We start from the raw sequence: 57,671 nt of genomic DNA, 5'->3' as shown, positions 1-57,671 counted from the left end.
CAGAATCGCTTACTTGATTGATGAAAAATTTGTCAATCCTTGGAACATTTTAGCAATTACCTTTACCAATAAAGCTGCGCGTGAAATGCGAGACAGAGCACTTGCTTTGAATCCTGCAACTATAGACACTTTAATTGCGACCTTTCACTCAATGTGTGTCAGAATCTTAAGACGTGAAGCGGACCATATTGGCTATAATCGTAATTTCACGATAGTTGATCCAGGCGAACAAAGAACATTGATGAAGCGAATTCTTAAATCACTTAATTTGGATCCTAAGAAATGGAGTGAACGCTCAATCTTAGGGACTATTTCCAATGCCAAAAATGACTTATTGGATGAAAAAATATTTGAAGCTCAAGCAGCTGACATGTATAGCCAAATTGTAGCTCGTTGTTATAAGGCATATCAAGAGGAATTGCGACGTAGTGAAGCAATGGACTTCGATGATTTAATTATGATGACCCTTCGTCTTTTTGATACCAATAAAGATGTCTTAGCTTACTATCAACAACGTTACCAATACATACATGTTGATGAGTATCAAGATACTAACCATGCTCAATATCAGTTAGTAAAATTATTGGCCTCTCGCTTTAAAAATATTTGTGTTGTCGGTGATGCCGACCAGTCAATCTATGGCTGGCGCGGAGCGGATATGCAAAATATCTTGGATTTTGAAAAAGATTACCCATCTGCTAAGGTGGTATTATTAGAAGAAAACTATCGTTCAACTAAAACAATTCTTCAAGCTGCAAATGATGTCATAAAAAATAATCAAAATAGACGTGATAAAAAACTCTGGACACAGAATGCTGATGGTGAACAGATTGTCTATTATCGAGCAAACGATGAACATGATGAAGCAGTCTTTATAGCATCAACTATTTCAAATATGTGCCAAGGTAATGAGAAAAATTTCAAAGATTTCGCCGTTTTATATCGTACTAATGCTCAATCACGTACTATTGAAGAAGCATTTTTGAAATCAAATATACCTTATACTATGGTTGGTGGGACTAAGTTCTATAGCCGAAAAGAAATTCGCGATGTTATATCTTATCTTAATATTATAGCCAACCCTTCTGATAACATCTCTTTTGAGCGCATTGTCAATGAACCTAAACGTGGCGTGGGACCAGGAACAATGGAAAAACTCCGTTTATTTGCTTTTCAAAATGAGATGTCATTAATGGATGCCTCATCAAATCTGTTAATGTCTCCCCTAAAGGGAAAAGCTGCGCAGTCAATTATGGACCTGGCAAATCTATTGTTAGATTTTCGATTAAAATTGGATAACTTAACAATTACAGAACTAACAGAGCAGTTAATCGATCAATCGGGTTATCTAGAAGCTCTGCGGATTCAGAATACACTTGAGAGTCAAGCCCGAATAGAAAATCTTGAAGAATTCATTTCGGTAACTAAAAACTTCGATGACAATCAAAACAATGTTGAAGAAGATGAAAGCGGGCTTGACCGACTTGGTCGATTCTTAAATGACTTAGCATTGATTGCTGACACAGATAATGGCGATGCAGATGTAGCTGAAGTGACACTGATGACCCTCCATGCTGCTAAGGGATTAGAGTTTCCAGTGGTCTTTCTGATAGGTATGGAAGAAGGTGTCTTCCCACTATCTAGAGCTTCTGAAGATCCAGCTGAACTTGAAGAAGAACGTCGTCTTGCTTATGTTGGTATTACACGTGCTGAACAAGTACTCTTTTTAACAAATGCAAATACAAGAACCTTGTTTGGTAAAAGCAGCTATAATCGACCAACACGCTTCTTAAGAGAAATTTCTGACCAGTTGTTATCTTATCAAGGACTAGCTCGTCCAGCAAATTCTTCCTTTGGTGTTCGCTACAGTCAACAAAAAACATCTGAATTCGGACAAGGTATGAGTCTCTCACAAGCCATTCAAGCTCGTAAGAGCCAAGCTCAAAATAAAGAAAGAGTCACTTCATTAGCGGATGGTCACTTACCATTTGGCAATAACTTAGCGCAATCAGATAGTATAGATTGGCAAATTGGAGATATTGCCCAGCACAAAAAGTGGGGGGATGGAACTGTCCTAGAAGTGTCTGGCAGTGGAAAAACAATGGAATTAAAAATAAAATTTCCTGACGTTGGCCTTAAAAAATTACTAGCAAGTGTAGCTCCAATTACAAAAAAATAAAATTTTAAGTTCTTGTAAATCCTATAGATTAGGGATTTGCAAGAACTTTTTTTTAATTCTATAAATATATTTTCAATAAATCGAGTGTTATTCCTTGCAATCTGAAATCAGTATTGTATAATAACAATATAAATTAAATAACGAGTGGTCACTTTTAAAGACGTTGTTATATAAGCTTTATATAATTGTTTATCTAACAAATATATTTTAAAGACACTATGAAGTTAATTTATATGGTCACTTAGGTGATAAAAAATATCAAGGACAATTGTCCAAAAAAAAGGAGATGTCATTATGGCTATATTATGGACATTGATTGTAGGTGGTTTAATCGGTTTAATCGCAGGAGCTCTTACAAAAGGCGGCTCTATGGGTTGGATTGCTAACATAGTAGCAGGTTTAGTTGGTGCTTGGTTAGGTCAAGCATTACTCGGAGCTTGGGGACCATCATTAGCAGGGATGGCATTGATTCCTTCAATCATTGGTGCAGTGATCGTCGTCGTTGTTGTATCATTTGTACTAAGTAAAATGCATTAATATATTAAATACCGTTAGACGATGAAAGTTTCATCGTTAGACATATAAGGAGAAATATTATGGGATTATTATGGACATTAATCGTAGGTGGTATCATTGGTTTGATTGCCGGAGCACTTACAAAACATGGTGGTTCAATGGGTTGGATTGCTAACATCGTTGCTGGTTTAGTCGGTGCCTGGGTTGGTCAAGCATTACTAGGTTCTTGGGGACCATCATTAGCAGGAATGGCATTGATTCCTTCGATCATTGGTGCAGTACTGGTAGTTTTTGTTACCTCAATTATCTTAAGTAAAATGAACTAATTTTTATTAATTAAATTAGTCGCACAGTAGAAAAGAGGTAATTATGGCAAAATCATTGAAAGTATTTTATACACTGTTAGGTCTGATATTATTATCGATGTTCTTATTGATAATTGGAGTGACTCAAGGTTATTTGAATATGCCTCATAGCTATGACTGGATGGGATTCGACATGAATCGCGTACCTGACTATCTTACACCAGGGCTACAGTACTTTTTCTTCTGGACTGCAGTCACATTAGCTATTTTAACTATAATCGGAATTTTAGCAGTAATTTTTTATCCAAGAACTTATACAGAAATTAAACTTGGAAAAAATAATGGTAGTTTACTATTAAAAAAATCAGCTATTGAAGCATATGTAAAAACAGCTTTAAAAGAAACTGGTTTAATGTTAAACCCAAATGTTTCAGCAACTCTTTATAAACGTAAATTTGATATTGACGTTGCTGGACGTTTAGATTCTCGTATCGGTGTAAATGAACAAGTTAGTGGTATCAAAGAAGGTATTGAAAAAGGTTTTAACGAATTCTTTGGTTTAGATAAACCCGTTAACTTCAAAGTTCGAGTTAAGGACATTTCTGATTCAGATATGACATTCGGTAAGAAAAACCGAGTAGAATAGGAGTTATGTATGGCATTTTTCGAAAAATATAAATATCCAATTATTGGTGGCGTAGTAGGCCTAGTATTAGCAATATTACTTATGTCATTTGGATTCCTTAAAACTTTAATTGCAATCATATTCATTGTTTTAGGTATCTATGCTGGCTTATTTGTTAAAAGCACTGGACTTATAGATAATTTTATTAATCGTCGCTAATATATGGAAATATCATTTTATTAGTTATTGACTTGATTTAAAGGAGAAAGATTATGACTGAAACTTACATTAAAAACACTCAAACAACTAACACTCGTAACACTAATGATTTTAACGCAAATGGTGCAGGAATTCGTGGCGAATTATCTTATGAAAATAAAGTTATTGAAAAAATCGTCGGTCTTGCTATTGAAAACGTTGATGGATTACTAGCCGTAACTGGTGGTCTTCTCTCAAACATTAAAGGAAAACTTGTTAATACTGATAATGTTCGAGATGGTGTCAACGTTGAAGTAGGTAAAAAACAGGTAGCCGTTGATCTTGATATCGTCGCTGAATATCAAAAACATGTTCCAACAATCTTTAAAGACATTAAAGGAATTGTTGAAACAGAAGTTAAGAAAATGACAGATTTAGATGTTGTTGAATGTAATGTTAACGTAGTTGATATCAAAACTCGTGCGCAACATGAACAAGACAAAGTAACTCTTCAAGATAAAATGTCTGATGCTGCACAAACAACAAGCCAATTTACAAAAAAACAAGTAAATAACGCTAAGTCTGGTGCTGAAAACATGCAAAGCGAGCCTCGCGTTAAATAATTAATTATCTTACAAAGAAGGTGAATCATATGTCAGAAGAAAAAGTAGATGCTAAATTACGTCAGGTAAGTGGTAAAGTGAAAGAGACTTTTGGTAAAGCTTCTAATAACAAGTCATTAGAGGCTGAAGGTAAAGTCGAAAATACAGCCGGTAAAGTAGACGAATTTACTACTGATGTAAAAGACTCACTAAAAGGGCTTTCAAAAGGTCTGAAAGATATTAAATAAGGAGAACACTATGACTGAAATCAATACAAATACAACCGAAAACTATTCAAAAAATAATACATCAAATCCAACTAACACTAACATAAAAAATAAGATAACTTATGATGACAAAGTAATTGAGAAAATCGTTGGACATGCACTAGAAAGTGTTGATGGCTTACTATCCGCAAAAGGAGGTTTCTTCTCTAGTGTGAAAAACAATATGGTTAATTCCAATTCAGTTACAGACGGAGTTAGTGTAGAAGTTGGTAGCGAAGAAGTTGCTGTTGACTTGGATATAATTGTTGAATACGGTAAAGATATTCCAAAAATTGCTGATCATATTAAGGAAATTGTAGCAGAAAACGTTGATAAGATGACACATCTTAAGGTCATTGAAGTTAATGTTAACGTTGTTGACATTCGTACAAAAGAGGAACAAGAAAAAGCAGAAGTAACAGTCCAAGATCGTATGTCTAAAGCTGCTAATTCAACATCACAATTTGTCAGTGAAAAAACTGAGAAAATGAAAAAGAATAACTCATCTTCAAATCAAACTGATGGATTAGTGAACTAGTTTTCAGATAACTGACAGTGTTAACCCGAAAAGCTGGTTTTTTGCCAGCTTTTTCTATAAGTTTGAAACAACCTTAAAAGGTGGTGTTGAAAAAAGTTTGGAAATATGAAATAATAGGAATGTTTTAGTTAGTATAAAAGGAGCGATAATATGGCAAAGGGTAATAAGAGCGAACTAACGAGCTCAAAATATCAGCAGATTGCTATTTCAGTGGCTGAAAGGATTGCCAGTGGTGAATATGAAGTAGGAGAAAAATTAAAGTCTAGGACAACAATTGCCTCCACTTTTAATGTGTCACCAGAAACCGCTAGAAAAGGTTTAAATATTTTAGCAGATTTAAAAATTTTAACCTTAAAACATGGTAGCGGGGCAATTGTATTATCTAAAGAGAAAGCAATGGAATTCATTAATCAATATGAAACAACTCATTCTATTGCTGTTATCAAAGAAAATATCAGAAAAAACATTCACCAACAAAAGCAAGAAATGGAGGAGTTGTCTTTATTGGTTAATGACTTTATGATGCAAAGTCAATCAATCAGTAAGCAATATCCATTAGCACCCTATGAAATTATTTGTAGCCAGGATTCTGATCATTTTGGTAAATCTATTGGTGTCCTAAATTTATGGCATCAGACAGGTGCTACAGTAGTTGCTATCGAGCATGAAGGCCATTTCATTATCTCTCCTGGACCTTATGCCGTCATAGAAAAAGGTGATCATATTTACTTTGTCGGTGATGAGTCTGTACTTTCACGCATGAAAAATTATTTTAATTTAAGAATGGGCTTATAATATCCCAAATTAATTTGATAAATTAACAAAACCTTTCATTTTCAATCTATTCCTTTCTACGATAAAATAGAACTGTAAGAACTTGTTTTATGTTTGAATTTACAAAGGAGGAAAATTATGACTACATTTATTGAGAAACCAGTAACATTAGTTGGTAAACAATTTCAAGTTGGAGAAATTGCACCAGATTTCACACTGATCACACCGGATTTGGTAGAAAAATCACTCTCAGATTTCAAAGGGAAAAAAGTTATTAGTGTAGTGCCTTCAATTGACACTAGTGTATGCTCAACTCAAACGCGTACGTTTAATGAAGAATTGACAAAGTCAGATGACACATATGTACTGACAATTTCTTGTGATCTCCCTTTTGCCCAAGGGCGTTTTTGCGCAGCGGAAGGACTAGATAATGTGATCATGCTATCAGATTACTATGATAATTCATTTGGTAAAGCCTATGGCTTATTAATGGAAGAATGGCATCTATTAGCACGCGCAGTACTAGTACTTGATGAAGACAATAAAATTGTGTATACTCAATACTTAGAAAATGTTAATAATGAACCTGACTATGTTTCTGCAATCACAGCCTTAAAAGCAATCAAATAACTAAAAAGTACCATTATCAAATGGTACTTTTTAGTTTGCGACAGAAATTATTTTTAAAATATATCTAGAAATTTGTTCAGGGTCTTCTAAACATCCTTTACTTATCCAATGGGAGATAATTGAAATAATCGTTGTCATATAAACTTCAAGAGCATAGTCTAAAGGTATATCATATGATTCTTGAATCAAAAATTGATAGTTATCAATACTCAAAAGAACACTATAAATAAAATCAGCAAGTGTTTTTCTAAAATCTAAATTTGTAGATTGAGATAAGGCTGCAACAAGGGGATAGTTTGCCTTAAAGGCTTCTAAAGTTTTTTCTAAAATATGAGCAGTATCCGTGTAAATTATTTCATCATCTAAAATCATAAACAAATGATTGAAAAAATCTGCTTTGATCTGTTCAAGTAAATCATTTTTATCTTTGTAATGTAGATAAAAGGTCCCTCTATTTAAGTGGGCCTTTCTCGTTAATTCAAAGATAGTAATTGCTTCCAACTCTTTCTCATTCATTAATGAAATAAAAGCCTTATTAATAGCTGCTTTTGAATTCGTATGTCGTTTATTTACCAAAATTCTCTCCTTAAATCAACAGATTGCATTAGTCTGTTCTTGAAGATACTTTAAAGACATTATATAATAGACATAAAGTTAAATCAACAGCATGTTGATATAAGGAGATATCCAATGGCATATATAGAATTAAAAGAGTCATCCAAATATTATCAAATAGGAGAAAGCCAAGTTATTGCCAATAACAAGGTTACTTTTGATATTGAAAAAGGGGAGTTGGTCGTTATACTAGGAGCTTCTGGTGCTGGTAAATCAACTGTCTTAAATATCTTAGGTGGAATGGATACCAATGACCAAGGTCAGGTGCTAGTAGATGGTCAGCTCGTCTCCAGTTATAGTAGTAAGGAATTAACCAACTATCGACGCAATGATATTGGCTTTGTTTTCCAATTTTATAACCTTGTTCCAAATTTAACAGCCAAAGAGAATGTTGAATTAGCAGTAGAGATAGTAAGAGATGCATTAGATCCAGAAACAGTCCTAACAGAGGTTGGACTCTCACATCGTTTGGACCACTTTCCAAGTCAGTTATCTGGTGGGGAACAACAACGGGTGTCAATTGCAAGAGCATTAGCCAAAAAACCTAAAATTCTCTTATGTGATGAGCCTACAGGAGCATTAGATTATCAAACTGGTAAGCAGATTTTGAAATTACTTCAAAAGATGGCAGCAAATAAAGAAACAACAGTCATAATAGTGACCCATAACACTGCCCTTGCGCCAATCGCAAATCGAGTTATCCATATGCATGATGCTAAGGTTACAAAGGTTACTAAGAACGAAAATCCACTCAGTATTGATCAGATAGAATATTAAGGTGACACTATGATGAAAAAAACCTTATGGAAAGATATCTTCCGATCGATATGGCAAACAAAGGGCCGTTTTCTATCACTTTTTTTGCTCATGGCCTTAGGCTCATTTGCATTAGTTGGCTTAAAAGTCTCAGGACCAAACCTAGAAAACACAGCCAGACACTATATTAATCAGCATAGGCTAATGGATCTTTCAATAATGGGAAGTCACGGCTTTTCAAAAAAAGATCTCCAAGAGATAAAATCAATCCCAAATGCTACTTATGAATTGTCTCATCAAGTTGAAGCAAATTTCGATACTAGCGGTGCTGCCATTCGGCTACAATCACCTGACAAAAGAATTTCAACTAGTAGCTTACAAAAAGGTAGATTACCAAGCACTAGTTCAGAGATAGCTCTCTCGAGCTGGTATCAAAAGGATTATAAAATCGGGGATACTGTCAGAATCCATAGCCCAAAAACACAACTTTTAAACCAAGATTCATTCAAAATAGTTGGTTTTTACGAAAATCCAGAAATTTGGTCAATGAAAAATTTAGGCGCATCTCGGACAGGAGATGGTAATTTAGCTCTCTATGGTCTCATAGCTCCAAATGCTTTTAAAGGCGAAAAAAACCTTGCTCGCATTCGCTATAATGATTTAGCAAAATTAAATCCTTTTGGAATTAAATATGATAAAAGTTTGCAAACAAAGGAGGAGTCCTTAGAAAATATTTTTTATAATAATAGTAAAGAGCGACTTAAGGACTTACAAAAGAAGTCCCTATCACAAATTGCTGAAAATGAGCAAAAAATTACTGAAGCAGAAACTAATCTTTCAAATCAAGAAAAGAAACTAATTTATTTAAATGGCCCAGCTTTAAAAACTGCTAAAACAAAAATTGATCAGGCAAGAAAAGAATTAGCCAAAAAAGAAAAAACAATTGAGCAGGCTAAATCAGATGTCAAAGCAATGCCTAAACCAGTCTATCTAATCTCTAACCGTCAGACCCAAGAAGGTGGAGAAGGTTACCAGGTTTATCATTCATCAACCATTTCAATTGCGAATGTCAGTAATATATTTCCAGTAGTTCTGTACTTAGTTGCAGCTCTAGTTACATTTACTACGATGACCCGCTTTGTCGATGAAGAACGGACTAATTCAGGATTATTACTAGCAATTGGTTATTCAAAAAAAGATATCTATAAAAAGTTTATTATTTATGGATTTATTGCTAGTGCACTTGGTACACTTATCGGTGTGATTGGAGGAACCTATCTCTTATCAGCCATGATTGTTAAAATCTGTTTAAATAATTTAATTCTTGAGAGTGTCACTTATCATTTTTATTGGAATTATACTGCTTTGGCATTCTTTTTAGCTGCTTTATCAGCTCTCTTACCAGCATATTTAGTGGCTAGAAAAGAACTTAATCAGGCACCTGCTCAGCTATTACTCCCAAAACCACCAAGCAAGGGTGCTAAAATATTTTTAGAACGTCTTCCTATTATTTGGTCGCGTCTCACTTTTACACAGAAAGTGACAGCCCGAAATATCATTAGATACAAACTACGAATGATCATGACTATCGTAGGTGTAGCTGGTTCAGTAGCTTTACTATTTTCAGGGTTAGGTATACAATCTTCGCTTTCTAAAGTAATTGATAAGCAATTTTCTGAATTAACTCCATATGATATCTTACTAGTGTCCAAAAAAAGTGAAGAGAGTCAGAAAACTATTCAAGACTATTTTCATATACAAAATATCTCATCCTATCAAGAAATCAATTTAACTAGTTTGGACTTGGACATTAATGGGCAGAGAACTAATACCAAGGTCACTGTTCTTTCAAGCCAGAAACCGTCTTTAAAGCCTTATATGGAACTTATTGATGATGGAACAAAGAAACCATTATTAGTTCCTAAAAATGGCGTTTTCATCTCTACTAAACTCGCATCTTTTTATAACGTAAAACCAGGACAAAATCTAACATTAACAGATAAACACGGGAAAAACTTTAATGTAAAAGTAGCAAATGTAATTGATATGCGAGTTGGACATTATATTATTTGTTCAAACGACTATTATCAAAAAGCCTTTAAGCAGCTTGAGACTAATCCAGCCTTTCTGATAAATCTCCCTAAGCATTCAAGAAAAGATGTCAGATCCATCTCAAAATTTTTCATGAATAAGCCAGAAGTGATTAGTTTATCCAAAAATATCATGATTACTGATTATGTCCAATCAATTGTTGATTCATTAAATCAAGTGATGGCATTGCTTGTCATTTTGTCAGCCTCACTGTCATTAGTCATTTTATATAACTTAACGACAATAAATATTGCTGAGCGCATTCGAGAACTATCTACAATCAAGGTCTTAGGATTTTTTGATAAAGAGGTCACCATGTATATCTTCAAGGAAACAATTCTCTTGTCAGGAATTGGTATTATATTAGGATTGATAAGTGGTTATTATCTCCATCAGCTTTTAATGACTTTAATGGGTGCTTCTAATATGAATTTTGGAACGGATGTGGACTTATATGTTTATTTGGTTCCGGTCATAACAATTACACTTCTTATAATTGGTTTAGGCTTTATTGTTCACTTGTCACTAAAAAGGCTAGATATGCTAGATGCATTAAAATCAGTTGACTAAAAATTTGGGTGCAAAATGCATCCATTTTTCTTGTATTTCTTAGTACAATATGATAGTATTTAAATACCAAGAATTGATAGAAAGATACTAGATAATATGAAAAGCATTATTGATACTTACATTAATGATGGTAGAGAGAAAATGACTTTAGCAGAAACTGCAGACTGCTTTAAAGGCAAAGCAATTTCTAGCAAAATTGAAGAAGGCGAATTTGGATTGATTAATTTATCTGATATGCAAAAAGATGGAATCAATTATGAGCATTTAAGAACATTCCAAATGGAACGACGACAACTATTACGTTATATTTTAGAAGAAGGGGATGTCCTGATTGCTTCTAAAGGAACAGTTAAAAAAGTTTGTGTTTTTCATAAACAAGAAAATGACATTGTTGCTTCATCAAATATTACAGTATTAAGACCAAAAAAAGCTTTCCGGGGCTATTACATCAAGTTCTTTTTGGATTCACCAATTGGCCAAGCCTTATTAGATGAAGCAGATCATGGCAAAGATGTTATTAATCTGTCGACCAAAGATTTACTGGATATCTCTATACCTGTAATTCCCTTAGTTAAACAAGATTATTTAATAAATAATTATCTAAGGGGTTTGAACGATTATCATCGCAAATTGAATCGAGCCCAACAAGAATGGCAACATCTTCAAAATGAAATTGAAAAGGCTTTAAGTTGAGGGAGTTCACATGAATATTATTGAACGGACCCTTAAGATGGTCTTTGCTACAGTTATTTCAATTCTAATCGCACAATATTTCAAATTAGACTTTGCCAGTTCTGCAGGCATTATTGCTTTACTAAGTATACTGGATACTCGGAAATCTAGTTTGTCGGTGGCCTTAAGCAGATTCTTATCCTTCTTTCTAGCATTTGCAATTGCCATACTAATTTTTAAAGTAACAGGTTATACTCTATTAGCATTCTCAGTATACCTTTTACTAACAATTCCAATATTGTATCTCTTTAAATTGGAATCTGGATTAGTTCCAATTACTGTCTTAGTCAGCCATTTATGGGCTATCCAGTCAATTGCTCTATCAATGTTATTAAATGAATTTTATATTTTTGTCATTGGAACATGTGTTGCTCTTTTGTTTAATAGTTATATGGGATCAAATCAACGTAAAATTGCCCAATACCATAGAAAAGTAGAAGAGCAAATGAAAACAATTTTATTTGAGATGGAAGCAGATTTGTTGGAAGAATCAAGTCAAAGTAGCTTGTCAGAAATCCAACACTTAGAATCTAGTTTAAAAGAGGCATTAGGTCTTGTTTATCGGGATAGTTATAATCAATTATTTCAAGCTAGCAACTATCAAGTACATTATTTTGAAATGCGCAAACAACAAACTAAATTAATGAAACAGATGTTCGTAAGTATATCAAAAGTATCAGTAACGACAAGGCAAAGTATCTTACTAGCCCACCTGATTCACGAAACAGCTAGTCAACTCAGTCAAGGAAATCCAGCATTGACACTGATTGATGATATTGAACAACTATTAGAGACTTTTAGGCATGAAGAATTACCAAAAACACGATTAGAATTTGAAAATCGTGCCTCGCTATTTCAACTATTAAATGATTTGGAATCTTTTATATTGGAAAAAACAAATTTTTATCAAACTTATCAAGAGGGTGAGTTAACAAAGAGATAATTACAAAGGCTAAGATGAGCATATTCTTAGTCTTTTTTGCTATAATAGTAACCATGAATATCAGTGATTGGAGTAATCATGAAAGAAATTAAATGTCCTAAATGTCATACAGTATTTACAATTGATGAATCAGAATATAGTTTATTATTGTCACAAATAAGAGGTGAAGAATTTGACCGTGAAATTCAACAACGACTTACTAATGAATTAGCAATCCATCAAGAAAAAGCTAAAGGACTGTTACAAGAAAAATTGGCGGAGAAAGATAAGTCGATTCAAGAGTTAAGTAATCGACTCAGCCAATCTGAAAAAGATCAGACTATGGTTCGGCAAGAAGCTCTAGCTCAAAAGGATAAAGAGATTTATGAACTTGAAAGTCAACTTGAAAAGATTAAATCTCAAAATGCTTTAGATTTAGCCAAATCATTAACTGAAAAAGATAAAGCATTAACCCAGTTACAAAATAAGCTAGAAAAAATGGAACTGGAAAATCAGAGTAAATTACAGTCAGCAATGACAAGTATTGAAAAAGAGCGCGATGCCTTACAAAATCAAATTCTTCTTCAGGAGAAAGAAAGCGAGCTATCTCTTGCTTCCTTAAAACGTGATTACGATGCTCAACTTAAAGCAGCAAATGAACAAGTTGATTTCTATAAAAACTTTAAAGCACAGCAATCAACCAAAGCAATAGGAGAAAGTTTAGAATTATACGCAGAAACTGAATTTAATAAAGTTCGCGCTTATGCCTTTCCGAATGCTTATTTTGCTAAAGATAATGAATTATCAAGTCGTGGCTCAAAAGGGGACTATATTTTTAAGGAGAATATAGACGGGATAGAACTCTTGTCTATCATGTTTGAAATGAAAAATGAGGCAGACACCACCAAGACCAAACATAGAAATAGTGATTTTTTGAAAGAACTTGACCGTGATCGTCGTGAAAAAGGGTGTGAGTATGCCGTTTTAGTCACTATGCTTGAAGCAGACAATGATTACTATAACACAGGGATAGTAGATGTCAGTCATGAATATCCAAAGATGTATATCATTCGTCCTCAATTCTTTATTCAAATTATAGGTTTATTGCGAAACGCTGCTATGAATGCCATGACCTACAAACAAGAACTTGCTTTAGTTCGTGAGCAAAATATAGATATTACACACTTTGAAGAAGATTTGGATCTCTTTAAAAATGCCTTTGCTAAGAATTATCAGTCAGCAAGTAGTAACTTTAAAAAAGCTATTGATGAAATAGACAAGTCGATTAAACGCATGGAAGAAGTCAAACGCTTTTTAACTACCAGTGAGAATCAACTCCGTCTGGCAAACAATAAACTAGATGATGTCTCAATAAAAAAATTAACGCGTCAGAATCCAACAATGCGTGAGAAATTTGATGCTTTAAGAAATGAGTAAATAGGCTGCTTTAAAATCTTTTTGTATGTTAAGAGAAAGAAAAAACGTATAATCCAGATTGATAAAATAATCAGAAAATGAAAGAAAATTATGAAAAATGGAATAATAAATGTTAAAAAGGAAGCTGGAATGACTTCCCATGATGTGGTTTTTAAATTAAGACGCATTTTGCAAGAGAAAAAGATTGGTCATGGTGGAACCCTTGATCCAGACGTCGTTGGTGTATTACCAATAGCAGTTGGAAAGGCGACTCGTGTCATTGAATATATGACTGAAGCAGGGAAAGTCTACGAGGGAGAAGTAACGCTAGGTTTCTCAACAACAACAGAAGATGCTAGTGGTGAAATCATTGAACAAGTTCCTGTATCGAAAGATTTAACTGAAGAATTAATTGATGCCACGATGAAAACATTTATTGGTGAAATTACTCAGATTCCTCCTATGTACTCAGCTGTTAAAGTAAACGGACGGAAACTATATGAATATGCTCGAGCTGGTCAAACTGTTGAGCGTCCGGAAAGACAAGTTACTATTTATCAGTTTGAAAGAACTAGTCCTTTAACTTTCGTTGGCGGACTATGTCGTTTCTCTTTTAAAGTTGCATGTAGTAAAGGAACTTACGTAAGAACTTTAGCTGTGGATTTAGGTGAAAAGCTTGATTACCCAAGTCATATGTCAAAATTAATGCGGACAGCTTCAGCTGGTTTGACATTAGACAATGCTCTAACACTTAGTGAGATTGAGGAACTTGTAAAAAATCAAGATTACAGTTTCTTTCTTCCAATTAGTTTAGGTGTTTGTGATTTACCAAAAATGATGATTAGTGAAAGTGAAAAAGAGGAACTATCTTTTGGCAGAAGGATAGTCTTACCAAGCCAGGAAAAACTAGTTGCTGCCTTTTTTGATGATCAGTTAGTCGCTGTTCTTGAACAAAGAGAAGATGGTTATAAACCAAAAAAAGTCCTATTATAGGATTACTAGAAAAAGGGTATTATGAAAATTCAACAAATTAAATCATATAAAGATATTAGTGAAGATGACAAAACAGTCTTAGTACTGGGTTATTTTGATGGTTTGCACCGAGGGCATAAAGCTTTATTTGATAAAGCAAAAAGTTTGGCTAAAAAAGAAAATTTAAAAATTGTAAGCTTAACTTTTAATGAAACACCAAAACTCGCTTTTGCCAAATATAATCCAGAGTTACTTTTACACATTACTTACCCAGAAAAACGATATCAAAAATTTTCAGAACATGGAGTAGACCATCTCTACCTGATTGATTTTACAACGGCTTTTTCAAAAATTACCTCTGATGATTTTATAAAAAACTATATTGGAAGTTTAAATGCCAAATATATAGTAGTTGGCTTTGACTATAAATTTGGTCATAATCGTACTAATAGTGATTATTTACAACGCAATTTTGATGGGAAAGTCTATACAATTGATGAAGTTTCTTTTAATGGAAGAAAGATTTCTTCAACATGGATTAGAGAAGCTATCAAATCTGGTGATGTGAATGCTGCCAATCAATTATTAGGTTATGATTTTACGACAAGAGGGATGGTAGTTCACGGGGATGCGCGTGGTCGCACCTTAGGATTTCCTACAGCTAACTTAGCACCAATTGATCGTACTTATCTGCCAGCTGATGGAGTATATGTTACAGATGTCTTAGTTAATGGACGAATCTACCGCTCAATGACAAGTATTGGTAAAAATATTACCTTCGGCGGAGACGAGCTGCGTCTCGAGGTTAATATCTTTGACTTTGATGGTGATATCTATGGAGAATCTTTAGAAATTATCTGGTTAGATAAAATAAGAGATATGGCTAAATTTGAGGGCATTGAAGATTTAATAGATCAATTAAATAATGATAAAGAGATTGCATTAAATTGGAAAAAAGATAGCAAATTTAATTAAATTTTTGTATAATGAGGTAAGTAGAAAAATTAGAGGAAAAGTATGGTTACCTTATTTTTATCACCAAGTTGTACTTCGTGTCGTAAGGCGCGAGCATGGCTGTTAAAACATGAAGTGAATTTTCAAGAACATAATATAATTACCAGTCCCTTAACAAGAGATGAACTTTTATCAATATTATCATTTACGGAAAACGGGACAGAAGATATTATCTCAACTCGTTCAAAAGTATTTCAAAAATTAAATATAGATGTAGAAGATTTATCCATTTCTGACTTAATTGATTTAATTGCATCAAATCCTAGTCTTTTGAGACGTCCAATTATCATGGATAAAAAAAGAATGCAAATTGGTTTTAACGAAGATGAAATCAGAGCATTTTTACCAAGAGATTACCGTAAACAAGAATTACGTCAAGCAACAATTAAAGCAGAAATTGAGGGATGACATGTCAACTAATTATAATTATCCACTTGATATAAACTGGAGCACTGACGATATCACATCAGTGCTTCATTTTTTAAATCAAGTTGAACTTGCTTATGAAGGAAAAGTTAATGCTAAAAATCTCTTGCAGGCATACTCGGCGTTTAAAAAAGTAGTTCCGAGTAAAGCTCAAGAAAAACAAATTGATCGTGAATTTGAAAAAAGTAGTGGCTATTCTACCTATAAAGTAGTTCAAGCTGCCAAAAAACTTGAGGAAGGATATTTTACACTTGATAAATAAATTCGACTTTGCAAAATCATTAATCTATGATGCAGCTGATTTCATTAAAGAAAAAATGTCTGGACAATTGGATATCCAGGTTAAAAGCAACCATGACGATTTAGTTACAAATGTGGATCAAGAAACTCAGGACTTTTTGATTTCCCAAATAAAAAAACACTACCCTCAAGACAATATATTAGCTGAAGAGAATGATGTCAGACATCCTATCAATGATGGTTCTGTTTGGGTAATTGACCCAATTGATGGAACTGTCAATTTTATTGTACAGGGTGAAAATTTTGCTATTATGTTAGCTTACTTTGAAGATGGAGTAGGCCAATTTGCCTTTATATATGATGTTATGAAAGATCAACTCCTTGCGGGTGGTGGTCAATTTGATGTTTTATTTAATGATAAAAAAGTACTTCCTTATGAGCCTAAGGGTTTATCAGAATCATTAGTCATTTGTAATTCAGGAATGTATTTAGAAAATTATTGTGGTTTGATGAATTTAATTAGACAGTCATTAGGTGTTAGGATTTATGGCGGAGCTGGTATTTCAATCATTAAAGTCTTAAGGCAACAAGTATTTGGCTACTTTTCATATATTCAGCCTTGGGACTATGCAGCTGCGTATATTTTTGGTGAAAGATTAGGTTATGTACTTCTCACTATTGAAGGTGAAAAACCAGATTTTCAAACTCGGCAGAAGGTAATGTTTGTTCCAGAAGCAGAGCTTCCAGTATTAAAAAAAATATTGAATTAAGCTTGAAATACTAATGATATATTTAGATTTCAAAGAAAAATATAATGTCTGCTTTTTTCGTAAAATCCAGATAAAAGTTCTTCCTTTGAAATGCTAGTTATGTTACTATAATGATTGAGTTGAAAAATCAACCTACCCTAATATTTTATGAATAGGAAATAAATCAATGAATATTAAAAAGAAATTCTTTTTGTTTAGTTTGTTAACAATATCAACACTATTTTTGACAGCATGTTCAAGTTGGATTCAAAAAGGTGAATCCATTACAGCTGTTGGGTCAACGGCATTACAGCCACTAGTTGAAGCGGCAGCTGATGAATTTGCAAGTACACACCTTGGTAAAACAATAAATGTTCAAGGCGGTGGTTCTGGAACTGGTCTTTCTCAAATTCAATCACAATCAGTTCAAATTGGGAATAGTGATTTGTTCGCTGAAGAAAAAGATGGTATTGATGCTAAAAAACTTACTGATCATCAAGTGGCAGTAGCTGGACTAGCAATTATTACAAACAAAAAAGTTAAAGTTTCAAATCTTACAACTGACCAATTAAGACGGATTTTTTCTGGTGAATATACAAACTGGAAACAAGTTGGTGGTCAAAATCTAGAAATTTCTGTTATTAATAGAGCAGCAAGTTCTGGATCACGTGCGACATTTGACAATGTTATCATGGGGGATGTTCCAGCTAAACAAAGTCAAGAACAAGATTCAAACGGTATGGTTAAATCGATTGTTGCTCAAACTCCGGGAGCTATTTCTTATTTAGCATTTTCTTACGTTGATAAAAGTGTTAAAGCACCTAACCTAAATGGTTTTTCTCCGAATGCGGAACATGTAAAAACCAATGACTGGCCAATTTGGTCTTATGAACATATGTATACTTATGGAAAAGCAGATGGTTTAACTAAGGAATTTCTTGACTTTATGACTTCTGAAGAAGTACAAAAGAAAGTTGTTACACATATGGGTTATATTCCAATGACTGAGATGAAAGTTGTTAAATCTCATGATGGAAAAGTTTCAAAGAAATAGTGGGAGTATTATGAAAGATCAGGAATTAGCTAAAAAATTAGTTTCGCCATCTAAAAATTCACGTTTAGAAAAATTTGGTAAAACATTAACATTTTTATGTTTAGCTTTAATCGTTTTTATAGTTGCAATGATTTTAATTTTCGTTGCTCAAAAAGGGTTGTCAACCTTTTTTGTTGATAAAGTAAATATTTTTGATTTCTTATTTGGTAAAGAATGGCAACCGAGTTTGAAAGATAAGAATGGTATGCCTTATCTTGGAGCACTTCCAATGATTACAGGTTCTTTTGTCGTAACAATCCTTTCTGCTATTATTGCAACACCATTTGCAATTGGAGCAGCAGTATTCATGACTGAGATTTCACCAAAATATGGTGCAAAATTACTACAACCAGCTGTTGAATTACTGGTTGGTATTCCTTCAGTTGTTTATGGATTTATTGGTTTACAAGTAATTGTACCCTTTGTTCGTTCACTATTTGGCGGCACTGGTTTTGGTATCTTATCTGGGGTTTGTGTGCTTTTTGTTATGATTCTTCCAACTGTAACCTTCATGACTGTGGATAGTTTGAAAGCAGTCCCACGTCATTATCGTGAAGCAAGCATGGCTATGGGTGCAACTCGTTGGCAAACAATCTGGCGTGTTGTATTGAATGCTGCTAGACCAGGAATCTTTACAGCAGTCATCTTTGGTATGGCTAGAGCATTTGGTGAAGCACTTGCTATACAAATGGTTGTTGGTAATTCAGCTGTTATGCCTACTTCACTTACAACACCAGCGGCGACATTGACATCTGTATTAACAATGGGTATTGGTAATACAGTTATGGGAACTGTTCAAAATAACGTTCTTTGGTCATTAGCCTTAGTATTATTATTAATGAGTTTAGCATTTAACTCAATAGTTAAATTAATTACGAAAGAGAGAAAGAGAAATTATGAACGCTAAAAAGATTGATAAATTAGCAACTGGTACTTTGTATACCATTGCTGGAATCATTGTAGCTATTTTAGCTTCATTAATTCTATATATTCTCGTCCGTGGTTTACCGCATGTTTCTTGGTCTTTCTTAACTGGTCGCTCGTCTTCATACGAAGCTGGTGGTGGGATTGGTATCCAACTATATAACTCATTTTTTCTACTAGTTATTACGTTACTCATTTCAATTCCCCTCTCAACGGGTGCTGGTATTTACCTTGCTGAATATGCAACTAAAGGCCCCCTTACTAACTTTATCCGTACTTGTATTGAAATTCTTTCATCTTTACCATCAGTTGTTGTTGGTTTATTTGGTTATTTGATATTCGTTGTCCAATTTCAATATGGTTTCTCCATTATTTCAGGAGCCTTAGCTTTAACTGTATTTAACCTTCCACAGATGACTCGTAATGTAGAAGATAGTTTACTTCACGTACATCATACACAAAGAGAAGCAGGGTTAGCACTTGGACTATCCCGTTGGGAAACTGTTTTCCATGTAGTTATTCCGGAAGCACTTCCTGGTATTGTAACTGGGATTGTCTTAGCATCAGGTCGTATCTTTGGTGAAGCGGCTGCTCTAATCTATACAGCTGGACAATCAGCACCGGCTCTTGATTGGTCAAACTGGAATCCATTAAGTATTACAAGTCCAATTTCTATTTTCCGTCAGTCTGAGACACTAGCTGTTCATATTTGGAAAGTAAATAGTGAAGGGACTATTCCTGATGGAACTTTAGTATCTGCTGGTAGTGCAGCAGTATTATTAATCTTTATCTTAATTTTTAACCTATCAGCTCGTTTACTCGGTAAGAGACTTCATTCAAGAATGACAGCAGCTAAATAGGTTCAAGGAGAAATAATGACTGAATATAATTGGAATGAACGTCATATCATGACCTTCCCTGAGGAAAAAATTGCTTTATCTACAAAAGAATTACACGTCTATTATGCAGGTAATGAAGCGATCAAAGGGATTGATATGCAGTTTGAAAAAAACAAAATTACGGCTCTTATTGGCCCTTCTGGTTGTGGTAAATCAACATATCTCAGAAGTTTGAATAGAATGAATGATACCATCGATATTGCTAAAGTTACTGGTGAGATTAATTATCATGGTATTGATATCAATAGTCCAGAAATGAATGTTTTTGAAGTTAGAAAAAATATTGGAATGGTTTTTCAACGTCCAAATCCTTTTGCAAAATCAATATATCGTAATATCACTTTTGCTCATGAGCGTGCTGGGGTTAAAGATAAACAGATCTTAGATGAGATTGTTGAAACTTCATTAAAACAAGCAGCACTTTGGAATCAGGTAAAGGATGACCTACACAAATCAGCGTTTACCTTATCTGGTGGACAACAACAGAGATTATGTATTGCAAGAGCAATTTCAGTGAAACCTGATATCTTATTAATGGACGAACCTGCATCAGCATTGGATCCTATTGCAACTATGCAATTAGAGGAAACAATGTTTGATTTGAAAAAAAACTATACAATTATCATTGTTACTCATAATATGCAGCAAGCTGCTCGTGCAAGTGATTATACAGCATTTTTCTATTTGGGTGACCTGATTGAATATGATAAAACACGCAATATTTTCCAAAATGCTCAATGTAAATCAACAAATGATTACGTATCAGGTCATTTTGGATAGAGAGGGCTCCTATGACAGAACCAATATTACAAGTTAAAGACTTATCTGTTTACTATAACAAGAAGAAAACATTAAATAATGTATCTTTGGATTTTTTCCCTAATGAAATTACAGCCTTGATTGGCCCTTCTGGATCTGGTAAATCAACTTTGTTACGTGCTATTAACCGCATGAGTGATTTGAATCCAGAAGTTACAGTTACAGGAACAATCATTTATAATGGACATAATATTTATAGTCCTCGAACTGATACAGTAGATTTAAGAAAAGAAATTGGGATGGTATTCCAACAACCAAATCCATTTCCAATGTCAATCTATGAAAATGTTGTTTATGGTCTTCGTTTAAAAGGTATCAAAGATAAACAAGTTCTTGACCAAGCTGTTGAATCCTCATTAAAAGGAGCTTCAATTTGGGTTGAAGTTAAGGATCGCTTGCATGATTCAGCCTTAAGTTTATCTGGTGGACAGCAACAACGTGTTTGTGTTGCTAGAGTATTAGCAACTAGTCCAAAAATTATTTTATTAGATGAGCCTACCTCAGCATTAGACCCAATTTCAGCCGGAAAAATTGAAGAAACTTTATTTGAATTAAAAAAAGAATATACTTTAGTAGTTGTAACTCGTTCAATGCAACAAGCTTCTCGATTATCTGACCGAACAGGATTTTTCCTTGCCGGCGATTTACTTGAAGTCGGTAATACGAAAACAATGTTTATGAATCCTAAGAGAAAAGAAACCGAAGATTATATTTCTGGTAAATTCGGATAATTAATTGAAAACTATCTCAATACGTTTATGAACAAATATAGATATATAGAAAAGAAGGGAAGATTATGCTTAGAAGTAAATTTGATGAAGAATTAGACAAATTACATAATCAATTTTATTCAATGGGGACAGAAGTTTTAGCACAAATTAATAAAACTGTTCGCGCCTTTGTTAGTCATGATCGTGATTTAGCAAAAGAAGTCATTGAAGAAGATGATACTATTAACGAATTCGAAACCAAACTTGAGAAGAAATCACTTGAAATTATTGCTTTACAACAGCCTGTTTCAAATGATTTACGTACTGTTATCACTGTTCTTAAAGCATCAAGTGATATTGAACGTATGGGTGACCATGCTTCGTCAATTGCAAAAGCAACAATTCGTATGAAGGGTGAAGAAAGATTACCACTTGTTGAAGAACAAATTAACTTAATGGGTAAAGCTGTTAAACACATGGTTGAGGATGCTTTAAATGCCTATATCAACGGTGATGATAAAAAAGCATACGAAATTGCTGCACATGATGAAATCATTGATAATTATTTCCGTGATATTCAAGCATTAGCAGTTGAAGAAATTAGAAAAACTCCAGATGCTGTTTTTGCAGGGAAAGAATACTTCCAAGTGCTTATGTATTTGGAAAGAATCGGTGACTATGCTCGTAATATTTGTGAGTGGATTGTTTACCTTAAAACTGGAAAAATTATTGAATTATAAGTTAATATGATATAATAGTGGTTAGAAATATTTTCTAATCACTATTTTAGACTGAGGAGTTTTATGAACAAAGTAGAACATTTGATCGAGAAATTTAGTCCTGAAAATTATAATTTATTTTTAGACATTAATCGTGAAAATAAGACCTTCACTGGGAATGTAGCCATTAATGGTGAAGCATTTGATAACCATATTTCGTTTCATCAAAAAGATTTAGAGCTTCATTCTATTCTATTAGATAACGAAGATCTTGTATTTTCAGTGGATCATGCAAATGAAGCAGTCCATGTTGAATTACCTACAACTGGTACAATGACAGTTGTCATTGAATTCTCCGGTATTATCACTGACAATATGACAGGAATTTACCCATCATACTATACAATTGACGGTAAAAGTAAAGAAGTCATTTCTACTCAATTTGAAAGTCATTTTGCTCGCGAAGCTTTCCCATGTATTGATGAACCACAAGCTAAAGCAACGTTTGACTTAAGCATCAAATTTGATCAAAAAGAATCTGAAATTGTTATTTCTAATATGCCGGAAACCAATGTGGAATTGCGACAAGAAACTGGTATCTGGATTTTCGATACAACACCTCGCATGTCCTCTTATCTACTCGCATTTGGTTTAGGTGATTTACATGGTGTCACTGCTAAATCCAAAGGTGGAACAGAAGTTGGTGTATTTGCGACTAAAGCACATCCTACTTCATCATTAGAGTTTTCATTAAATATTGCTGTTCGTATTATTGATTTTTATGAAGAGTATTTTGGTGTTTCATATCCAATTCCTCAATCTTATAATCTTGCCTTACCCGATTTTTCTTCAGGAGCAATGGAAAACTGGGGCTTAATCACTTATCGTGAAATCTATTTATTAGTTGATAAAAATTCAACAGCATCAAGCCGTCAGCAAGTAGCACTAGTAGTAGCTCATGAGTTAGCTCACCAATGGTTTGGTAATTTAGTTACTATGAAATGGTGGGATGATTTATGGTTGAACGAAAGTTTTGCTAACATGATGGAATATGTATCAGTTGATGCAATTGAACCAGCTTGGAAAATTTTTGAAGATTTCCAAACTGGTGGAGTTCCACTTGCGCTAAAACGTGACGCTACTGATGGCGTTCAATCAGTTCATGTAGGTGTTAACCATCCAGATGAAATTAATACACTTTTTGATCCAGCAATTGTTTATGCAAAAGGAAGTCGTTTAATGCATATGCTGAGACGTTGGATTGGTGATCAAATTTTTGCAAAAGGTTTGAAAATTTACTTTGATAAGCACCAGTATGGAAACACAGTCGGTAGAGACTTGTGGAATGCCTTAGCTGAAGCTTCTGGAAAAGATGTTGCAGCCTTTATGGATGCTTGGTTAGAACAGCCTGGATATCCAGTCTTAACAGTAAAAGTTGAAAATGATTCATTGGTACTTAGTCAAGAGCAGTTCTTTATTGGGGATCACCAAGAACAAAACAGAATTTGGCCAATTCCTTTAAATAGCTCATGGACTGGTATTCCTGACACCTTGACAGAAGAAACTTTAGTGATTCCTAACTTTAGTCTAATTGCAAAGCAAAATCAAGGACCACTACGTTTTAATACAGAAAATACTGCTCACTATATTACTAATTATCAAGGCCAATTATTTGAAAATCTAGTTGATCATCTTGAACAATTGGATAACACCAGTCTACTCCAATTAATTCAAGAGCGTCGCTTATTAGCAGAGAGTGGAATGATATCATATGCCCAATTGGTAGAATTCATTTCAGCCTTTAAAGCCGAAAAATCATATATGGTTGCATCAGCAGTTCACCAAGTATTAACAGGTCTTGGAAATTTCGTTGATGAAGATTCTGATGAAGAAAAAGCTTTACACCAATTAATTCAATCAATTTACCAAGCTGATTATGAACGTCTTGGATTTGAGAAAAAAGAAAATGAATCAGATGAAGACGAAATGGTCCGTCAGATTGTTTTAAATCAGCTAATTCTTACAGGTCAAGTAGATGTTTTAGAGAAAGCCAAAGTAGTTTATCAAGAGCATCAATCAGACATTGCTCAATTGCCTGCTGCAATTCGTCGTTTTGTTTTGATTAACAAAATTAAATATTTTGAAGATGAAGTAGCTGTTGATCATTTGTTTGATACCTATATTCACACAAATAATAACAATATTCGTTTGGATATTGCGGCAGCTTTATCAAAAACTCATCAAGACCTAACTTTGAGACGAATTCAAGCCAGCATGAAAGACAAAGCTATCGTTAAACCTCAAGATTTAGCAATGTGGTATAGTGCCTTATTAAGTCAGCCATTTACTCAAGAAAAAATATGGGAATGGGCTCGTCAAGATTGGGAATGGATTAAAGCGGCCTTGGGTGGCGATATGAGTTTCGACCGTTTCGTTATTTACCCTGCTAACCACTTTAAAACTGCTCAACGTTTAGCTGAGTATAAAGCTTTCTTCGAGCCTAAGTTAGATGATATGGCAATAAGTCGTAATATTAAAATGGGTATCAATGAAATTTCTGCTCGTGTTGATTTAATTGATAAAGAAAAAGCAGCGGTTTCTCAAGCCTTATTAGCATTATAAAAAAAAAAGAAAGCCTCTGGCTTTCTTTTTTAGTTAAAATTAAGCTTTTCATGCTATTTTATTTAAAATAAGCTAAAATAGTAATTAAAAGTGTTTTATAAGATAGATGGAGATGAGATGATAAAAATATTATTAGTCGAAGATGATTTGAGTTTGTCCAATTCAATATTTGATTTTTTAGATGACTTTGCTGATGTCTTACAAGTTTTTGATGGTGATGAGGGGCTTTATGAGGCTGAAAGTGGTGTCTATGACTTAATTTTGCTTGATTTAATGCTTCCAGAAAAAGATGGTTTTCAAGTTTTAAAAGAACTTAGGGAAAAAGATATTCATACAGCTGTGTTAATCATGACCGCTAAAGAGAGTCTTGATGATAAAGGTCATGGTTTTGAATTAGGAGCTGATGATTATTTAACTAAGCCGTTTTATCTTGAAGAATTGAAGATGCGCATCCAAGCATTACTCAAACGTTCTGGCAAGCTGATGGACAGTAGTCTATATTATAAAAATCTAAAAGTTGATACAGAACGTAATGTCGTTACTGTTGATGAGAAGGAAGTGGAATTACTTGGAAAAGAGTTTGAATTACTTGTTTATTTCCTTCAAAATCAAAACGTTATTTTGCCAAAATCACAGATATTTGATCGAATTTGGGGATTTGATAGTGATACAACAATTTCAGTCGTAGAAGTTTATGTTTCAAAAATACGAAAAAAATTGAAGGGAACAAAATTTGTTGCTGATTTACAAACTCTTCGGAGCGTTGGCTACATTTTAAAAACAAATGAATAAGATAAAATTATTTTTTAAGTCAGGGAGCTTTGATCATTTCTTTCATTTCTTCACTGTTTTTACAAGTATTTTTGTTATTATGACTTTTATCATATTACAAATTATGCGCTTTGGTGTCTATTCAACAGTTGATAATAGTTTGAATCTTGTTGCAAAACACTCTACTCTTTATGCTGATAAAGCGATGGAACAGATTTCACTCTTTAATTTTGATAATCAGAATTTTAATGAAGCGACGAGTCGCTATAAGTCATCTTTGATTACTGATCCTGTTGGTAATACTGACATTATCTTATATAGTGCTGATGGAACAATTTTAAATCCCTTTGATGCTTTTTCAAACTTAAATTATTTTAAATTAAATCCACATCAACTTAATAAGATAGTTACCCAAAAAAAAACAAATTTTTACGGACATGATGAAAAGTTTCATACTGTCACCATTAAAGTTCAATCAAATAATTATCCTGCCGTTTCTTATCTCAGTGCGGTGGCAAATGTTGACCAACTTGATCGGGCTAATGAGCGGTATGAGAATATTATTATATTGGTTATGAGTATCTTTTGGTTAATTTCCATTTTTGCAAGTATCTATTTAGCTTATTGGAGTCGAAAACCTATTGTTGAGAGTTTTGAAAAGCAGAAGTCATTTGTTGAAAATGCTAGTCATGAATTAAGGACGCCTTTGGCTGTGTTACAAAATCGCTTAGAATCTTTGTTTAGGAAGCCAAACGAGACTATCTTAGAGAATAGCGAAGCCATTGCTTCAAGTCTTGAAGAAGTAAGAAACATGCGTATTTTGACGACTAATCTCCTAAATTTAGCTAGACGAGATGATGGGATTGATGTAAAGAAAGAAGAAATTGGCGCTTCATTCTTTGATCCTATTTTTGAAAATTATAAGCTAATTGCGGAAGAAAATGGGATAAAATTTCAATCATTTAACGAAGTTTCCTATAAATTTGTCACTGATAAAGCTTTGTTAAAACAATTAATAACCATCTTATTTGATAATGCTGTGAAATATACAGCTGAAAATGGGAATATTGTAATCCTCGTTAAAACGACTGAGAAATCACTCTTACTTCGTGTTAGTGATAATGGCATAGGAATTTCTAATTCAGATAAAGAGAGAATTTTTGATCGCTTTTATCGGGTTGATAAAGCTAGGACGCGTCAAATTGGTGGATTCGGTCTAGGCCTAGCATTAGCTAAACAGATTGTGGTCACTTTAAAAGGTGATATTACAGTCAAAGATAATTTTCCTCAAGGAACTATTTTTCAGGTCAAATTATAATAAAAAAAGACTTAGTATTTAACTAAGTCTTTTTGACTGATGTCAAGAAAAAGAAAAAAACTCCTGAAGGAGTTTTCATTGGATATTGATTAGCCAAGTTTTGCAGCAAGACGTGCTTTATCGCGGCTTGCTTTATTAGTATGAATCAAACCTTTTGATGCAGCTTTATCGATGCTTGAAGTAGCAGCGCGGTAAAGTTCTTCAGTTGGGTTAGCTTCATATACTTTGATAGCAGTACGCATAGCTGATTTTTGTGCTGAATTTTTTTCGTTTGATTTAACGTTAAGTTCAGCGCGTTTAATAGCTGATTTAATATTTGCCAATGTTTTCACCTCCAAATTAATCTAACTACACTATTATATAGAATAAATACTTGTTTGGCAAGTCTTTCTCACCGTTTGACGAAAATTTCATCAATTTTATGGTCTTTTGCTTTATGTAAAATAAGCTCTGCCCTAGTTCTAGTTGGTTCGATGAACTTTTTTAAGTTTTCTAAGTTAATTGTTTTCCACACATCTTTAGCAAAAGTTATTGCTTCATCACGAGGCATTTTTGCATACTTAGAATAAAAACTAGTAGCGTCATCTTTAGCCAGATCTAGAATACGTTCAAAGCGTTCAATATACCAGTCTTCGATATGATTAGAATCTGCATCGATGTAAATTGAAAAATCAAAATAGTCACTCATATAAATATGATTGTTTTTTGGATTTTGAAAAACATTAATACCTTCGACAATTAAGAAATCTGGATTTTTAATGACTTGACGTTTGTCTGGAATAATGTCATAGATTTCATGTGAATACATCGGGATTTCAGCATCTTCACCAGTCTTCATTTTATCTAGGAATTCTAAAAGCAATTCCATGTCATATGATTCAGGAAAACCTTTACGATTGAGAATATTATGTTTCGTGAGATAAGCATTCGGATGTAAAAATCCATCTGTCGTAACCATTTCAACTTTGCTCGATCTAAAGGTACGTGACAATAAAAGCTGTAATAGACGGCTGGTTGTTGATTTACCTACAGCTACTGAACCTGAGATGCCAATAATGAATGGACGGAAGCCAATTTCTTTTTTTAGAAAAATTCCTTTAGTAAATGAAAGATTCTCTTGATTGATTTTATAGATTTTAATTAAATTGAGTAGTGGAAGATAAACTTCCGTTACATCTTTGATATTAATATTATCATTCAAACTGGTAATTGTTTCTAGCTCATCTTCAGTTAATAGAGGTTTAACTTTTTGATGTAACTCTTTCCATGATTTTCTAGATATTCTATCAAAGTTTGTATAATCTTTTGTCATCTATCTCTCCTGTTATTCGGCATTAGCTTAATTATAACACGAGAAAAACGAAATTGTAAGGAAAGGGCTTTCTAAATTTAATAATAAAACAGTAAAAATACATTATGTGTATAAACTTTCTAAAATAATGAATAGAATTCTATCAACTAAAAGACGAACATTATCATGAAAAACAATTATAACAAGCGTCTTGTAAACCATTTCAAAGTATGGTAGAATGAAAAAGCATCTTAAAAAGATAGGAATTTCTATGGCAAATATGTATTATGATGAAAACCCAGATAGTCAACATGACATTCATGAATTAAGAGTTTCCTTACTAGGAGCCACTTTTACATTTTTAACGGATGCTGGTGTTTTTTCAAAAAAAATGATTGACTATGGTAGTCAAGTATTATTGAGTACTTTATACTTCCATCCAGGAGATAAAGTCTTAGATCTCGGCTGTGGATACGGCCCGCTCGGAATTAGTTTAGCTAAAGTTCAAAAAGTCGATGCCACAATGGTTGATATCAACAACAGAGCTATCGATTTATCTCAAAAAAATGCTGAGAGAAACGGTGTTACAGCTACAATTAAACAGTCCAACATTTACGGTAATGTTCAAGGAACTTTTGATCACATTATTAGTAATCCACCAATCAGGGCTGGAAAACAAGTTGTCCATGAAATTATCGAAAAAAGTATAAATTTTTTAAATAATGGTGGGGATTTGACTATTGTGATTCAAAAAAAACAAGGTGCACCAAGTGCAAAGGATAAAATGTCTTCAATTTTTGGTAATGTTGAAATTATCAAAAAAGATAAAGGTTATTACATTCTTAGGAGTATAAAGGATGAGAACAGTTGATTTAATTCAAAAAAAACGTGATGGTAAAGAGTTATCGACTCAAGAAATTGAGTGGTTAATTTCAGGATATGCTGATGGCAGTGTTCCTGATTATCAAATGGCTGCCTTTGCAATGGCAGTTTACTTTAAAGGAATGTCTACTCGTGAAACTCGTGACTTAACAATGAGTATGGTTAAGACCGGAGATCAGATTGATTTGTCTGCTATTAACGGGATAAAAACTGATAAACACTCAACAGGTGGTGTAGGGGATAAAGTTACCCTAATTTTAGCTCCATTAGTTGCAAGTTTTGGGGTACCCGTTGCAAAAATGAGTGGACGAGGTCTTGGTCACACTGGAGGTACACTTGATAAGCTTGAAGCTATTAAAGGTTATCAAATTGACCGAAGTCAAGATGAATTTATTAAACAAGTTCAAGAAATTGGTGTTTCTGTCATTGGACAGTCCGATCGGTTAGTAAAAGCAGATAAATTACTTTATGCTTTACGTGATGTAACAGCAACAGTTGACATTATTCCCCTTATCGCAAGTTCAGTAATGAGTAAAAAAATTGCAGCTGGAGCAGACAGCATCCTGCTAGATGTAACAGTTGGTGATGGGGCCTTTATGAAAACCATTGAGGATGCAGAAAAGCTATCGCGCCTTATGGTTGATTTAGGAAAAGAAGTTGGTCGCAAAACTATTGCTGTTATTACTAACATGAGTCAACCCCTAGGACAAGCAATCGGAAATCGTTTAGAAGTTCTGGAAGCAATTGACATCATGCGAGGAAAAGGTCGCGACGATATCACTCATTTTATCTGTGAATTAGCACAATTGATGTTAGAATTAGCTGGAGTGGAGAAAAGTCTCGAAGAGATTAAAGACCAATTAGTTAATGGAAAAGCACTAAAAAAATTCGAAGAGATGATTTCTTATCAAGGTGGGGATTTAGAAGATTTATATCGTCCTTCTAATTCACCTGTTAAAACAGAAATTTTAGCAAAAGAGGAAGGCTATATTTCTGAATTGCCAGCTTTGGAATTTGGATTAATTGCTATGAGATTAGGTGCAGGTCGTGCAGTAAAGACAGACCCATTAGATTATGAAAGTGGAATTGTCTTTGAGAAAAAAGTTGGCGATTACATTACTATTGGACAAGTCATCGCAACGGTTTATTCTTGTGAAGATTTAGATCAAAATGTGCTTACAGATTTCGAAAAAAATGTTAAAATAAGTAAGGAACACTTTGATACAAAAGAGATTATTGAAATCATATCCTAAGGAGGATACATTTGTGAAAATTAATAAATATATTGATCATACTTTGCTAAAAGCTGACTCAGTTAAAGGTCAAATTGATCAATTATTAGAAGAAGCTAAGGAATTTGACTTTGCAAGTGTCTGTATAAATCCTTCATGGGTTTCATACTGTGCTAAAGAACTAGAAGACACAGATGTTAAAGTTTGTACTGTAGTTGGATTTCCATTAGGTGCAACAACTGCTGAAACAAAAGCCTTTGAAACAAAAAATGCCATTGCAAACGGTGCAGATGAAATTGATATGGTCATTAATATTGGTTTATTAAAACAAGGCGATTTCCAAGCTGTTGAAGATGATATTCATGCAGTTGTTGAAGCAAGTGGTGATAAATTAGTTAAAGTTATTATTGAAACATGTTTATTAACTGATGAAGAAAAAGTTAAAGCTTGCCAACTTTCAGTTGCTGCTGGTGCTGATTTTGTTAAAACATCTACGGGATTTTCAACAGCAGGTGCCAATATTTCAGATGTTAAACTAATGCGTCAAACAGTGGGACCTGATATTGGTGTTAAAGCTGCTGGGGGAGCTCGTTCTTTAGAGGATGCCGCAGCATTTATCGACGCTGGTGCAACAAGAATTGGTACTTCATCTGGTGTGAAAATTGTACGTGGGGAAATTGCTAATGGTGGCTATTAATTTAGTTCAATTAGCAATTGATGCAAGTAAACATGCTTATGTTCCATATTCTCATTTTCCTATTGGTGCCGCATTACTTACAAAAGAAGGACATGCATTTTCAGGCTGTAATATTGAAAATGCTAGTTTTGGTTTGACAAATTGCGGAGAGAGAACAGCTATTTTTAAAGCAGTCTCTGAAGGCTATCAAGAATTGTCAGAAATTGTCATTTATGGTCAGACCAAAGATCCGGTTTCTCCATGTGGAGCATGCCGTCAAGTCATGGCGGAGTTCTTCCCATCTACAGCAAAAGTAACTTTAATTGCAAAAGATGGCAGAACCCAGGAAATGACAGTAGGTGACTTACTACCCTATTCTTTTACAGATTTAAAATAATCTGACTTATTTTGTTATTCAGCCATAAGGCTTTATATTATTTTTCAGCAAGTAATTGCTAGAAACTTTTAGGAGGGTTCATTTAGATGAACAAGAAAATTATTGGTCTTGGTTTAACTTCAGTAGCATTGTTAAGTTTAGCTGCTTGTGGTAATCGTGGTGCTTCAAAATCTGATAGTAAAGATGCTAAAACTGATTTGAAAGCAGCGATTGTAACTGATACTGGTGGTGTTGATGATAAATCATTCAACCAATCAGCTTGGGAAGGTTTGGAAGCTTGGGGTAAAGAAAATGGCCTAAAAAAAGGTGCTGGTTTTGATTACTTCCAATCTAACAGTGAATCTGAATATGCTACTAACCTTGATACTGCAGTATCAAATGGTTATAAAGTTGTTTATGGTATCGGTTTTGCTCTAAAAGACGCAATTGCCAAAGCAGCTGGTGATAATACTGATGTAAACTTTGTAATTATTGACGATGTAATCGAAGGTAAAGACAATGTTGCAAGCGTAACTTTCGCTGATAATGAAGCTGCATATCTTGCTGGTATTGCTGCTGCTAAAACTACAAAAAAGAAAGTTGTTGGTTTTGTAGGTGGTATGAAAGGTACAGTTATCACTCGTTTTGAAAAAGGTTTTGAAGCTGGTGTTAAATCAGTTGACGACTCAATCAAAGTTAAAGTTGACTATGCTGGATCATTTGGTGATGCCTCTAAAGGGAAAGTAATTGCAGCTGCCCAATATGCTGGTGGTGCTGATGTAATTTATCAAGCTGCTGGTGGTACTGGTGCTGGTGTCTTTAACGAAGCTAAGAGTATCAATGAAAAACGCTCTGAAGATGAAAAAGTTTGGGTTGTCGGTGTTGACCGTGACCAAGAAGCTGAAGGTAAATACACAACTAACGATAAAAAAGAATCTAACTTTGTATTAGCTTCATCTATTAAACAAGTTGGTAAATCAGTTGAATTAATTAACAAACTTGTTGCTGATAAGAAATTCCCTGGTGGAAAAACAACTGTTTATGGTTTGAAAGATGGTGGTGTTGACCTTGCTACTACAAACTTAAACGACGATGCTATAAAAGCAGTTAAAGAAGCAAAAGAAAAAATTATTTCTGGTGACATCAAAGTTCCTGAAAAATAATAACTAAAAAGAACGACCTTCGTCGGTCGTTCTTTTTAGACTGAGATACTTTTATCTCAGTAAAGCTTGTGACTAGTGACAAGCTTTACTGAAATAAAAGAGTGAATTGAAAGGAAGCACAATCCCATGATTCAATATGTCATTGAAATGAAAGACATTACAAAAAAATTTGGTGAGTTTATTGCAAATGATCATATTAATTTGCAAGTTGAAAAAGGTGAAATTCATGCCCTTTTAGGAGAAAATGGAGCTGGCAAATCAACATTAATGAATATGTTAGCTGGTTTATTAGAACCTACTGAAGGTGAAATTATCATTAATGGGCAGGTAGTTGATATTGATTCGCCATCAAAATCTTCTAAACTAGGAATTGGAATGGTTCACCAACATTTCATGTTGGTAGAGGCTTTTACTGTAGCTGAAAACATAATTTTAGGAAATGAAACAGTCAAAAATGGCGTTTTGGACCTAAAACAAGCAAGTAAAGATATCAAAGAATTATCAGAAAAATATGGTCTATCTGTAAATCCAGATGCAAAAGTTGCTGATATCTCTATTGGAGCACAACAACGTGTTGAAATCTTGAAAACATTATATCGTGGTGCGGATATTCTTATCTTTGATGAACCAACAGCAGTATTAACTCCATCAGAGATTAAAGAATTAATGTCTATCATGAAAAATTTGGTCAAAGAAGGTAAATCAATTGTATTGATTACTCATAAACTAGATGAAATTCGTGCTGTAGCAGATAAAGTTACAGTTATTAGACGTGGTAAGAGTATCGAAACAGTTCCAGTAGCAGGGGTTAGTTCAAAAGAACTTGCTGAAATGATGGTGGGTCGCTCAGTATCATTTATTACAGAGAAAGATCCATCACAACCTAAAGATGTCATCTTATCTATTAAAGATTTGGTTGTAGATGAAAATCGAGGTGTTCCTGCAGTTAAAAGTCTTTCACTTGATGTTCGTGCTGGTGAAATCGTTGGTATTGCTGGTATTGATGGTAATGGACAAAGTGAGCTTATTCAAGCTATTACTGGCTTAAGAAAAACAAAATCTGGTAGAATTACAATAAAAAATAAAGATGTTACGCATATGTCTTCTCGTCAAATTACTGAATTATCAGTTGGTCATGTTCCTGAAGATCGTCATAGAGATGGACTAGTTTTAGATCTTTCCTTGGCAGAAAATACTGCTTTACAAACTTATTACAAAGAACCATTAAGTAAAAATGGTATTCTAAACTACAACAAAATTAATGAATATGCTCGTAAATTGATGAAAGAGTTCGACGTTCGAGGCGCAAGTGAATTAGTACCTGCAAAAGGATTCTCTGGAGGAAACCAACAAAAAGCAATTATAGCTAGAGAAGTTGACCGTGATCCGGATTTACTGATTGTTAGCCAACCGACTCGTGGGCTAGATGTTGGTGCAATTGAGTATATTCACAAACGTCTAATTAAAGAACGTGACAAAGGGAAAGCAGTCTTAGTTGTAAGTTTTGAATTAGATGAAATATTAAATGTATCAGATAGAATAGCAGTAATTCATGATGGTAAAATTCAAGGTATTGTAAGTCCTGAAAACACTAATAAGCAAGAATTAGGTATCTTGATGGCCGGTGGTTCGATTGATAAGGAGGAAGAAAATGTCTAAAAAGGCACAACAAATTGCAGTACCAGTCATATCCGTATTATTGGGATTTATACTGGGTGCAATTATTATGTTTATTTTTGGCTATGATCCAATCTGGGGATATGAAGGATTATTCCAAGTCGCCTTTGGTAGTGTTAAAAATATTGGTGAAATCATGAGAGCAATGGGTCCACTAATTCTAATTGCGCTTGGCTTTACAGTTGCAAGTCGCGCTGGATTCTTTAATATTGGTCTTTCTGGTCAAGCTTTAGCTGGTTGGATTTCATCAACTTGGTTTGCATTAGCACATCCTGAAATGTCTCGCCCTTTATTAATTCTTTTCACCGTTTTAATTGGTATGATTGCAGGTGGAATTGCGGGGGCAATTCCTGGTATTTTAAGAGCCTTCTTAGGTACTAGTGAAGTTATTGTAACTATCATGATGAACTACATTATTTTATACATCGGCAACGCTGTTATTCAAAATGGTTTTGCCAAAAGTATGAAACAAAGTATTGACTCTTCTATTCAAGTTAGTAAAAATGCTAGTTACCAATCCCAATGGTTATCAGATTTAACTAATCATTCCCGAGTTAATATTGGAATTTTCTTTGCAATCATTGCTATAGTATTAATTTGGTTCTTACTCAATAAAACGACCTTAGGATTTGAAATTCGTTCAGTTGGTTTAAATACACATGCTAGTGAGTATGCAGGTATGTCTTCAAAACGTACAATCATTCTTTCAATGATTATTTCAGGTGCTTTAGCTGGACTTGGAGGAGTCGTAGAAGGTCTTGGTACATTTGGCAATGTCTTTGTTCAATCTAGCTCTTTAGCAGTTGGTTTTGATGGGATGGCAGTTAGTTTATTAGCGGCAAATAATCCAATTGGAATATTCTTCTCATCATTCTTATTTGGTGTCCTAAATGTTGGAGCACCTGGTATGAACATTGCTGGTATTCCACCAGAACTTGTGAAAATTGTTACAGCCTCAATTATCTTCTTCGTTGGAACGCATTACCTGATTGAACGTTATATGATTAGAACGAAAAAAATAACAGTGAAAGGGGGTAAATAAGATGAGTATAGTTACAATTTTATCCTTATTAATGTCCTCAATGCTTATTTATGCAACTCCTTTAATTTTCACTAGTATTGGTGGGACCTTCTCTGAAAGATCTGGTGTCGTTAACGTTGGTCTTGAAGGGATTATGGTTATTGGTGCTTTTACTGGTATCATTTTCAACCTCGAGTTTGCTAAGGTGTTTGGAGCAGCAACACCATGGATTTCAATCTTAGTTGCTGGGATTGCAGGTTTAATTTTCTCACTTATCCATGCTGTAGCAACAATTAACTTTAGAGCAGATCATATTGTTAGTGGTACTGTTTTAAATTTACTAGCTCCTTCATTAGCAGTTTTCCTTGTGAAAGCATTTTATGGCAAAGGACAAACTGATAATATTCAAACTTCTTTTGGTAAATTTGATTTTCCAATATTATCACAAATTCCAGTGATTGGTGATATTTTCTTTAAAAATACTACATTAATTGGATACACTGCAGTAGTATTTTCATTTGTAGCTTGGTATGTCTTGTATAAAACAAGATTTGGTCTACGCCTTCGTTCAGTTGGTGAACACCCTCAAGCAGCTGATACTTTAGGTATTAATGTTTATTTGATGAAATATTATGGTGTAATGATTTCTGGTTTTCTTGGCGGAATCGGAGGAGCAGTTTATGCTCAATCTATTTCAGTAAACTTTGCTGTTACGACAATTTTAGGTCCTGGATTTATTTCTCTAGCAGCAATGATTTTTGGTAAGTGGAATCCAATTGGAGCAATGCTTTCTAGTTTATTCTTTGGTTTATCTCAAAGTTTGGCAGTTATTGGAAGTCAGCTTCCATTCCTAGAATCAATTCCACCAGTATACTTGGAAATTGCCCCTTATGTTTTCACAATATTTATCCTAGCAGCTTTCTTTGGTCAAGCTGTTGCGCCAAAAGCTGATGGTGTTAATTATATTAAATCAAAATAAATAGAGCAGAAATGCTCTTTTTTGTTTTATAGGAATAGAAAATCGATTCAGGCGAGTGACTCTTGAATGGAAAACGAAAGAACTAGGAAATTTTTCCTAGTTCTTTAACAAAAAAAGGTCCACTGGACCAAGGTGTTCTCTTTCATATTTCATGGAGAACAGAAAAAAAGGTCCACTGGACCTTTTTTTTAATCTACGAATGCATTAATTTCTTTTTCGATTGTAGCAATTTTTTCTTCAGCTTTTTCTAAAGTTTCACCAACAGTTGCGATGTAGAACTTGATTTTGGGTTCTGTACCAGAAGGACGAACTGCAAACCATGAATCATCAGCAAGTGTATATTTTAATACATTACTTGGAGGAGTTGTTAATGGTTTAACGTTTCCTTGAGCATCTTTTGCTGTTTGTTCTTGGAAATCTTCAGAAAGTATAATTTCTGTATTGTTAAATTGACTTGGTGCATTATCTCGGAATTTATTCATAATTAAATTAATTTGAGCAGCTCCATCAACACCTGAAAGTGTTAGTGAAATGGTTTTCTCAGCAAAGTAGCCATATTCTTTGTAGATTTCATCAATACCATCTGCTAATGTTAAACCACGAGAGCGGTAGTAAGCAGCAATTTCAGCAACTATTAATACTGCTTGAATAGCATCTTTATCACGTACGAATGGTTTAATGAGGTAACCGAAACTTTCCTCAAATCCAAACATGTAAGTATAGTTATGTTTTTCTTCAAATTCTTGAATTTTTTCTGCAATGAACTTGAAGCCAGTAAGAACATTAAACATTGTTGCACTGTAGCTTTCAGCAATCTTAGTAACTAACTCTGTAGACACAATTGATTTAGCTAGAGCAGCATTTTCAGGTAAAGTACCTGCTTGCTTATGAGCTTCTAAAATATATTTAGCAATTAAAGCACCGATTTGGTTACCTGACAAATTCCAATAAGAACCATCCTCCTGACGAATTTCAACACCTAAACGGTCAGCATCTGGGTCGGTTGCAACTAAAACGTCAGCATTTACTTGACGACCTAATTCTTCAGCAAGAGCAAATGCTGCTTGGCTTTCTGGATTGGGAGATTTTACAGTTGAAAAATCAGGATCAGGTTTTGCTTGTGCTTCAACAACTTCAACAGATTCAAAACCTGCTTGAGCCAAAGCACGGCGAGCAAGCATTTCACCAGTACCATGTAGTGGTGTATATACAATTTTCATGTCACGTCCGTAGTTGTCGATTAAGTCTTGGTTGATATTGACATCTTTAACTTCTTTTAAGTATTCTTTATCAATAGCTTCACCAATGACTTCGATTAAACCTGTTTCTTTAGCTTCTTCTAAATCTGCTAGTTGAATTGAGAATGGGTCTTCAATAGCTCTAATATAGTCTGTAAGAGCATCAGCGTCTACTGGTGGCATTTGTCCACCATCTGCACCATAAACTTTATAACCGTTAAATGGAGCTGGATTATGGCTGGCTGTGATCATGATCCCTGCAAAAGCTCCAAGGTGACGAACAGCAAATGATAATTCAGGGGTTGGTCGTAAGCTTTCAAAAACATATGACTTAATGCCATGCGCAGCTAATACTTGTGCTGATTCAAAGGCAAATTCTGGTGAAAAATGACGTGAATCATAAGCGATAGCGATTCCTGCATCTTTAGCATCCTGACCTTTTGACTCAACCAATTTGGCTAAACCTTCAGTAGCTTGACGTACTACATAGATGTTGATTCGGTTTGTTCCTGCACCAATGTAACCACGCATCCCAGCTGTACCAAATTCTAAATTGGTATAGAAGGCATCCTCCATAGTTTTATCATCCATTGATTTAAGTTCTTCCATAAGATAATCTGGAAGAGTAGAAACAGCTAACCATTTTTGATAATTTTCTTTATAAGTCATTATTTGCTCCTTTATATTTTTAAACGCTTTCATTATACCATTTTGGAATGAAAAAATCATCTTTTTTTATAGAGATTTCATTGCTTACATAATTAAATTTTCAAAAAAACTTACTCCGAAGAACAAGTAAATTTTTATTTTTTCAATTTTGTTAAAGTTGGGACTATTGCAAAGACAACAAGGGCAGAAATTACCATTTCAGCAATTGCATTTGTTGAAACAATTGTAGTTAACAAGGCTTTAATATTTCCGTTAAATACAGTAGCAAAAAAAACAAAAATTCCGCTAAGGACAAAAACTGTATTAGTTAAAGATCCAATTATTCCTGATAGAATGAGCCCTGCCTTATTTTGCATCATTTTATAGATAAAGTATGGGAAGACACCAATTAGAATTCTTGGAACTAAAGCAATAATAATAGAGTAAAAGTTACCATTAGTGACAAATGGAGAGAAAAGGTAGCTGGTTGGTAAAAGGACAATGGTATTGGTAATAATACTTATAATACCCATTAATCCACCTAGAATGGAACCGATTTTAGGACCATAAACAATTGATGCTACAATTACTGGGATGTGAACAAGTGTCGGTTTAATTGGGACCGGCCAGATATTAAAAACCATTGAACTGATAAAGTGAATCAGTAGCATAATGGCAAAAAAGATTGAAATAGTAGCAATCGTTGATGCTTTAGAACGGTTCATAAGTAAAAAAACTCCTTTAAAGTTATAAATTTATTTAATTTCAGATAAGTTAAGAATTTCCGATACGATAGTCTCGATATCAGCTAAGGCACCAGTTCCAATGTCTCCACAGGCTAGTAAACTCGATTTCGGTTTGATTTCATAAAAACCAACTGAGGCCAAGCGTTTTAAATTTTCTTGGGTAATTGGGTTTGTGTACATTTTTGTATTCATTGCTGGCGCTATCATTTTTTTTGTCTCCTCAGGCAAAGCCAAGGCGACACCTGTCACTATGCTGTCTGCAAAGCCATATGAAAGATGAGCAATCGTATTGGCACTAGCAGGTGCGACAATGAACAAATCGGTATTTTTGGCCAGGTCAATGTGATTAATTTTGGAAACATCATCTTCATCCATGATATCCAAATGGACTGTGTTTTTTGAAAGGACTTGTAATGTGAGTGGAGTGATGAAAGCTTGGGCAGCTTTAGTCATTAATACAGTTACGTGATAGCCCTCTTTAACAAGACGACTCGTTAAATCAGCAGCTTTATAGGCTGAAATGCTACCGGAAACTGCAAGAGTAATTTTAGTTATCATATGCGCTCACCCTTTCAAAAATAGCTTGAGCAATTTCTTGATTCGATTCTAACTTTTGAACATTTTCAGCGGAAACTAATAATGCCGGATGCTCGTCTTTGTTAATACCACTTAAGTCATTAGCAATAATTGCAGCGGCTTTATTGTTTCGTAAACTGTCTCTGGCTACATTAATCAATTCCTCCTCAGATACGTTAACAAGTAATTTGAAACCAATTAATTGAATAGTTGGATTCCAATCCTTAACCATTGAAATGACTTTGGGCGTTTTTTTAAGAAAAAGAACTTGGTAGTCTGATTTTGAAGAAATCTTACTTTCTTTATTTTCTTTTTCAAGTAAGGTCAGGGGGTTACTTGTAGCTAGCAATTCATCCATGTCTGTCATATAGACTGGGGTATAATCAGAAACTGCCATGGCATGAATAAGACAGTCATTTTCTTTAACTAAAGGTTCTAAGGTCATCAATAAGCTATCAACATTACTAATGATATAAGTAGTTAAATTAGTATGTGGATCTGGCTTAATAGTAGCATTAGTTGTAACAAGAGTTACTTGGTCACCATGGTCTAAAAATAATTGAGCGATTTCTTTTCCTGTTTGACCACTTGAATGATTTGTAATCCCTCTAACAGAATCAATCTTTTCAGTAGTTCCACCAGATGTAATTAATATTTTCATAGCCTTATTTTACACAAAAATCACTAGTTAGTAAACGTTTTAATTCGCGGATGAATTTATAGAATATTTAATCTAAAATTATACATATATTAAATCAGAGCAGATATCTCGTTATGTTCGGTTTAATTTATTTAGATTTTCAAATAAATGAAATAATCTTGTAAAAATAGCAAGAAACCGAACGTTAATTATATATAAATATATATTTGTTTGTTTGTCTTGCGACTGTGGTATAATAGTCATATCTTAACTAACAAGGAGACTAAAGTGAAATCAGATATAGAAATTGCTCAAAGCATAACACTCAAACCTATTACAGAAATTGTAGAAAAAGTTGGGATTACCTATGATGATATTGAATTATATGGTAAATACAAAGCAAAATTATCCTTTGATAAAATTCAATCATTAGAAAACAATAAAGTTGGCAAACTAATATTAGTTACTGCCATTAATCCTACACCAGCGGGTGAAGGAAAATCAACAATGAGTATTGGCTTAGCAGACGCTCTCAATAAAATTGGTAAGAAAACAATGATTGCCTTACGTGAACCTTCTTTAGGACCTGTTATGGGAATAAAAGGTGGAGCTGCTGGTGGCGGTTTTGCACAGGTTTTACCAATGGAAGACATTAATCTTCATTTTACAGGAGATATGCATGCCATTACTACAGCGAATAATGCCTTATCAGCCTTAATTGATAATCATTTACAACAAGGAAATGAACTTGAGATTGATCAACGCCGTATCATTTGGAAACGCGTTTTGGATTTGAACGACCGTGCACTTCGTCAGGTTATTGTTGGTCTAGGAAGTCCGCTTAATGGTGTACCAAGAGAAGACGGTTTTGATATAACCGTAGCTTCTGAAATCATGGCCATTTTGTGTCTTTCAACTGATTTAGCTGATTTAAAAGAAAGATTAGCAAATATTGTTATTGCCTACAATAAAAACCGTCAGCCTGTGTATGTTAGAGATTTAAAAGTTGAGGGTGCTTTAACATTAATTCTTAAGGATGCTATTAAACCAAATTTAGTTCAGACTATCTATGGAACCCCTGCACTGGTTCACGGTGGACCTTTTGCTAACATTGCTCACGGCTGTAATTCAGTACTTGCAACAAGTACTGCGTTACGCTTAGCTGATTATACAGTTACAGAGGCTGGATTTGGAGCAGATTTAGGGGCTGAAAAATTCCTCGATATCAAGGTGCCTAATTTACCAACAACTCCTGATGCAGTTGTGATAGTTGCTACTTTACGTGCACTCAAGATGCATGGTGGTGTGGCTAAAGCTGATTTAAATAATGAAAATGTTCAAGCTGTCCGTGATGGCTTTGCCAATCTAAAAAAACACGTGGAAAACATCAGAAAATATAATGTACCAGCTGTTGTTGCCATTAATGAGTTTGTAGCTGATACAGAGGCTGAAATTGCAGCACTTAAAGAATTGTGCAAACAAATTGATGTCCCTGTTGAGTTAGCAAGTGTTTGGGCCGATGGTGCTGATGGCGGTGTCGAATTGGCACAGACTTTAGTAGAAGTTATTGAAAAAGGTCAAGCAAATTACCGTCGCCTTTATCAATCAGAAGATGCTATCCAAGAGAAAATTAAAAAAATCGTTACCGAAATTTATGGTGGTCGCTCAGTTCAATACTCTGGTAAAGCCTTAAATCAATTAAAGCAGTTTAGTGAATTTGGTTGGGATAAATTACCAGTTTGTATGGCCAAAACACAATACAGTTTTTCAGATAATCCAAATCTTTTAGGTGCACCAAGTGATTTTGACATCACAATTCGTGAATTTGTTCCAAAAACTGGTGCTGGTTTTATAGTTGCTTTAACTGGTGATGTAATGACTATGCCTGGTTTACCAAAAGCTCCTGCTGCCTTAAATATGGATGTATTAGACGACGGAACTGCTATTGGTTTATTCTAAAATAATTAAAAGAGAATCTAAGATTCTCTTTTTTTATGGGAAGGAATAGAAAATTTTGATAAACTATTGATGATAGACTTGACTAGAAAGGTAATAAAAAAGATGAAAACATATACTTATCAATCAACTATCTATGCAGTTCCTGGAAAAGGAGGAGCTTATACTATTTTTCCGTATAATATTAGAGAAGAATTCAATAAAGGACGTGTTAAAGTCCATGTTACATTTGATGGCTATGATTATGATGGGTCAATTGTTAACATGGGAATAAAGGATGAATTCGATCAAGTTGTCTATATTATTGGAATCAGAAAAGATATTCAAAAGGCAATCAATAAAACAATTGGTGATACTGTTGAAATAACTCTTAGAGAAAGAGATTAATTGATTCCTGTCTAATCATTGAATATGATATAATATCTGTTAATATCAAACTTTATGGAGGAAAGGCACATTAATAATAAAACAAAAGTAAAGTATCTGCTCCATAAGAGTAAATTAGGATTTTTGCGAGGAATCTTCAGTCGGGTGACAGTTATTGCTATTCTGATTGTCATCCAATTAGTTTTTATTTATCAGTCCTATGCCTGGATGGAGCAATATCGTTATTGGTTAACAATTGTTGAAGCCATTTTTTCAATGTTTATTGTTCTATATCTAGTAAATAGTGAAATGGATGCTATTTCTCGGGTTACATGGCTAATATTAATTATGATTGCACCCTTATTAGGGTCCTTGTTTCTAGTTTATACAAAACTAGACTGGGGTTATCGAGGCTTAAAAAAACGAATTAATCACTTAGTCGATGAGAGTAGTAAGTTTATGAAAAATGATCAAGAGATTTTAGAAGTCTTAAAAGGAAAGACTTCAACTACCTATCATTTAGTCCAATATTTACAAAGAACAAGTGGCAATTTCCCAGTTTATGATGGGACGCGGACAACCTACTTTCCAGGTGGCGAAGATTTTTTTGAAACCTTGAAAGCTGAGCTATTAAAGGCAGAAAAATATATCTTTATGGAATTTTTTATTATTGCAGAAGGTCTTATGTGGGGTGAAATTTTAACAATTTTAGAGAAAAAAGTTAATGAAGGCGTCGAGGTTAGAGTATTATATGATGGAATGACTGAGCTTTCGACTTTGTCACTGGATTATTCAAAACGTTTAAGTGAACTGGGAATCAAAGCAAAATCATTCCTACCAATTTCCCCAATTATTTCGACCTATTACAATTACCGTGATCATCGGAAAATTGTTGTTATTGATGGGGAAGTAGCATTTACTGGTGGTATTAACCTAGCTGATGAATATATAAATGAGATTGATCGCTTTGGTCATTGGAAAGATGCTGGTTTGATGCTTGAAGGGAAAGCTGTTGACAGTTTCTTAGTTCTTTTTCTACAAATGTGGTCAATTTCTGAAAAAGAAATTATCATTGAACCCTATTTAATAGAACATACAAAACACATTCCGTCTGATGGTTACATTATCCCCTATGGTGATTCACCATTAGATACAGATAAAATTGGCGAGAATGTTTATATCGATATTCTTAACCATGCCAGAGAGTATGTATATATAATGACACCATACCTTATCTTGGATAGTGAGATGGAGCATGCTTTACGTTTTGCGGCCGAACGTGGTGTTGATGTCAGAATAATTATGCCCGGTAACCCAGATAAAAAAATTCCTTATGCCCTAGCAAAAACTTACTATAAAGCTTTAATGTCATCTGGTGTAATCATTTATGAGTATAAACCTGGCTTTGTTCATTCGAAAATCTTTGTCAGTGATGGCATGAAAGCAGTAGTGGGCACTATTAATCTTGACTACAGAAGTCTTTATCATCATTTCGAGTGTGCAACATATTTATATCGTGTATCGATTATTTCCGATATCTTAAAAGACTTTCAAAAAGTACAAGAACAATCCAAAATAGTTACACCTGAAATGGTTAATAATCGTCCATTCCATCAAAAACTTGTTGGTCTGTTGGTAAAAACAATTGCACCCCTCTTGTAATTAAAGAATCTTTCTGTTATGATAGGTACATGCGATGAGTCGATTGTGGTCTAAGACCACTTTTGCGCGGGGAGGTCATTAAGGCAGGAGCCGACTTTGATAAATTGTGTGAACCCTTTTATCACATTCTTTGAATGCCCCAAACCTTTGTCTTTTGACAAAGGTTTTTTTTTGACTTTTCAAGTTAAAAATTTTACGCTATAATAAGTAAATATAAATTTTTTGAAAATTTTAAATATAGTAAACAATAGTTTATAGTGAGGTAGAAAAATGGGTTATACAGTCGCTGTTGTTGGTGCCACAGGTGCCGTTGGAACACAAATGGTTAAAATGTTGGAAGAATCTAGCCTTCCAATTGAAAAAGTTAGGTTACTAGCTTCATCAAGATCAGCTGGTAAAACTTTAACTTATAAAAATGAATCAATTGTTATTGAAGAAACGACTGAATCTGCTTTTCAAGGAGTTGATATTGCTTTATTTTCAGCCGGAGGCTCTATTTCTGCAAAGTATGCTCCATATGCTGTTAAAGCAGGAGCAGTTGTTGTAGACAACACTTCTCATTTTAGACAACATCCTGATGTTCCTCTTGTTGTTCCAGAGGTTAATCCACAAGCAATGGATAATCACAATGGTATTATTGCTTGTCCAAATTGTTCTACAATCCAAATGATGGTCGCCCTTGAACCTATTCGTCAAAAATGGGGCTTGGAACGAATTATTGTTTCAACTTATCAAGCCGTTTCTGGAGCAGGTCAATCAGCTATAAATGAAACACTTAATCAGTTTAGTCAAGTTATTAATGAAGGTTTGAATCCAAAAGATGTAACAGCTAATATTTTACCTTGTTCAGGGGATAAGGAACATTATCCAATTGCTTTCAATGCTTTAGCTCAAATTGATGTTTTTACTGCTAATGATTACACTTATGAAGAAATGAAAATGACAAATGAAACGAAAAAAATCATGTCGGATGATTCCATTAAAGTTTCAGCAACATGTGTTCGTATTCCAGTTTTATCAGCTCATTCTGAATCAGTCTATATTGAAACTAAAACTGTTGCCCCAATTGATCAAGTAAAAGCAGTAATAGCAGAATTCCCTGGTGCTATCCTTGAAGATGATACTGCTCATCAAATTTATCCTCAAGCAGTTAATGCTGTAGGTTCCAGAGAAACATATGTTGGCCGAATTAGAAAAGATCTCGATATTGAAAATGGCTTGCATATGTGGGTTGTCTCTGACAATCTTTTAAAAGGTGCAGCTTGGAATTCTGTTCAAATTGCAGAAACTTTACATGAGAGAGGTTTAGTGAAAGCTAGTCAAGATTTAAAATTCGAGTTGAATTAACACTTACAACAAAACCCAATGGAAGATAGCAGGTACTCTATGTCTTATTCACAACTTAAAAACTGTCACATTATTACAGCTTTAGTTACACCATTTCATGCAGATGGTTCAATCAACTTTGATGCCTTACCAAAATTAATTGAACACCTCTTGGATCATCATACAGAAGCTATTCTTCTTGCTGGTACAACGGCTGAGAGTCCTACTTTGACTCACCAAGAAGAGCTTGAATTATTTTCTGCAGTGCAGAAAATCGTCAATGGACGTGTTCCCCTAATTGCTGGAATTGGAACAAATGACACCAGAGACTCTGTCGATTTTGCCAAAGAAGTTGATGCTTTTGGAGGATTTGCAGCCGGTTTGGCCATAGTTCCTTACTATAACAAACCGACCCAAGAGGGCCTTTATCACCATTTTAAAGCAATCGCTGATGCTAGTGATTTACCAATTATTATCTATAATATCCCTGGCCGAGTTGTGGTTGAACTTCATCCGGATACTTTGTTGAAATTGGCAGAGCATCCAAATGTTATTGGTATCAAAGACTGTACTAATTTGGATCACTTGGCTTATATTATTGAGAACAAGTCTGAAGAGTTCTTGGTATACACTGGCGAAGACGGACAAGCATTTCACGCCATGAACTTAGGTGCCGATGGCCTAATCAGTGTCGCATCACATACTAATGGTGATGAAATTTATAACATGTTTCAAGCAATAGAAGCTGGGAATATTAAGGAAGCGGCGAAAATACAAAGACGATTTTTACCTAAAGTCAACGCCTTATTCTCTGTAGCTAGTCCAGCACCTGTTAAAGCAGTTCTCAACCATCAAGGATTTAATGTTGGGCCATTGCGTCTTCCGCTTGTAGCCTGTACTCGAGATGAGGCCGATAGCATTATTGCGATTGTCCTTGACAAAGCGCCTAAAGAATATGTGACAACTGGTGTCCTCAGACCAGATTACTAAGAAATTAATCTAGATAATTCTTATAAAGTATTGCAAGGTGCAATAACTTGACAAATGGTCAAAAGATTTGCATAATGTAAGTAAGTTGAAAACAAGATGAAAAGAGGCGGTACAATGCAAATAATTAAACGTGATGGTCAGGTTGCAGAATTTAATCCTGATAAAATTTATCAAGCCATCATTAAAGCTGCACGAACTGTATATGTTATTGATGAAACTTGGCGCCAAAATTTAGCACAGGTTACAAAAAAAGTTGTTCTTGATTTAGAAGAAGCGAAGGTTGAAAAACCAACAATTAATATGATTCAATCTTTAGTCGAGAATCGTCTGATGGATGCAGGCTTTATCAATGTTGCTGAACACTATATTTCATATCGTCTTCAAAGAGATCTTGAAAGAAATGGTTATGGTGATAGTATTATCGTCCATCTCCGCTTTGAGCAAACAAAATAAAAAGAAAGCAAAGAATTTGCTTTCTTTTTATTTTATCCAATCTTCCAGCAATGGAGCTAGAGTTTCCCTCAATTTGAAGATGACGTAGATAGATTTCTTGTTATTAATAATTTTGTGAGAGGCTTTTTTGATTTCTGTTGGAATGATTGTTTTCTTAGGTACCTTTATTATAAGATCGGTAGGAGTAACATGATAAGCATTAATCATTTGATTGCCTGTAAAAATATCACGGTAGTGTCCTCGATTAGTAAAGAAAAAGTGAATCTGATTTTTGAGATTTTTACTAAACATACCATTTGATAAATAAAGAGCTAAAGCCTTTTGCATAATTAAATTGGTATCAAGGTCAATGAGTGATTTATGGCGTATAAAATCAATCCGCAATTCTAAAGGTAACACAAGAGCTGCAATCCGTAAAGATGGAAAAACAGTTATTGAAAAAGATTTTAGGTAAATTACTCGATCATTAGTATCATAGTAATGAATTGGCGAATCATTCCCTTTGGCAAAATCTCCAAGGTAATCATCTTCAACAATATAAACTTGATATTGTTTGGCCAAGTCTACAATTTTTTCTTTTTCTTCTTTTGTATAGGATAATCCTAAGGGATTTGAAAATCGTGAGATGGTATAGAAAAATTTGATATTACCTTCTTTAAATATTTCCTCTAAAGTTTTCAAATCAATTCCATGAAAATGACGTTCAATAGTTTGATAAGGAATCTTTAATGTTGTTAGCAGATTTTCCATCCGAGAATAACTTGGTTTTTCAATCAGAATTGTTTGATTGCCATTAGGAAAAGGCATCTGACTTAAGATATAGAGAGCTTGCTGACTACCAGAAGTAACCATAATGTTCTTTAATGATGTAAAGACTTGATTATTGATAAAGTAATGGGAAAGTGACTTGATCAATTCATCTAAACCTTCTTCTTTATGATAATAGTTGAAGAGTTGATTTTCTTGATGGTTAAGTGCTTGATTAAGACACTGCTTAAAATCTTCAAAAGCTTCATGATTAACTTGCTCTAAACTTTTAGTTGAGTTAGACTGACTGTCCTTAATATTTCCCAAAACATAATAACCGCTTTTAGCTACCGGATAGATTAAATTATTGAATTTTAATTCGAGTAGAGCCCGTTGTACGGTATCCTTACTACATTTATATTGTAAACTTATTTTCCGAATGGAAGGAAGTTTATCACCCTCTTTAAAATAATTATCTGTAATGGCTTGTGTTAAGTCATTTACAATAGTTTGGTAGATGCTCGTCATATTTTGTCCCCGTACAGATTTTTTTCTATTTTACCTTAAATAATTCATAGTGGCAAATTTAAGGTTTCCACTAATTATTGAATTGACAAAGCTCTGCGATTTTGCCATAATGACTATAGATATTAGCCGTTGTAACGGCTTTTTTGATGATTTGAGAGCACAAGATAATAGCTCTGCGATTTGTGAAAGGAAAAAATGCTTTGGTGTTAAATCAAAGATAATGAACATATGAGTATCTTAGAAGTGAAAAATTTGAGTCACGGTTTTGGTGACCGTGCAATCTTTGAAAATGTCTCTTTCCGACTTTTGAAAGGGGAACATATTGGCCTAGTTGGAGCTAATGGTGAAGGAAAGTCAACCTTCATGAGTATCGTTACGGGTCATCTAATCCCTGATGAAGGAAAAGTTGAATGGTCTAAATATGTAACAGCTGGTTACCTGGATCAGCATACTGTTCTTGAGCAAGGGCAAACAGTTCGTGCCGTTTTGCGTACAGCATTTGACGAGCTCTTTAAAACAGAAGAGAGAATCAATGAAATTTACATGTCAATGGCTGACGAAGGGGCTGACGTTGAGGCTTTGATGGAAGAAGTTGGTGAACTCCAAGACCGCCTTGAATCTCGGGATTTTTATATCCTTGACGCAAAAATCGATGAGGTGGCGCGTGCTCTTGGCGTTATGGAATTTGGGATGGAATCTGATGTGACAGAATTATCGGGTGGTCAAAGGACGAAAATCTTATTAGCTAAGTTACTTCTTGAAAAACCAGATATCTTATTATTAGATGAGCCAACTAACTATTTAGATGCTGAGCATATTGATTGGTTGAAACGTTATCTCCAAAACTACGAAAATGCTTTTGTATTGATTTCGCATGATATTCCCTTCTTAAATGATGTGATTAATATTGTTTACCATGTTGAGAATCAAGACCTTGTTCGCTATTCCGGTGATTATTATCAGTTCCGAGATGTCTATGAAATGAAAAAATCACAATTAGAAGCAGCTTATGAACGTCAACAAAAAGAAATTGCTGATTTGACTGACTTTGTAAACCGAAATAAAGCGCGTGTAGCAACCCGTAATATGGCCATGTCAAGACAAAAGAAACTTGATAAAATGGATTTGATTGAATTACAGGCTGAAAAACCAAAACCAAGTTTTGAATTTAAAGAATCTCGTACACCAAGTCGTTTCATTTTCCAAGCGCGAGATTTAGTAATTGGTTATGATCGTCCCTTGACTAAAGATTCGTTGACTATAAATTTTGAACGAAACCAAAAGATTGCTATAACTGGGGCCAATGGTATTGGTAAGTCGACACTATTGAAAAGTCTCTTAGGAATTATCAAACCACTTTCAGGTGAAGTTGAACGTGGTGACTTTATTGAATTAGGTTATTTCGAACAAGAAGTAGCAGGTGGAAATCGACAAACACCACTTGAAGCTGTTTGGGATGCTTTCCCTGCACTTAATCAAGCTGAGGTGCGTGCAGCATTAGCAAGATGTGGTTTAACATCTAAACATATTGAAAGTCAAATTCAAGTTTTGTCTGGTGGAGAACAAGCTAAAGTAAGATTCTGCCTCTTAATGAATAGAGAAAACAATGTATTAGTTTTAGATGAACCGACAAATCACTTAGATGTCGATGCCAAAGATGAATTAAAACGAGCATTGAAGGCTTACAAAGGATCAATATTAATGGTTTGTCATGAACCTGACTTTTATGAGGGTTGGGTATCTGATGTCTGGGATTTTAATCAATTAACATAAAAAAAGCAACCTAGAAATAAAATTTTCTAGGTTTTATTACGCATATTACTTGACCTAAAAAAAATAAAATAATATAATGACAATATAAATTAAATAACGTGTTGTCACTTTTACTAAACCCTTACCTATAAGGTTTATCAGTCTTTTTACACATTATTTAATCTTGTTTTGACTTGGAAGAATTCAAGTGAATAAAAAATATTTGGAGGGCAATATTATGTTATCTCAAGAAAAAATTGATCAAATTGTTGACCAAGTTGCAGACTTTGCTAAAACTTCAATTGGTGGTTTAGTAAATGGGGAAGTAATCGAAGAAAAGAAATTACCAGAAAAAATTAAAGATAAAGTTATCTATGTAAAAGAAAATGTTAGCCCTAAAAAAGATAAGGTTGTCATTGAAGAAGAACCAAGGAGAAAAGTTATGTTTAATAAAAATAAAAATGTAGAACCAGTTAGTCAAAAAAATAAATTTGATATGAAAGATGTTTTTCAATTGGTAATATTATTAGTACCAGTTCTAAGATTATCAAAAAAAATGTTAAATGGTCGTAAAATGAAATAGGAGTACCTATGACTAATAAAAAGTCAGGTCTACTAGTTGGTTTGCTGACAGGGACACTTGTAGCAGTTTTATCTTATTTCAGTTTACCTAAAGAAGATAAAGATAGCTTACTAGAAGATGCTAATCAGAGAGTGGATGAATTACAGGCAAATATTAGCAGGTTAATAAACTATTTTGACAAGACAAAATAAATAATATTTGTCGATTTATCTTTTCAAATAATAGGGTTGTAACTTATTATTCTTAATATGAATAATAAGCAATGATAATTATATTATTTTTAAAGAAAGGGTGATGATTTTAAAAAACTACTTCGATGTTCAACCTGATAATTCGGACATAAATATGATAAGACACGAAAGAGGCCCTCGGGGGGCCTCTTTCATTTTGGAACAATGACTTGAATTGCTTTTTGTAAGACAGTCAATCTGATAGGAAGACGACTACTTTTATCGCCGTCAACTCGTGTCCGTGGATTAAATGCTCTATGAGGATTAGTTGGTTCAAGACTGAGTTCGTTAGCACTAAAATGGTGAATTTCTCTAGCTCTTGAAAAATCTCCTTTGTAAAAGTCATTCCTATGACGGAGAAATTTGAAAAAAGATACTTTTTTCATTGTGTAAACTTGAAAGTGCCCGTCATCTATTGCGGCATCTGGAGAGAATGATGGCATGCCAGCAATGGTATTAGTCATTGTAATCAGTAAAAATTTGAGATCAGCAATATACGTATTATTCTGCTCATTGATAATAATTGAATAAGTTCGATTCCTGCGAAGAATGCGTAGACTGTCTTTGAGAAAAGCCAAGGGTCCATATTTACGTTTGCTCTCACTTGTAACATTAGCAGCAATATCAGCCAATAAGCCTAAAGTTAAACTACTAATCATATAATCATTGTTAACTTTGCAGATATCGACAGCTTTAATTTGTCCATCGAAAATATTATCTATGGCTGCCTGGTAATCAAGTGGAATGTCTAAAGCTTGAGCAAAATTATTTACTGTTCCTGATGGAATAAGGCCAATTCGAGAATGGGCACCACCTTCGTATACACCTGAAATAACTTTATTAATTGTGCCATCACCGCCGAGTGGAATAATGATATCAACACCATTATGGCTGGCTGCTTTTGCTAATAAAAATAATTCTTCTATTGATTTTGGGATTATTATAGTAATATTTGATTCTGAGATTCCTTTGGTGATAAGTGATGCCTTAACAGTACTAGCTAAAAGGTCATCTTTTTTTCCAGAATTCGGATTGAAAAATATTGCTACTGTGGTCATTAAGTCCTCTTTTCTAATTATTTTATTATATCACTAAAAGTTTAAATGTTGCTAAAAAAGACTAGTCGTTTGACTAGCCTCTTTGTCTTGTTAATTTTTTCTCAGAGCATATAATAAACAATTGCAATATATTGTAAAGCGGATGCTAAGAGTATAAATAAATGCCAAATCATATGATAATACGGTTTCTTTTTAGCATAGAAGGCTGCGCCTATTGTATAAGATAAGCCACCTAGAAACATCAATATCCCAAATGTTAGTCCTGTTTTTTGAATTAAAGTTGGTAAGATAAAGACGATTAACCAGCCCATTATCAGGTAGAGTGCAAGACTGAATTTTTCATTTATATTTTTAGCGAAAATCTTATAGAGGATTCCGAAAATAGTGATACCCCATTGGAGAATAATGATAGTATAGCCTAGCCAACCACCGACAAGTGATAAAGCAACTGGTGTATAAGAACCGGCAATAGCAATATAAATCATGCTGTGGTCAATGATCCGCAGTATATACTTTTGAGGTGATCCGTAGGTCATTGAGTGGTAAATAGTTGATGATAAAAACATTAAGAAGAGACTAATCACGAAAATTGAAGAGCCAACAGCTGCCTGTAAATTGTAAGTTTGATATGAATAGATAGCTGTAATCGGAAGTAGGACAAGCATTGTCGCTGATCCAATTGCATGGGTTGTTGCATTTGCCACCTCCTCTCCAAAGGATAAGGGAAGACTTTGTTTAAAGGTTTGATTCATTTTTTGGTACCTCTTGTGTAATTTCGACTAGTTGAAGGGTTTGGAAGTAGTACTTAATTGTTTGACAAGCGTTGATAATTATCTCAGGAGTATCTTGAGTTTTTTCCTCATTCCAATAGTCGACGAATGTATCATAAAGTACTTGAGAATTGGACTTTTCTTGGAGCTGGCTTAAAACTTGTGCAATGGCCTGGATTGGAAAAGCATTTTTTAGTATGGTAACAGCTATTAACCTAGCAACTTGTTGTTTTTCATATTTCTTTTTGATTGGCTTAGCCAGATACCCATGTTTGACATAATTGTTAATCATTGAAGCAGTAACTTCTTTTTGGATGGCCAGGCTACCAAAATTAGTTGTTTTATTGGTATAGAGTAACAACTGATCTAAGTATAAATCAAGATCTGGTAGTTGTTCCCATTTTGGCAATATTGGAAAAGTCATTTTTTAAAAACCTCTTTATCTAGTTTCAATAACTAGATAATAACATTATTAAAAAAATAAAGCAAGAAAAAAGTTAATTGTGAAAAAAATAGCAAAATCTATAAGAAAGTTATTGACTTCACAAATTGAAAGCGTTATAATCAAAACAGATAGCATGCTAACTGTTACACAACTTTTTTAATTTTGGAGGTATTTTATGTTAGAAACATTTAAAGCGACAGCCAGAAAGACTGCCAATGGATTGCAAGTAGAAGCTAATGCGCGTGGTTTCAAAATCACATTAGATGAGCCAGAAGAACTTGGTGGAACTAATACAGGAATGAATCCTGTAGAAGCCGTTCTATGTGCACTTGGTGCTTGTCAATCAATTGTTTGTGCAGCATTTGCAGAATCTCAAGACTTCAAATATGATGAATTCTGGATGGAATTAGAAGGAGACCTTGATCCTGATGGATTTATGGGATTGGCAGAAGGAGTCCGTAATGGTTTCCAGGAAATTCGTTATTCTACTCACTTTGTAACTTCTGAACCACAAGAAAAAGTTGATGCTTTTTCAGAATTTATTGATCAACATTGCCCAGTTAGTGATAACTTGCAAAATGGTGTAAAGGTTATTCGTACTGCAGCTGTCATTGAAGATAAATAAGTCAATAATATAGTGAGCTATTCAGGAAGCTGCATTTTTGCCTTCCTGAATTTTATTTAAGGAGATAAAAATGGAAAAATTACCAAGTTTTCCTGGTAGCAAAGTTTTTACCGTCGGAAAAATTAATATTGCTCAAGGAGACTTAGTTGAAGAAGGGCAAGAACTCTTTCAAATCGAAACTAAAAAGGGAAATCGTTCAATTAAAGCAAAATCAAATGGACGGATTTCTCAACTTCTAGTAACTGAGGGTGAATCTGTGACAGTTGGTCAAGATATTTATGAACTAGCTGCTTCTGACACTCAAACTGATAGTAGTGAAATTCTTAGCAAGAAAGAAATAAGCACTAGCAAAGAAATAATTAATAAAAGTGTGAATCTTCTCATAATAGGTGGTGGAACTGGTGGCTATGTTGCAGCCATTAGAGCTGCAAAGGCTGGGAAAAATGTTTTATTAGTAGAAAAAAATAAAATGGGAGGGACTTGCCTAAATGTAGGTTGCATCCCTACTAAAGCTTTAATTGCTTCTTCAGAACTATATGAGCAAGCTATCCATAGTAAGGATTTTGGGATTATGATTGATGGTCAGATTAAACCGGATATGCCTGCAATTATTGATCGTAAAAATCAAATTGTTGAAAAATTAACCACCGGTGTTGAATTTCTGATGGAAAAAAATCAAATTGAAGTCATTATAGGCCAAGCGAGTTTCATTAATAATACAAGTGTCAAAATAGATTCTGAACAAGAAACTATTGTCACTTTTGAAGATTGTATTATTGCGACAGGTTCAGTCGTTGCCATTCCAAACATTCCAGGGATTGATTCAAAACACATTTTGACAAGTACTGAAGCTTTAGATAATAGAGAATTACCTAGGAGTATGGTTATTGTTGGCGGTGGTGTCATTGGTCTTGAATTTGCTTTCCTTTATGCTCAACTTGGAGTTTCAGTAACAGTTATTGAATTTATGGACGCCTTACTAGCAAATATGGATGCAGAAATTTCTAAAACTATTCTTGATATAGCAAGAGAAAAAGGCATCAAAGTTTATCTAGAAAGCAAAGTTTCGGCATTTTCAGAAGCAGTTGATGGACAAGTTATCACTCATTTCCAAGAAAAAGGTAAAGAACAATTTGCTATCAGTGAGAAAGTACTAGTTGCTGTTGGTCGTAAACCAAATATGGAAGAACTTGCTTTAGAAAAAACAGACGTCACTCTTAATGAAAAAACTAGAGGTATTTTAGTAGACAATCACATGAAAACAGTTGTCGATCATATCTACGCTGTTGGTGATGTAAACAATATGATTCAACTTGCACATGCTGCAAGCAAACAAGGGATGATTGCTGTTGAAAATATTTTAGGCATGGCAAGTGAATTTACAATAACTAATACACCTAGTGTTGTCTTTACTTCACCTGAAATTGCAAGTGTTGGATTAAGCGAAGAAGCAACAAAAGCAGTAGGAATAGACTATAAAGTAGGATATGCTCATTTTGAAGCTAATGGAAAATCTTTAACATTGAATCAAACACAAGGCTTCGTCAAAATTATTAAAGATCAAACAGATACTGTAATTGGTGCCTCGGTTATAGGACCAGATGCCTCCACTTTAATTGCGACATTAACAACTTATGTCACAAATAAAATGAAATTAGATGAAATTGAACAAATCATCTTTGCCCATCCTACAACAGCTGAAGTTATCCATGAAGCATCACTTGATCTTGGTTTAGGAGCATTTCACGAATGAAATTATACCTTTCTGATAGATTAAATCCATATGAAAACATCGCCTTTGAAAAACATCTTCTCGATCTAAAGGAAGAAGCTCTGTTTTTGTGGGTCAATCAACCATCAGTAATTATTGGACGAAATCAAAATCCATATGCGGAAGTCGATATGGAGTATCTAAAAGAAAACAAAATCTGTTTAGTCAGAAGATATAGTGGTGGAGGTGCGGTCTATCATGATCAGGGAAATCTTAACTATTCTTATATTTCAACCGAAGAATCGACTGAGGAAATTATAAACCTCATTCAAAAAGTACTTGAGACAAAAGGAATAATTGTAGAAAAAAATGGTCGAAACGACTTAACAGTAGATGGTAAAAAAATTAGTGGAATGGCTTATCTAATTGAGAATGAATGGGTGCTTCATCATGGAACATGCTTGGTTGATTTAAATGAGGCCGTTCTATGTAAGGTGTTAAAACCTTCAAAAATCAAATTACAATCTAAAGGAATTACTTCAGTAAAATCAAGGGTTCTTAATCTAAACCAAAAAAATAGAGAATTATCAAGTTCGAATTTAATTGCCAGCTTTTGTCAGGTATTGAATCAAGAACCAATCCTTCCAGATTGGACTGATGATATCATTGATCAAGCTAAATATCTCTCTTCCGAAGAATGGATTTTTGCACAAAGTCCAGATTTTACAGCTCAAATCGAAGAAAAGACTGTTAGTGGCCTATTTCAAGTTTTTATAGAGACTAAAGATAACAAAATCAAAGCAATTAAAGTCTATACTGACAGTTTAAATCCGAGGTTTAGTGATGAAAATTTTAATACATTTATAGGAAATGATTATAATCCGGAAAATAATGATAAAATTGTAGAATTGATTCGTCTTTTATGATATAGTCTTTTTGGAGGTTGTATGTTTAAGATTGAAGAATGTTTAGCCTATTTTACGAATAAAGAAAGTAAGTTACTTGCGACTGAATTAGATAATCGTATCCAACCATATGGACTAACACGTGTTCAATGGATGGCTCTCTACCATATTGCAAATAATGAGCAGATTAGTCAGAAACAATTAGCTAATTTATTGGGATCAAAACAGCCAACTATTGCTAAATTATTAGATCGGATGACAGAAAATGGACTTATTCAACGTATCCAATTTGATAAACGGACTAATTTTCTTGATTTGACAAGCAATGGTCGGGAAATGTATACAAAGATTCTGCCAGTTGCTGAAAGATTTAAAAATGATGCTGTAAAAGGAATTCCAAATGAAGATTTACTGACATTCCAACGTGTCATGAAACAAATGGCAGAAAATATAAAATAAAAAGAATGGCTTTTCAATTATTTGAAAGGTCATTTTATATTCTAATCAGGAGCAAAATCATTAAAAAAATGGTAAAATAGGCTTTGCTTGAAGTATTTATTACCATTTACATGAGACAAATAACTTCAAAATAGATCAGAACTTAATTGACATTTAAGTTGAAAGGAAAAAACATGGCTATCATTCAATGGTTCCCAGGACATATGTCCAAAGCTAGACGACAAGTACAAGAAAATATTAAACACGTTGATTTCGTGACTATCCTAGTAGATGCACGCTTACCCTTATCAAGTCAAAATCCAATGCTGACTAAAATTGTTGGTGACAAACCTAAATTAATGATTTTAAATAAAGCAGACTTAGCTGATAAGAGTATGACAAAAGAGTGGCGTCAATTCTACGAGAAACAAGGCATCAAAACACTAGCAATTAACTCGAAAGAGCAATCTACAGTTAAAAAAGTGACTGAAGCAGCTAAAGACTTGATGGCAGACAAAATTCAAAGATTACGCGACCGCGGTATCCAAAAAGAAACCCTAAGAACAATGATTATTGGGATTCCAAATGCTGGTAAATCGACTTTGATGAACCGTCTGGCAGGTAAGAAAATAGCAGTCGTTGGTAATAAACCTGGGGTTACCAAGGGTCAACAATGGTTAAAATCAAATAAAGATTTGGAAATTTTAGATACTCCTGGGATTCTATGGCCCAAATTCGAAGATCAAAAAGTTGGTCTTAAGTTAGCATTGACAGGTGCAATCAAAGACCAATTGCTACCTATGGATGAAGTGACTATTTTTGGTTTAAATTACTTTAAAGAGCATTATCCAAATCGTTTACTTGACCGTTTTAAAGGAATCAACCTTGAAGACGAAGCTCCAGAAATAATTATGTCTATGACTAGAAAGCTTGGCTATAAAGATGATTATGATCGTTTTTACAATCTTTT

62 protein-coding genes (2 of these 62 only partly in view) are annotated in these 57,671 nt (G+C 34.1%); 51 read left to right on the top strand and 11 right to left on the bottom strand.

Annotated elements, in window-relative coordinates; translation table 11 throughout:
• From pcrA to tpx, 10 genes are all read left to right on the top strand, one after another.
• Positions 1–2,179 carry the 3' portion of a DNA helicase PcrA gene (pcrA, locus tag SPB_RS03165; RefSeq protein ID WP_003103831.1) on the top strand. Its footprint begins 116 nt before the window's first position, so only the last 2,179 of its 2,295 coding nucleotides appear in the window; the start codon falls outside the window, past its left edge; the stop codon is at positions 2,177–2,179.
• A gap of 294 nt (positions 2,180–2,473) precedes the next feature.
• Positions 2,474–2,716, top strand: coding sequence for a GlsB/YeaQ/YmgE family stress response membrane protein (locus SPB_RS03160; protein ID WP_003106048.1), 243 nt, complete (start codon positions 2,474–2,476; stop codon positions 2,714–2,716).
• 59 nt (positions 2,717–2,775) lie between these two features.
• A complete protein-coding gene (locus tag SPB_RS03155; RefSeq protein ID WP_003105380.1) occupies positions 2,776–3,021 on the top strand; it encodes a GlsB/YeaQ/YmgE family stress response membrane protein in 246 nt (81 codons plus the stop codon).
• Positions 3,022–3,064: 43 nt separating this feature from the next.
• Positions 3,065–3,646 (top strand): alkaline shock response membrane anchor protein AmaP, encoded by a 582-nt coding sequence (gene amaP, locus SPB_RS03150; RefSeq protein ID WP_003103901.1) that lies wholly within the window; start codon positions 3,065–3,067, stop codon positions 3,644–3,646.
• A gap of 9 nt (positions 3,647–3,655) precedes the next feature.
• Complete coding sequence (locus tag SPB_RS03145; RefSeq protein ID WP_003105137.1) at positions 3,656–3,844, top strand: DUF2273 domain-containing protein; 189 nt, start codon at positions 3,656–3,658, stop codon at positions 3,842–3,844.
• 53 nt (positions 3,845–3,897) lie between these two features.
• A complete protein-coding gene (locus SPB_RS03140; RefSeq protein WP_003105556.1) occupies positions 3,898–4,446 on the top strand; it encodes an Asp23/Gls24 family envelope stress response protein in 549 nt (182 codons plus the stop codon).
• Positions 4,447–4,475: 29 nt separating this feature from the next.
• Complete coding sequence (locus tag SPB_RS03135; protein ID WP_003102708.1) at positions 4,476–4,673, top strand: CsbD family protein; 198 nt, start codon at positions 4,476–4,478, stop codon at positions 4,671–4,673.
• 10 nt (positions 4,674–4,683) lie between these two features.
• Positions 4,684–5,229, top strand: a complete 546-nt coding sequence (locus SPB_RS03130; protein ID WP_003105349.1) for an Asp23/Gls24 family envelope stress response protein — start codon at positions 4,684–4,686, stop codon at positions 5,227–5,229.
• Positions 5,230–5,379: 150 nt separating this feature from the next.
• A complete protein-coding gene (locus tag SPB_RS03125) occupies positions 5,380–6,024 on the top strand; it encodes a GntR family transcriptional regulator (RefSeq protein ID WP_003104286.1) in 645 nt (214 codons plus the stop codon).
• 117 nt (positions 6,025–6,141) lie between these two features.
• Complete coding sequence (gene tpx, locus SPB_RS03120) at positions 6,142–6,633, top strand: thiol peroxidase (protein ID WP_003106028.1); 492 nt, start codon at positions 6,142–6,144, stop codon at positions 6,631–6,633.
• A 30-nt stretch (positions 6,634–6,663) separates the two neighbouring features.
• Here tpx and SPB_RS03115 read toward each other — a convergent pair whose 3' ends face one another.
• Positions 6,664–7,209 carry a TetR/AcrR family transcriptional regulator gene (locus SPB_RS03115; RefSeq protein ID WP_003104861.1) on the bottom strand — a complete coding sequence of 182 codons (546 nt, stop codon included), beginning with the start codon at positions 7,207–7,209 and terminating at the stop codon, positions 6,664–6,666.
• 114 nt (positions 7,210–7,323) lie between these two features.
• On the opposite strand from SPB_RS03115, the gene SPB_RS03110 reads away from it, so the two are divergent.
• The 19 genes from SPB_RS03110 to SPB_RS03020 all read left to right on the top strand — a co-directional run bounded on the left by SPB_RS03110 (position 7,324) and on the right by SPB_RS03020 (position 27,011).
• Positions 7,324–8,025 (top strand): ABC transporter ATP-binding protein, encoded by a 702-nt coding sequence (locus SPB_RS03110; RefSeq protein ID WP_003103729.1) that lies wholly within the window; start codon positions 7,324–7,326, stop codon positions 8,023–8,025.
• Between the two features lie 9 nt (positions 8,026–8,034).
• Positions 8,035–10,665 (top strand): ABC transporter permease, encoded by a 2,631-nt coding sequence (locus tag SPB_RS03105; RefSeq protein ID WP_003103089.1) that lies wholly within the window; start codon positions 8,035–8,037, stop codon positions 10,663–10,665.
• A gap of 96 nt (positions 10,666–10,761) precedes the next feature.
• The gene (locus SPB_RS03100) at positions 10,762–11,358 is read left to right on the top strand and encodes a restriction endonuclease subunit S (RefSeq protein WP_003104389.1); all 597 of its coding nucleotides are present in this window, start codon (positions 10,762–10,764) and stop codon (positions 11,356–11,358) included.
• A 10-nt stretch (positions 11,359–11,368) separates the two neighbouring features.
• The gene (locus SPB_RS03095) at positions 11,369–12,340 is read left to right on the top strand and encodes an aromatic acid exporter family protein (RefSeq protein ID WP_003103800.1); all 972 of its coding nucleotides are present in this window, start codon (positions 11,369–11,371) and stop codon (positions 12,338–12,340) included.
• A gap of 78 nt (positions 12,341–12,418) precedes the next feature.
• Positions 12,419–13,756 carry a DUF2130 domain-containing protein gene (locus tag SPB_RS03090; RefSeq protein WP_003102843.1) on the top strand — a complete coding sequence of 446 codons (1,338 nt, stop codon included), beginning with the start codon at positions 12,419–12,421 and terminating at the stop codon, positions 13,754–13,756.
• 90 nt (positions 13,757–13,846) lie between these two features.
• The gene (truB, locus tag SPB_RS03085) at positions 13,847–14,728 is read left to right on the top strand and encodes a tRNA pseudouridine(55) synthase TruB (RefSeq protein WP_003105432.1); all 882 of its coding nucleotides are present in this window, start codon (positions 13,847–13,849) and stop codon (positions 14,726–14,728) included.
• A gap of 21 nt (positions 14,729–14,749) precedes the next feature.
• A complete protein-coding gene (locus SPB_RS03080) occupies positions 14,750–15,682 on the top strand; it encodes a bifunctional riboflavin kinase/FAD synthetase (protein ID WP_003103014.1) in 933 nt (310 codons plus the stop codon).
• 42 nt (positions 15,683–15,724) lie between these two features.
• The gene (locus SPB_RS03075; RefSeq protein WP_003105969.1) at positions 15,725–16,129 is read left to right on the top strand and encodes a Spx/MgsR family RNA polymerase-binding regulatory protein; all 405 of its coding nucleotides are present in this window, start codon (positions 15,725–15,727) and stop codon (positions 16,127–16,129) included.
• A gap of 1 nt (position 16,130) precedes the next feature.
• Positions 16,131–16,409, top strand: a complete 279-nt coding sequence (locus SPB_RS03070) for a UPF0223 family protein (RefSeq protein WP_003104353.1) — start codon at positions 16,131–16,133, stop codon at positions 16,407–16,409.
• Positions 16,399–17,157 carry an inositol monophosphatase family protein gene (locus SPB_RS03065; RefSeq protein ID WP_003103151.1) on the top strand — a complete coding sequence of 253 codons (759 nt, stop codon included), beginning with the start codon at positions 16,399–16,401 and terminating at the stop codon, positions 17,155–17,157. The genes SPB_RS03070 and SPB_RS03065 overlap by 11 nt, the downstream gene beginning before the upstream one ends.
• 166 nt (positions 17,158–17,323) lie before the next feature.
• On the top strand, positions 17,324–18,190 hold the full coding sequence (locus SPB_RS03060) for a phosphate ABC transporter substrate-binding protein PstS family protein (RefSeq protein WP_003102551.1): 867 nt from the start codon (positions 17,324–17,326) through the stop codon (positions 18,188–18,190).
• Between the two features lie 10 nt (positions 18,191–18,200).
• On the top strand, positions 18,201–19,136 hold the full coding sequence (gene pstC / locus SPB_RS03055) for a phosphate ABC transporter permease subunit PstC (protein ID WP_003105400.1): 936 nt from the start codon (positions 18,201–18,203) through the stop codon (positions 19,134–19,136).
• Positions 19,126–20,013: a phosphate ABC transporter permease PstA gene (gene pstA / locus SPB_RS03050; RefSeq protein WP_003105656.1), complete on the top strand. Its 888-nt coding sequence runs from the start codon at positions 19,126–19,128 to the stop codon at positions 20,011–20,013. The genes pstC and pstA overlap by 11 nt, the downstream gene beginning before the upstream one ends.
• Positions 20,014–20,028: 15 nt before the next feature.
• Positions 20,029–20,832 carry a phosphate ABC transporter ATP-binding protein PstB gene (pstB, locus tag SPB_RS03045; protein WP_003104892.1) on the top strand — a complete coding sequence of 268 codons (804 nt, stop codon included), beginning with the start codon at positions 20,029–20,031 and terminating at the stop codon, positions 20,830–20,832.
• Positions 20,833–20,843: 11 nt separating this feature from the next.
• Positions 20,844–21,602 carry a phosphate ABC transporter ATP-binding protein PstB gene (gene pstB, locus SPB_RS03040; RefSeq protein WP_003104047.1) on the top strand — a complete coding sequence of 253 codons (759 nt, stop codon included), beginning with the start codon at positions 20,844–20,846 and terminating at the stop codon, positions 21,600–21,602.
• A gap of 65 nt (positions 21,603–21,667) precedes the next feature.
• Positions 21,668–22,321: a phosphate signaling complex protein PhoU gene (gene phoU, locus SPB_RS03035; RefSeq protein WP_003103398.1), complete on the top strand. Its 654-nt coding sequence runs from the start codon at positions 21,668–21,670 to the stop codon at positions 22,319–22,321.
• Positions 22,322–22,384: 63 nt separating this feature from the next.
• Positions 22,385–24,922 (top strand): M1 family metallopeptidase, encoded by a 2,538-nt coding sequence (locus tag SPB_RS03030; protein WP_003105115.1) that lies wholly within the window; start codon positions 22,385–22,387, stop codon positions 24,920–24,922.
• A gap of 117 nt (positions 24,923–25,039) precedes the next feature.
• Positions 25,040–25,714 (top strand): response regulator transcription factor, encoded by a 675-nt coding sequence (locus SPB_RS03025; protein ID WP_003104260.1) that lies wholly within the window; start codon positions 25,040–25,042, stop codon positions 25,712–25,714.
• Entirely contained in the window at positions 25,707–27,011 is a 1,305-nt protein-coding gene (locus tag SPB_RS03020; protein ID WP_037621127.1) for a sensor histidine kinase, read from the top strand. Before SPB_RS03025 ends, SPB_RS03020 begins: the two co-directional genes overlap by 8 nt.
• An 89-nt stretch (positions 27,012–27,100) precedes the next feature.
• On the opposite strand, the gene rpsT is transcribed toward SPB_RS03020, so the two are convergent.
• Together rpsT and coaA are read right to left on the bottom strand one after the other, a co-directional pair.
• Complete coding sequence (gene rpsT / locus SPB_RS03015; RefSeq protein ID WP_003105398.1) at positions 27,101–27,334, bottom strand: 30S ribosomal protein S20; 234 nt, start codon at positions 27,332–27,334, stop codon at positions 27,101–27,103.
• 68 nt (positions 27,335–27,402) lie between these two features.
• Positions 27,403–28,323 carry a type I pantothenate kinase gene (coaA, locus tag SPB_RS03010; RefSeq protein WP_003105987.1) on the bottom strand — a complete coding sequence of 307 codons (921 nt, stop codon included), beginning with the start codon at positions 28,321–28,323 and terminating at the stop codon, positions 27,403–27,405.
• Positions 28,324–28,573: 250 nt separating this feature from the next.
• Here coaA and SPB_RS03005 point away from each other — a divergent pair, with 250 nt between their 5' ends.
• The 8 genes from SPB_RS03005 to SPB_RS02970 all read left to right on the top strand — a co-directional run bounded on the left by SPB_RS03005 (position 28,574) and on the right by SPB_RS02970 (position 36,308).
• A complete protein-coding gene (locus tag SPB_RS03005; protein WP_003103028.1) occupies positions 28,574–29,173 on the top strand; it encodes a class I SAM-dependent methyltransferase in 600 nt (199 codons plus the stop codon).
• Positions 29,160–30,437 carry a pyrimidine-nucleoside phosphorylase gene (locus tag SPB_RS03000; protein WP_003102832.1) on the top strand — a complete coding sequence of 426 codons (1,278 nt, stop codon included), beginning with the start codon at positions 29,160–29,162 and terminating at the stop codon, positions 30,435–30,437. The genes SPB_RS03005 and SPB_RS03000 overlap by 14 nt, the downstream gene beginning before the upstream one ends.
• Before the next feature lie 13 nt (positions 30,438–30,450).
• Positions 30,451–31,113 carry a deoxyribose-phosphate aldolase gene (deoC, locus tag SPB_RS02995; protein ID WP_003103647.1) on the top strand — a complete coding sequence of 221 codons (663 nt, stop codon included), beginning with the start codon at positions 30,451–30,453 and terminating at the stop codon, positions 31,111–31,113.
• On the top strand, positions 31,100–31,489 hold the full coding sequence (locus SPB_RS02990; RefSeq protein WP_037621125.1) for a cytidine deaminase: 390 nt from the start codon (positions 31,100–31,102) through the stop codon (positions 31,487–31,489). Before deoC ends, SPB_RS02990 begins: the two co-directional genes overlap by 14 nt.
• 86 nt (positions 31,490–31,575) lie before the next feature.
• Complete coding sequence (locus tag SPB_RS02985) at positions 31,576–32,631, top strand: BMP family lipoprotein (RefSeq protein ID WP_003105350.1); 1,056 nt, start codon at positions 31,576–31,578, stop codon at positions 32,629–32,631.
• Positions 32,632–32,757: 126 nt separating this feature from the next.
• The gene (locus tag SPB_RS02980) at positions 32,758–34,290 is read left to right on the top strand and encodes an ABC transporter ATP-binding protein (protein ID WP_003102509.1); all 1,533 of its coding nucleotides are present in this window, start codon (positions 32,758–32,760) and stop codon (positions 34,288–34,290) included.
• Positions 34,283–35,350, top strand: coding sequence for an ABC transporter permease (locus SPB_RS02975; protein ID WP_003103676.1), 1,068 nt, complete (start codon positions 34,283–34,285; stop codon positions 35,348–35,350). The genes SPB_RS02980 and SPB_RS02975 overlap by 8 nt, the downstream gene beginning before the upstream one ends.
• A gap of 1 nt (position 35,351) precedes the next feature.
• Positions 35,352–36,308 (top strand): ABC transporter permease, encoded by a 957-nt coding sequence (locus SPB_RS02970; protein WP_003105285.1) that lies wholly within the window; start codon positions 35,352–35,354, stop codon positions 36,306–36,308.
• Positions 36,309–36,496: 188 nt separating this feature from the next.
• Here the strand turns inward: SPB_RS02970 and SPB_RS02965 are convergent, their stop codons facing one another.
• The 4 genes from SPB_RS02965 to SPB_RS02950 all read right to left on the bottom strand — a co-directional run bounded on the left by SPB_RS02965 (position 36,497) and on the right by SPB_RS02950 (position 40,177).
• The gene (locus SPB_RS02965) at positions 36,497–38,215 is read right to left on the bottom strand and encodes a phospho-sugar mutase (RefSeq protein ID WP_003105990.1); all 1,719 of its coding nucleotides are present in this window, start codon (positions 38,213–38,215) and stop codon (positions 36,497–36,499) included.
• A gap of 134 nt (positions 38,216–38,349) precedes the next feature.
• Positions 38,350–38,919: an ECF transporter S component gene (locus tag SPB_RS02960; protein WP_003102541.1), complete on the bottom strand. Its 570-nt coding sequence runs from the start codon at positions 38,917–38,919 to the stop codon at positions 38,350–38,352.
• A gap of 30 nt (positions 38,920–38,949) precedes the next feature.
• Positions 38,950–39,498, bottom strand: coding sequence for a phosphopantothenoylcysteine decarboxylase (gene coaC, locus SPB_RS02955; protein WP_003103541.1), 549 nt, complete (start codon positions 39,496–39,498; stop codon positions 38,950–38,952).
• Complete coding sequence (locus SPB_RS02950; RefSeq protein ID WP_003106034.1) at positions 39,488–40,177, bottom strand: phosphopantothenate--cysteine ligase; 690 nt, start codon at positions 40,175–40,177, stop codon at positions 39,488–39,490. Before SPB_RS02950 ends, coaC begins: the two co-directional genes overlap by 11 nt.
• A 267-nt stretch (positions 40,178–40,444) precedes the next feature.
• Between SPB_RS02950 and SPB_RS02945 the strand changes: the two genes are divergently transcribed.
• The 6 genes from SPB_RS02945 to SPB_RS02920 all read left to right on the top strand — a co-directional run bounded on the left by SPB_RS02945 (position 40,445) and on the right by SPB_RS02920 (position 46,909).
• Positions 40,445–42,115, top strand: coding sequence for a formate--tetrahydrofolate ligase (locus tag SPB_RS02945; RefSeq protein WP_003103032.1), 1,671 nt, complete (start codon positions 40,445–40,447; stop codon positions 42,113–42,115).
• A gap of 102 nt (positions 42,116–42,217) precedes the next feature.
• A complete protein-coding gene (locus SPB_RS02940; protein WP_003103827.1) occupies positions 42,218–42,499 on the top strand; it encodes a DUF1905 domain-containing protein in 282 nt (93 codons plus the stop codon).
• Positions 42,500–42,553: 54 nt separating this feature from the next.
• Positions 42,554–44,140, top strand: a complete 1,587-nt coding sequence (gene cls, locus SPB_RS02935; RefSeq protein ID WP_080558357.1) for a cardiolipin synthase — start codon at positions 42,554–42,556, stop codon at positions 44,138–44,140.
• A 270-nt stretch (positions 44,141–44,410) separates the two neighbouring features.
• Positions 44,411–45,487: an aspartate-semialdehyde dehydrogenase gene (locus SPB_RS02930; RefSeq protein WP_003104222.1), complete on the top strand. Its 1,077-nt coding sequence runs from the start codon at positions 44,411–44,413 to the stop codon at positions 45,485–45,487.
• A gap of 39 nt (positions 45,488–45,526) precedes the next feature.
• Positions 45,527–46,456 carry a 4-hydroxy-tetrahydrodipicolinate synthase gene (gene dapA, locus SPB_RS02925; protein ID WP_003104387.1) on the top strand — a complete coding sequence of 310 codons (930 nt, stop codon included), beginning with the start codon at positions 45,527–45,529 and terminating at the stop codon, positions 46,454–46,456.
• Positions 46,457–46,570: 114 nt separating this feature from the next.
• Positions 46,571–46,909: an ATP cone domain-containing protein gene (locus SPB_RS02920; protein ID WP_003105122.1), complete on the top strand. Its 339-nt coding sequence runs from the start codon at positions 46,571–46,573 to the stop codon at positions 46,907–46,909.
• Positions 46,910–46,936: 27 nt separating this feature from the next.
• Here the strand turns inward: SPB_RS02920 and SPB_RS02915 are convergent, their stop codons facing one another.
• Positions 46,937–48,184, bottom strand: a complete 1,248-nt coding sequence (locus SPB_RS02915; RefSeq protein WP_003105264.1) for an aminotransferase-like domain-containing protein — start codon at positions 48,182–48,184, stop codon at positions 46,937–46,939.
• 228 nt (positions 48,185–48,412) lie between these two features.
• Here SPB_RS02915 and SPB_RS02910 point away from each other — a divergent pair, with 228 nt between their 5' ends.
• The 3 genes from SPB_RS02910 to SPB_RS02900 all read left to right on the top strand — a co-directional run bounded on the left by SPB_RS02910 (position 48,413) and on the right by SPB_RS02900 (position 50,710).
• Complete coding sequence (locus tag SPB_RS02910; RefSeq protein WP_003105973.1) at positions 48,413–49,957, top strand: ABC-F family ATP-binding cassette domain-containing protein; 1,545 nt, start codon at positions 48,413–48,415, stop codon at positions 49,955–49,957.
• A gap of 217 nt (positions 49,958–50,174) precedes the next feature.
• Complete coding sequence (locus SPB_RS02905) at positions 50,175–50,519, top strand: hypothetical protein (protein WP_003105637.1); 345 nt, start codon at positions 50,175–50,177, stop codon at positions 50,517–50,519.
• Positions 50,520–50,527: 8 nt separating this feature from the next.
• Positions 50,528–50,710, top strand: a complete 183-nt coding sequence (locus SPB_RS02900) for a hypothetical protein (protein WP_003103924.1) — start codon at positions 50,528–50,530, stop codon at positions 50,708–50,710.
• Positions 50,711–50,901: 191 nt separating this feature from the next.
• Here the strand turns inward: SPB_RS02900 and SPB_RS02895 are convergent, their stop codons facing one another.
• From SPB_RS02895 to SPB_RS02885, 3 genes are all read right to left on the bottom strand, one after another.
• Positions 50,902–51,807: a diacylglycerol/lipid kinase family protein gene (locus tag SPB_RS02895; RefSeq protein WP_003104835.1), complete on the bottom strand. Its 906-nt coding sequence runs from the start codon at positions 51,805–51,807 to the stop codon at positions 50,902–50,904.
• A gap of 101 nt (positions 51,808–51,908) precedes the next feature.
• Complete coding sequence (trhA, locus tag SPB_RS02890) at positions 51,909–52,559, bottom strand: PAQR family membrane homeostasis protein TrhA (RefSeq protein ID WP_003105638.1); 651 nt, start codon at positions 52,557–52,559, stop codon at positions 51,909–51,911.
• The gene (locus SPB_RS02885) at positions 52,543–53,001 is read right to left on the bottom strand and encodes a DUF1836 domain-containing protein (RefSeq protein ID WP_003102494.1); all 459 of its coding nucleotides are present in this window, start codon (positions 52,999–53,001) and stop codon (positions 52,543–52,545) included. Before SPB_RS02885 ends, trhA begins: the two co-directional genes overlap by 17 nt.
• A gap of 196 nt (positions 53,002–53,197) precedes the next feature.
• Here SPB_RS02885 and SPB_RS02880 point away from each other — a divergent pair, with 196 nt between their 5' ends.
• From SPB_RS02880 to ylqF, 5 genes are all read left to right on the top strand, one after another.
• The gene (locus SPB_RS02880) at positions 53,198–53,647 is read left to right on the top strand and encodes an OsmC family protein (RefSeq protein WP_003103500.1); all 450 of its coding nucleotides are present in this window, start codon (positions 53,198–53,200) and stop codon (positions 53,645–53,647) included.
• Between the two features lie 70 nt (positions 53,648–53,717).
• Positions 53,718–55,400: a dihydrolipoyl dehydrogenase gene (gene lpdA, locus SPB_RS02875; protein ID WP_003102612.1), complete on the top strand. Its 1,683-nt coding sequence runs from the start codon at positions 53,718–53,720 to the stop codon at positions 55,398–55,400.
• On the top strand, positions 55,397–56,284 hold the full coding sequence (locus SPB_RS02870) for a lipoate--protein ligase (RefSeq protein ID WP_003104209.1): 888 nt from the start codon (positions 55,397–55,399) through the stop codon (positions 56,282–56,284). The genes lpdA and SPB_RS02870 overlap by 4 nt, the downstream gene beginning before the upstream one ends.
• A gap of 21 nt (positions 56,285–56,305) precedes the next feature.
• A complete protein-coding gene (locus tag SPB_RS02865) occupies positions 56,306–56,722 on the top strand; it encodes a MarR family winged helix-turn-helix transcriptional regulator (protein ID WP_003104767.1) in 417 nt (138 codons plus the stop codon).
• A gap of 173 nt (positions 56,723–56,895) precedes the next feature.
• Positions 56,896–57,671, top strand: partial view of a ribosome biogenesis GTPase YlqF gene (gene ylqF / locus SPB_RS02860; protein WP_003105571.1) — the 5' portion only. The gene runs 79 nt beyond the window's last position; the window shows 776 of its 855 coding nt (coding positions 1–776); its start codon is at positions 56,896–56,898; the stop codon falls past the right edge of the window.

The organism is Streptococcus parauberis NCFD 2020 (genome assembly GCF_000187935.1).
In the GTDB taxonomy this organism is placed as follows: Bacteria; Bacillota; Bacilli; order Lactobacillales; family Streptococcaceae; genus Streptococcus; species Streptococcus parauberis.
Note: the sequence above shows the minus strand (reverse complement) of the source record. Positions and strands in the feature narration are given on the sequence as shown.

Excerpts from the sequence above, each read along its gene's own strand:
- SPB_RS03025 (WP_003104260.1), top strand. The coding sequence starts at position 25,040 with ATGATAAAAATATTATTAGTCGAAGATGATTTGAGTTTGTCCAATTCA.
- SPB_RS02975 (WP_003103676.1), top strand. The coding sequence starts at position 34,283 with ATGTCTAAAAAGGCACAACAAATTGCAGTACCAGTCATATCCGTATTA.
- SPB_RS03105 (WP_003103089.1), top strand. The coding sequence starts at position 8,035 with ATGATGAAAAAAACCTTATGGAAAGATATCTTCCGATCGATATGGCAA.
- SPB_RS03030 (WP_003105115.1), top strand. The coding sequence starts at position 22,385 with ATGAACAAAGTAGAACATTTGATCGAGAAATTTAGTCCTGAAAATTAT.
- SPB_RS02865 (WP_003104767.1), top strand. The coding sequence starts at position 56,306 with ATGTTTAAGATTGAAGAATGTTTAGCCTATTTTACGAATAAAGAAAGT.
- SPB_RS03100 (WP_003104389.1), top strand. The coding sequence starts at position 10,762 with ATGAAAAGCATTATTGATACTTACATTAATGATGGTAGAGAGAAAATG.
- pstA (WP_003105656.1), top strand. The coding sequence starts at position 19,126 with ATGAACGCTAAAAAGATTGATAAATTAGCAACTGGTACTTTGTATACC.
- SPB_RS02985 (WP_003105350.1), top strand. The coding sequence starts at position 31,576 with ATGAACAAGAAAATTATTGGTCTTGGTTTAACTTCAGTAGCATTGTTA.
- SPB_RS02885 (WP_003102494.1), bottom strand. The coding sequence starts at position 53,001 with ATGACTTTTCCAATATTGCCAAAATGGGAACAACTACCAGATCTTGAT.
- SPB_RS03160 (WP_003106048.1), top strand. The coding sequence starts at position 2,474 with ATGGCTATATTATGGACATTGATTGTAGGTGGTTTAATCGGTTTAATC.
- SPB_RS03095 (WP_003103800.1), top strand. The coding sequence starts at position 11,369 with ATGAATATTATTGAACGGACCCTTAAGATGGTCTTTGCTACAGTTATT.
- pstB (WP_003104892.1), top strand. The coding sequence starts at position 20,029 with ATGACTGAATATAATTGGAATGAACGTCATATCATGACCTTCCCTGAG.
- SPB_RS03110 (WP_003103729.1), top strand. The coding sequence starts at position 7,324 with ATGGCATATATAGAATTAAAAGAGTCATCCAAATATTATCAAATAGGA.
- SPB_RS03005 (WP_003103028.1), top strand. The coding sequence starts at position 28,574 with ATGGCAAATATGTATTATGATGAAAACCCAGATAGTCAACATGACATT.
- SPB_RS03070 (WP_003104353.1), top strand. The coding sequence starts at position 16,131 with ATGTCAACTAATTATAATTATCCACTTGATATAAACTGGAGCACTGAC.
- pstC (WP_003105400.1), top strand. The coding sequence starts at position 18,201 with ATGAAAGATCAGGAATTAGCTAAAAAATTAGTTTCGCCATCTAAAAAT.
- SPB_RS02960 (WP_003102541.1), bottom strand. The coding sequence starts at position 38,919 with ATGAACCGTTCTAAAGCATCAACGATTGCTACTATTTCAATCTTTTTT.
- SPB_RS02970 (WP_003105285.1), top strand. The coding sequence starts at position 35,352 with ATGAGTATAGTTACAATTTTATCCTTATTAATGTCCTCAATGCTTATT.
- SPB_RS03080 (WP_003103014.1), top strand. The coding sequence starts at position 14,750 with ATGAAAATTCAACAAATTAAATCATATAAAGATATTAGTGAAGATGAC.
- SPB_RS03130 (WP_003105349.1), top strand. The coding sequence starts at position 4,684 with ATGACTGAAATCAATACAAATACAACCGAAAACTATTCAAAAAATAAT.
- SPB_RS03020 (WP_037621127.1), top strand. The coding sequence starts at position 25,707 with ATGAATAAGATAAAATTATTTTTTAAGTCAGGGAGCTTTGATCATTTC.
- SPB_RS03075 (WP_003105969.1), top strand. The coding sequence starts at position 15,725 with ATGGTTACCTTATTTTTATCACCAAGTTGTACTTCGTGTCGTAAGGCG.
- amaP (WP_003103901.1), top strand. The coding sequence starts at position 3,065 with ATGGCAAAATCATTGAAAGTATTTTATACACTGTTAGGTCTGATATTA.
- SPB_RS02915 (WP_003105264.1), bottom strand. The coding sequence starts at position 48,184 with ATGACGAGCATCTACCAAACTATTGTAAATGACTTAACACAAGCCATT.
- cls (WP_080558357.1), top strand. The coding sequence starts at position 42,554 with ATGGAGGAAAGGCACATTAATAATAAAACAAAAGTAAAGTATCTGCTC.
- pstB (WP_003104047.1), top strand. The coding sequence starts at position 20,844 with ATGACAGAACCAATATTACAAGTTAAAGACTTATCTGTTTACTATAAC.
- SPB_RS02990 (WP_037621125.1), top strand. The coding sequence starts at position 31,100 with ATGGTGGCTATTAATTTAGTTCAATTAGCAATTGATGCAAGTAAACAT.
- SPB_RS02900 (WP_003103924.1), top strand. The coding sequence starts at position 50,528 with ATGACTAATAAAAAGTCAGGTCTACTAGTTGGTTTGCTGACAGGGACA.
- SPB_RS03145 (WP_003105137.1), top strand. The coding sequence starts at position 3,656 with ATGGCATTTTTCGAAAAATATAAATATCCAATTATTGGTGGCGTAGTA.
- SPB_RS02950 (WP_003106034.1), bottom strand. The coding sequence starts at position 40,177 with ATGAAAATATTAATTACATCTGGTGGAACTACTGAAAAGATTGATTCT.
- truB (WP_003105432.1), top strand. The coding sequence starts at position 13,847 with ATGAAAAATGGAATAATAAATGTTAAAAAGGAAGCTGGAATGACTTCC.
- SPB_RS02910 (WP_003105973.1), top strand. The coding sequence starts at position 48,413 with ATGAGTATCTTAGAAGTGAAAAATTTGAGTCACGGTTTTGGTGACCGT.
- SPB_RS02930 (WP_003104222.1), top strand. The coding sequence starts at position 44,411 with ATGGGTTATACAGTCGCTGTTGTTGGTGCCACAGGTGCCGTTGGAACA.
- SPB_RS02940 (WP_003103827.1), top strand. The coding sequence starts at position 42,218 with ATGAAAACATATACTTATCAATCAACTATCTATGCAGTTCCTGGAAAA.
- SPB_RS02880 (WP_003103500.1), top strand. The coding sequence starts at position 53,198 with ATGTTAGAAACATTTAAAGCGACAGCCAGAAAGACTGCCAATGGATTG.
- SPB_RS02965 (WP_003105990.1), bottom strand. The coding sequence starts at position 38,215 with ATGACTTATAAAGAAAATTATCAAAAATGGTTAGCTGTTTCTACTCTT.
- SPB_RS03060 (WP_003102551.1), top strand. The coding sequence starts at position 17,324 with ATGAATATTAAAAAGAAATTCTTTTTGTTTAGTTTGTTAACAATATCA.
- SPB_RS03135 (WP_003102708.1), top strand. The coding sequence starts at position 4,476 with ATGTCAGAAGAAAAAGTAGATGCTAAATTACGTCAGGTAAGTGGTAAA.
- SPB_RS03155 (WP_003105380.1), top strand. The coding sequence starts at position 2,776 with ATGGGATTATTATGGACATTAATCGTAGGTGGTATCATTGGTTTGATT.
- SPB_RS02905 (WP_003105637.1), top strand. The coding sequence starts at position 50,175 with ATGTTATCTCAAGAAAAAATTGATCAAATTGTTGACCAAGTTGCAGAC.
- phoU (WP_003103398.1), top strand. The coding sequence starts at position 21,668 with ATGCTTAGAAGTAAATTTGATGAAGAATTAGACAAATTACATAATCAA.
- SPB_RS03000 (WP_003102832.1), top strand. The coding sequence starts at position 29,160 with ATGAGAACAGTTGATTTAATTCAAAAAAAACGTGATGGTAAAGAGTTA.
- coaC (WP_003103541.1), bottom strand. The coding sequence starts at position 39,498 with ATGATAACTAAAATTACTCTTGCAGTTTCCGGTAGCATTTCAGCCTAT.
- SPB_RS02870 (WP_003104209.1), top strand. The coding sequence starts at position 55,397 with ATGAAATTATACCTTTCTGATAGATTAAATCCATATGAAAACATCGCC.
- coaA (WP_003105987.1), bottom strand. The coding sequence starts at position 28,323 with ATGACAAAAGATTATACAAACTTTGATAGAATATCTAGAAAATCATGG.
- trhA (WP_003105638.1), bottom strand. The coding sequence starts at position 52,559 with ATGAATCAAACCTTTAAACAAAGTCTTCCCTTATCCTTTGGAGAGGAG.
- SPB_RS02920 (WP_003105122.1), top strand. The coding sequence starts at position 46,571 with ATGCAAATAATTAAACGTGATGGTCAGGTTGCAGAATTTAATCCTGAT.
- tpx (WP_003106028.1), top strand. The coding sequence starts at position 6,142 with ATGACTACATTTATTGAGAAACCAGTAACATTAGTTGGTAAACAATTT.
- SPB_RS03140 (WP_003105556.1), top strand. The coding sequence starts at position 3,898 with ATGACTGAAACTTACATTAAAAACACTCAAACAACTAACACTCGTAAC.
- lpdA (WP_003102612.1), top strand. The coding sequence starts at position 53,718 with ATGGAAAAATTACCAAGTTTTCCTGGTAGCAAAGTTTTTACCGTCGGA.
- SPB_RS02980 (WP_003102509.1), top strand. The coding sequence starts at position 32,758 with ATGATTCAATATGTCATTGAAATGAAAGACATTACAAAAAAATTTGGT.
- dapA (WP_003104387.1), top strand. The coding sequence starts at position 45,527 with ATGTCTTATTCACAACTTAAAAACTGTCACATTATTACAGCTTTAGTT.
- SPB_RS02895 (WP_003104835.1), bottom strand. The coding sequence starts at position 51,807 with ATGACCACAGTAGCAATATTTTTCAATCCGAATTCTGGAAAAAAAGAT.
- SPB_RS03090 (WP_003102843.1), top strand. The coding sequence starts at position 12,419 with ATGAAAGAAATTAAATGTCCTAAATGTCATACAGTATTTACAATTGAT.
- SPB_RS03125 (WP_003104286.1), top strand. The coding sequence starts at position 5,380 with ATGGCAAAGGGTAATAAGAGCGAACTAACGAGCTCAAAATATCAGCAG.